The sequence below is a fragment of the Paraburkholderia terricola genome (assembly GCF_003330825.1).
Taxonomy (GTDB): domain Bacteria; phylum Pseudomonadota; class Gammaproteobacteria; order Burkholderiales; family Burkholderiaceae; genus Paraburkholderia; species Paraburkholderia terricola.
In genome coordinates, this window is the sequence record NZ_CP024941.1 from 4000394 (window position 1) to 4056731 (window position 56338).

The 56338-nt window shown below is 64.1% G+C and carries 53 protein-coding genes and 1 pseudogene (1 of these 54 only partly in view); 26 read left to right on the forward strand and 28 right to left on the reverse strand.

Going from position 1 to position 56338, the window contains the following annotated elements; all coding sequences use genetic code 11:
* Positions 1-204 precede the first annotated feature (204 nt).
* Positions 205-741 (forward strand): class IV adenylate cyclase, encoded by a 537-nt coding sequence (locus tag CUJ90_RS18140; RefSeq protein ID WP_073427861.1) that lies wholly within the window; start codon positions 205-207, stop codon positions 739-741.
* A 45-nt stretch (positions 742-786) separates the two neighbouring features.
* On the opposite strand, the gene CUJ90_RS18145 is transcribed toward CUJ90_RS18140, so the two are convergent.
* Complete coding sequence (locus CUJ90_RS18145) at positions 787-1278, reverse strand: Lrp/AsnC family transcriptional regulator (RefSeq protein ID WP_073427862.1); 492 nt, start codon at positions 1276-1278, stop codon at positions 787-789.
* Positions 1279-1505: 227 nt separating this feature from the next.
* Between CUJ90_RS18145 and CUJ90_RS18150 the strand changes: the two are divergent.
* A pseudogene (locus tag CUJ90_RS18150) lies at positions 1506-1799 on the forward strand (4a-hydroxytetrahydrobiopterin dehydratase); the annotation flags it as partial.
* A 106-nt stretch (positions 1800-1905) separates the two neighbouring features.
* Here the strand turns inward: CUJ90_RS18150 and CUJ90_RS18155 are convergent.
* Positions 1906-2130: a DUF3717 domain-containing protein gene (locus tag CUJ90_RS18155; RefSeq protein WP_073427864.1), complete on the reverse strand. Its 225-nt coding sequence runs from the start codon at positions 2128-2130 to the stop codon at positions 1906-1908.
* 142 nt (positions 2131-2272) lie between these two features.
* Between CUJ90_RS18155 and CUJ90_RS18160 the strand changes: the two genes are divergently transcribed.
* A complete protein-coding gene (locus CUJ90_RS18160; protein WP_073427865.1) occupies positions 2273-2959 on the forward strand; it encodes a response regulator in 687 nt (228 codons plus the stop codon).
* Between the two features lie 134 nt (positions 2960-3093).
* Positions 3094-4608: a sensor histidine kinase gene (locus tag CUJ90_RS18165; protein ID WP_073427866.1), complete on the forward strand. Its 1515-nt coding sequence runs from the start codon at positions 3094-3096 to the stop codon at positions 4606-4608.
* A 57-nt stretch (positions 4609-4665) separates the two neighbouring features.
* Here the strand turns inward: CUJ90_RS18165 and CUJ90_RS18170 are convergent, their stop codons facing one another.
* The 7 genes from CUJ90_RS18170 to mnmC all read right to left on the reverse strand — a co-directional run bounded on the left by CUJ90_RS18170 (position 4666) and on the right by mnmC (position 13873).
* On the reverse strand, positions 4666-5208 hold the full coding sequence (locus CUJ90_RS18170; RefSeq protein WP_073427867.1) for an SET domain-containing protein: 543 nt from the start codon (positions 5206-5208) through the stop codon (positions 4666-4668).
* Positions 5209-5424: 216 nt separating this feature from the next.
* On the reverse strand, positions 5425-6537 hold the full coding sequence (locus CUJ90_RS18175) for an NADH:flavin oxidoreductase/NADH oxidase (protein ID WP_073427868.1): 1113 nt from the start codon (positions 6535-6537) through the stop codon (positions 5425-5427).
* Positions 6538-6610: 73 nt separating this feature from the next.
* Positions 6611-7324 carry a glutamine amidotransferase gene (locus CUJ90_RS18180; protein WP_114163373.1) on the reverse strand — a complete coding sequence of 238 codons (714 nt, stop codon included), beginning with the start codon at positions 7322-7324 and terminating at the stop codon, positions 6611-6613.
* Between the two features lie 128 nt (positions 7325-7452).
* The gene (locus CUJ90_RS18185) at positions 7453-8091 is read right to left on the reverse strand and encodes a MarR family winged helix-turn-helix transcriptional regulator (RefSeq protein ID WP_073427870.1); all 639 of its coding nucleotides are present in this window, start codon (positions 8089-8091) and stop codon (positions 7453-7455) included.
* A 532-nt stretch (positions 8092-8623) separates the two neighbouring features.
* Positions 8624-9739, reverse strand: coding sequence for a YbdK family carboxylate-amine ligase (locus tag CUJ90_RS18190; RefSeq protein ID WP_073427871.1), 1116 nt, complete (start codon positions 9737-9739; stop codon positions 8624-8626).
* Positions 9740-9864: 125 nt separating this feature from the next.
* Positions 9865-11070: a cation:proton antiporter gene (locus CUJ90_RS18195; RefSeq protein ID WP_073427932.1), complete on the reverse strand. Its 1206-nt coding sequence runs from the start codon at positions 11068-11070 to the stop codon at positions 9865-9867.
* A gap of 826 nt (positions 11071-11896) precedes the next feature.
* Positions 11897-13873 (reverse strand): bifunctional tRNA (5-methylaminomethyl-2-thiouridine)(34)-methyltransferase MnmC2/FAD-dependent 5-carboxymethylaminomethyl-2-thiouridine(34) oxidoreductase MnmC1, encoded by a 1977-nt coding sequence (gene mnmC, locus CUJ90_RS18200; RefSeq protein WP_114163595.1) that lies wholly within the window; start codon positions 13871-13873, stop codon positions 11897-11899.
* Between the two features lie 415 nt (positions 13874-14288).
* Here mnmC and CUJ90_RS18205 point away from each other — a divergent pair, with 415 nt between their 5' ends.
* Entirely contained in the window at positions 14289-14567 is a 279-nt protein-coding gene (locus tag CUJ90_RS18205; RefSeq protein WP_006050811.1) for an HU family DNA-binding protein, read from the forward strand.
* Between the two features lie 127 nt (positions 14568-14694).
* Here the strand turns inward: CUJ90_RS18205 and CUJ90_RS18210 are convergent, their stop codons facing one another.
* Complete coding sequence (locus tag CUJ90_RS18210; RefSeq protein ID WP_114163374.1) at positions 14695-16005, reverse strand: GTP-binding protein; 1311 nt, start codon at positions 16003-16005, stop codon at positions 14695-14697.
* Positions 16006-16245: 240 nt separating this feature from the next.
* On the reverse strand, positions 16246-16692 hold the full coding sequence (locus CUJ90_RS18215; RefSeq protein ID WP_114163375.1) for a lytic transglycosylase domain-containing protein: 447 nt from the start codon (positions 16690-16692) through the stop codon (positions 16246-16248).
* 513 nt (positions 16693-17205) lie between these two features.
* Here CUJ90_RS18215 and gspD point away from each other — a divergent pair.
* Genes gspD through gspF form a run of 3 tightly spaced genes read left to right on the forward strand, consistent with a single transcriptional unit; the run spans position 17206 to position 22344 of the window.
* Positions 17206-19575: a type II secretion system secretin GspD gene (gspD, locus tag CUJ90_RS18220; RefSeq protein ID WP_114163376.1), complete on the forward strand. Its 2370-nt coding sequence runs from the start codon at positions 17206-17208 to the stop codon at positions 19573-19575.
* Positions 19572-21122 (forward strand): type II secretion system ATPase GspE, encoded by a 1551-nt coding sequence (gene gspE / locus CUJ90_RS18225; protein ID WP_073427875.1) that lies wholly within the window; start codon positions 19572-19574, stop codon positions 21120-21122. Before gspD ends, gspE begins: the two co-directional genes overlap by 4 nt.
* 4 nt (positions 21123-21126) lie before the next feature.
* A complete protein-coding gene (gene gspF, locus CUJ90_RS18230) occupies positions 21127-22344 on the forward strand; it encodes a type II secretion system inner membrane protein GspF (protein ID WP_073427876.1) in 1218 nt (405 codons plus the stop codon).
* 68 nt (positions 22345-22412) lie between these two features.
* Here gspF and CUJ90_RS18235 read toward each other — a convergent pair whose 3' ends face one another.
* Positions 22413-22826 (reverse strand): type II secretion system protein N, encoded by a 414-nt coding sequence (locus CUJ90_RS18235; protein WP_073427934.1) that lies wholly within the window; start codon positions 22824-22826, stop codon positions 22413-22415.
* Between the two features lie 170 nt (positions 22827-22996).
* Between CUJ90_RS18235 and gspG the strand changes: the two genes are divergently transcribed.
* The 8 genes from gspG (at position 22997) to CUJ90_RS18275 (ending at position 29194) form a co-directional block, all read left to right on the forward strand.
* Positions 22997-23461, forward strand: coding sequence for a type II secretion system major pseudopilin GspG (gene gspG / locus CUJ90_RS18240; RefSeq protein WP_083086046.1), 465 nt, complete (start codon positions 22997-22999; stop codon positions 23459-23461).
* Positions 23462-23640: 179 nt separating this feature from the next.
* Positions 23641-24150, forward strand: a complete 510-nt coding sequence (locus CUJ90_RS18245; protein WP_227470918.1) for a GspH/FimT family pseudopilin — start codon at positions 23641-23643, stop codon at positions 24148-24150.
* A 1-nt stretch (position 24151) separates the two neighbouring features.
* Positions 24152-24556, forward strand: a complete 405-nt coding sequence (gene gspI, locus CUJ90_RS18250) for a type II secretion system minor pseudopilin GspI (RefSeq protein WP_114163377.1) — start codon at positions 24152-24154, stop codon at positions 24554-24556.
* Positions 24534-25211, forward strand: a complete 678-nt coding sequence (locus tag CUJ90_RS18255) for a PulJ/GspJ family protein (protein WP_114163378.1) — start codon at positions 24534-24536, stop codon at positions 25209-25211. Before gspI ends, CUJ90_RS18255 begins: the two co-directional genes overlap by 23 nt.
* Before the next feature lie 208 nt (positions 25212-25419).
* On the forward strand, positions 25420-26460 hold the full coding sequence (gene gspK, locus CUJ90_RS18260; RefSeq protein WP_244220030.1) for a type II secretion system minor pseudopilin GspK: 1041 nt from the start codon (positions 25420-25422) through the stop codon (positions 26458-26460).
* 28 nt (positions 26461-26488) lie between these two features.
* Positions 26489-27886, forward strand: a complete 1398-nt coding sequence (gene gspL / locus CUJ90_RS18265; RefSeq protein WP_114163380.1) for a type II secretion system protein GspL — start codon at positions 26489-26491, stop codon at positions 27884-27886.
* On the forward strand, positions 27883-28386 hold the full coding sequence (locus tag CUJ90_RS18270) for a type II secretion system protein M (RefSeq protein ID WP_114163381.1): 504 nt from the start codon (positions 27883-27885) through the stop codon (positions 28384-28386). Before gspL ends, CUJ90_RS18270 begins: the two co-directional genes overlap by 4 nt.
* Before the next feature lie 28 nt (positions 28387-28414).
* Complete coding sequence (locus tag CUJ90_RS18275; protein ID WP_114163382.1) at positions 28415-29194, forward strand: type II secretion system protein N; 780 nt, start codon at positions 28415-28417, stop codon at positions 29192-29194.
* Between the two features lie 120 nt (positions 29195-29314).
* Here the strand turns inward: CUJ90_RS18275 and CUJ90_RS18280 are convergent, their stop codons facing one another.
* The 6 genes from CUJ90_RS18280 to CUJ90_RS32405 form a co-directional block, all read right to left on the reverse strand.
* Positions 29315-30892 (reverse strand): efflux transporter outer membrane subunit, encoded by a 1578-nt coding sequence (locus CUJ90_RS18280; RefSeq protein ID WP_114163383.1) that lies wholly within the window; start codon positions 30890-30892, stop codon positions 29315-29317.
* A 259-nt stretch (positions 30893-31151) separates the two neighbouring features.
* Entirely contained in the window at positions 31152-31658 is a 507-nt protein-coding gene (locus CUJ90_RS18285) for a hypothetical protein (protein ID WP_176035751.1), read from the reverse strand.
* Positions 31659-31869: 211 nt separating this feature from the next.
* Complete coding sequence (gene gshA, locus CUJ90_RS18290; RefSeq protein WP_114163596.1) at positions 31870-33486, reverse strand: glutamate--cysteine ligase; 1617 nt, start codon at positions 33484-33486, stop codon at positions 31870-31872.
* Between the two features lie 266 nt (positions 33487-33752).
* Positions 33753-34670 carry a DNA-3-methyladenine glycosylase family protein gene (locus CUJ90_RS18295; RefSeq protein ID WP_114163384.1) on the reverse strand — a complete coding sequence of 306 codons (918 nt, stop codon included), beginning with the start codon at positions 34668-34670 and terminating at the stop codon, positions 33753-33755.
* Positions 34667-35833 carry a bifunctional DNA-binding transcriptional regulator/O6-methylguanine-DNA methyltransferase Ada gene (ada, locus tag CUJ90_RS18300; protein ID WP_114163385.1) on the reverse strand — a complete coding sequence of 389 codons (1167 nt, stop codon included), beginning with the start codon at positions 35831-35833 and terminating at the stop codon, positions 34667-34669. The genes CUJ90_RS18295 and ada overlap by 4 nt, the downstream gene beginning before the upstream one ends.
* 77 nt (positions 35834-35910) lie before the next feature.
* Positions 35911-36153 carry a hypothetical protein gene (locus tag CUJ90_RS32405; protein ID WP_152035357.1) on the reverse strand — a complete coding sequence of 81 codons (243 nt, stop codon included), beginning with the start codon at positions 36151-36153 and terminating at the stop codon, positions 35911-35913.
* Between the two features lie 63 nt (positions 36154-36216).
* Here CUJ90_RS32405 and CUJ90_RS18305 point away from each other — a divergent pair, with 63 nt between their 5' ends.
* A complete protein-coding gene (locus CUJ90_RS18305; protein WP_114163386.1) occupies positions 36217-36642 on the forward strand; it encodes a VOC family protein in 426 nt (141 codons plus the stop codon).
* A gap of 45 nt (positions 36643-36687) precedes the next feature.
* Here CUJ90_RS18305 and CUJ90_RS18310 read toward each other — a convergent pair whose 3' ends face one another.
* A complete protein-coding gene (locus CUJ90_RS18310; protein WP_083086055.1) occupies positions 36688-37242 on the reverse strand; it encodes a YaeQ family protein in 555 nt (184 codons plus the stop codon).
* Between the two features lie 140 nt (positions 37243-37382).
* Positions 37383-38360, reverse strand: coding sequence for a LysR family transcriptional regulator (locus tag CUJ90_RS18315; protein WP_114163387.1), 978 nt, complete (start codon positions 38358-38360; stop codon positions 37383-37385).
* 176 nt (positions 38361-38536) lie between these two features.
* Between CUJ90_RS18315 and CUJ90_RS18320 the strand changes: the two genes are divergently transcribed.
* The 5 genes from CUJ90_RS18320 to CUJ90_RS18340 all read left to right on the forward strand — a co-directional run bounded on the left by CUJ90_RS18320 (position 38537) and on the right by CUJ90_RS18340 (position 45661).
* Positions 38537-39985: an aldehyde dehydrogenase family protein gene (locus tag CUJ90_RS18320; RefSeq protein WP_114163388.1), complete on the forward strand. Its 1449-nt coding sequence runs from the start codon at positions 38537-38539 to the stop codon at positions 39983-39985.
* 174 nt (positions 39986-40159) lie between these two features.
* The gene (locus CUJ90_RS18325) at positions 40160-41164 is read left to right on the forward strand and encodes an arabinose ABC transporter substrate-binding protein (RefSeq protein WP_083086059.1); all 1005 of its coding nucleotides are present in this window, start codon (positions 40160-40162) and stop codon (positions 41162-41164) included.
* Positions 41165-41264: 100 nt separating this feature from the next.
* Positions 41265-42827, forward strand: coding sequence for an L-arabinose ABC transporter ATP-binding protein AraG (araG, locus tag CUJ90_RS18330; protein WP_083086061.1), 1563 nt, complete (start codon positions 41265-41267; stop codon positions 42825-42827).
* Positions 42828-42876: 49 nt separating this feature from the next.
* The gene (gene araH / locus CUJ90_RS18335) at positions 42877-43881 is read left to right on the forward strand and encodes an L-arabinose ABC transporter permease AraH (RefSeq protein ID WP_073427893.1); all 1005 of its coding nucleotides are present in this window, start codon (positions 42877-42879) and stop codon (positions 43879-43881) included.
* A 46-nt stretch (positions 43882-43927) separates the two neighbouring features.
* Positions 43928-45661, forward strand: a complete 1734-nt coding sequence (locus CUJ90_RS18340) for an IlvD/Edd family dehydratase (RefSeq protein WP_073427894.1) — start codon at positions 43928-43930, stop codon at positions 45659-45661.
* Here the strand turns inward: CUJ90_RS18340 and CUJ90_RS18345 are convergent.
* Both CUJ90_RS18345 and sap1 read right to left on the reverse strand, forming a co-directional pair.
* Positions 45653-45871 (reverse strand): hypothetical protein, encoded by a 219-nt coding sequence (locus CUJ90_RS18345; protein WP_152035358.1) that lies wholly within the window; start codon positions 45869-45871, stop codon positions 45653-45655. The genes CUJ90_RS18340 and CUJ90_RS18345 overlap by 9 nt on opposite strands.
* A gap of 39 nt (positions 45872-45910) precedes the next feature.
* On the reverse strand, positions 45911-46249 hold the full coding sequence (sap1, locus tag CUJ90_RS18350) for a surface attachment protein Sap1 (RefSeq protein ID WP_114163390.1): 339 nt from the start codon (positions 46247-46249) through the stop codon (positions 45911-45913).
* Between the two features lie 438 nt (positions 46250-46687).
* On the opposite strand from sap1, the gene CUJ90_RS33265 reads away from it, so the two are divergent.
* Positions 46688-47077: a hypothetical protein gene (locus tag CUJ90_RS33265; RefSeq protein WP_244219939.1), complete on the forward strand. Its 390-nt coding sequence runs from the start codon at positions 46688-46690 to the stop codon at positions 47075-47077.
* A gap of 45 nt (positions 47078-47122) precedes the next feature.
* On the opposite strand, the gene CUJ90_RS18360 is transcribed toward CUJ90_RS33265, so the two are convergent.
* A complete protein-coding gene (locus CUJ90_RS18360; RefSeq protein WP_083086064.1) occupies positions 47123-47548 on the reverse strand; it encodes an HIT family protein in 426 nt (141 codons plus the stop codon).
* Positions 47549-47669: 121 nt separating this feature from the next.
* Positions 47670-48197: an Lrp/AsnC family transcriptional regulator gene (locus CUJ90_RS18365; protein ID WP_083086066.1), complete on the reverse strand. Its 528-nt coding sequence runs from the start codon at positions 48195-48197 to the stop codon at positions 47670-47672.
* A gap of 152 nt (positions 48198-48349) precedes the next feature.
* On the opposite strand from CUJ90_RS18365, the gene mdeB reads away from it, so the two are divergent.
* Together mdeB and CUJ90_RS18375 are read left to right on the forward strand one after the other, a co-directional pair.
* Positions 48350-51127 carry an alpha-ketoglutarate dehydrogenase gene (gene mdeB / locus CUJ90_RS18370; protein ID WP_114163391.1) on the forward strand — a complete coding sequence of 926 codons (2778 nt, stop codon included), beginning with the start codon at positions 48350-48352 and terminating at the stop codon, positions 51125-51127.
* Between the two features lie 169 nt (positions 51128-51296).
* On the forward strand, positions 51297-51638 hold the full coding sequence (locus CUJ90_RS18375) for an ecotin precursor (protein WP_114163392.1): 342 nt from the start codon (positions 51297-51299) through the stop codon (positions 51636-51638).
* A gap of 75 nt (positions 51639-51713) precedes the next feature.
* On the opposite strand, the gene CUJ90_RS32860 is transcribed toward CUJ90_RS18375, so the two are convergent.
* The 3 genes from CUJ90_RS32860 to mnmE all read right to left on the reverse strand — a co-directional run bounded on the left by CUJ90_RS32860 (position 51714) and on the right by mnmE (position 54844).
* The gene (locus tag CUJ90_RS32860; RefSeq protein ID WP_167363270.1) at positions 51714-51875 is read right to left on the reverse strand and encodes a hypothetical protein; all 162 of its coding nucleotides are present in this window, start codon (positions 51873-51875) and stop codon (positions 51714-51716) included.
* A 222-nt stretch (positions 51876-52097) separates the two neighbouring features.
* On the reverse strand, positions 52098-53276 hold the full coding sequence (locus CUJ90_RS18380; RefSeq protein ID WP_114163393.1) for a tyrosine-type recombinase/integrase: 1179 nt from the start codon (positions 53274-53276) through the stop codon (positions 52098-52100).
* 173 nt (positions 53277-53449) lie between these two features.
* The gene (gene mnmE / locus CUJ90_RS18385) at positions 53450-54844 is read right to left on the reverse strand and encodes a tRNA uridine-5-carboxymethylaminomethyl(34) synthesis GTPase MnmE (RefSeq protein ID WP_114163394.1); all 1395 of its coding nucleotides are present in this window, start codon (positions 54842-54844) and stop codon (positions 53450-53452) included.
* Positions 54845-55218: 374 nt separating this feature from the next.
* On the opposite strand from mnmE, the gene CUJ90_RS18390 reads away from it, so the two are divergent.
* A complete protein-coding gene (locus CUJ90_RS18390; protein WP_114163395.1) occupies positions 55219-55638 on the forward strand; it encodes an XRE family transcriptional regulator in 420 nt (139 codons plus the stop codon).
* Between the two features lie 103 nt (positions 55639-55741).
* Here CUJ90_RS18390 and yidC read toward each other — a convergent pair whose 3' ends face one another.
* Positions 55742-56338, reverse strand: the 3' portion of a protein-coding gene (gene yidC, locus CUJ90_RS18395) for a membrane protein insertase YidC (RefSeq protein ID WP_083086076.1). 1074 nt of this gene lie beyond the right edge of the window; the window shows 597 of its 1671 coding nt (coding positions 1075-1671); its start codon lies beyond the right edge, outside the window — the gene reads right to left on this strand; the stop codon is at positions 55742-55744.

Below are 56338 nucleotides of genomic sequence, written 5' to 3' on the forward strand. Positions count from 1 at the left end.
CCCGAGCGGCCGGACAAGCGCAGTTCCGCGCGCCACGCTCTCATCTGAAACCACGCCGTCACGGACTTTTTGTTAGATTGACGCTTCGCGCTTACGCGCCGGCCCCACATCGTTTTCTGTTCCGTCTGACTTCGTCCTTCCCGGCAGCTTCGCCCGTCAACACCGGAAGCCGCCGACCACTCCATTCATCGACAGGAGCCTGACATGGCACGCAACATTGAAATCAAAGCCCGCGCCCAGCATTTCGAGCAACTGCGCGAACGCGCCGCGCAGCTCGCGCCCGACGCGCCGCTGATCTTCCGCCAGCAGGACTTTTTCTACGACGTGCCGCGCGGCCGCCTGAAACTGCGCCAGTTCGACGACGGCACGCCGGCCGAATTGATCTTCTATCAGCGCGACGACCGCGACGGCCCGAAAGCGTCGTATTACACGCGCAGCCCCGTCACGAACCCCGAAGCCATGCACGCGCTGCTCGCCACCGCGCTGACCACGCGCGGCATCGTCACGAAGGAACGTCATGTGTATCTGACCGGGCGCACGCGAATTCACCTGGACCGCGTGGACGGTCTCGGTGACTTCGTCGAACTCGAAGTCGTGCTCGCCCAGGATGACGACGAAGAAAGCGGCCACGCCGAAGCGCATGCGATGTTCGCGAGCCTCGGCGTGCCGGAAGCGGATCTGGTGGCGGTGGCCTACGTCGATTTGCTGAGCCCGGAGAGCGAGCCGAAGCAAGCGGCATGAATGATCGCTGCGCGGTCGCGGGCGAGCCCATGCAACAACCGTTACTTAAGCCGCAGCCGCTCCGGGCGACAGATGGCCGAGCGGCAACGGCCCGTTACGCTTGAACGTGGTGAGCACGATATTCGAGCGCACGCTATCGACGCCCGGCACGCGCATCAGCTTCTTCATGACGAACGTCGACAGATAGTTCAGATCGGGCGCCACGATGCGCAACAAGTAGTCGGCGTCGCCGACTACCGCGTGACATTCCAGCACTTCAGGCAGCACCTCGATCTGCTGCTGGAATTGCTCGATCACCGAATCGCCGTGGTGCTTCAACTTCAAGCTCGTGAAGGCCGTGACGCCGAGCCCGAGCTTCTCCGGGCGCAGCACGACACGATAGCCGTCCACCACCCCCAGTTGCTCCAGCCGCTGCAAACGCCGTCCGATCTGCGACGGCGACAGCGGCACCTGCTCCGCCAATTGCTGATGCGTGGCGCGGCCAAAGCGCTGAAGAACGTCCAGCAACGCAAGATCGAAGTGATCGAGTTCCAACATGATGAGTGTCCGCACGGAATCGCCGTTGAATGCGCGATTATTGCACGCGGGTTCTCAGACTCGAACACGGTCGCCCCGGCGGAAGCGGCTCACGCAAAGGCTGGCGGACGCACGGCGATATCCGAAGACAAACGCCGACGACACGCACGGCAAGCTCGCCGGATCCGTGAAAAGATAATGGACGCGCCCGGCTTTTTCCGCGCGCCTGTCCAGCTCAACGAGGTAGCGCCATGATTCATAAACTGACTTCCGAGCAACGTGCGACGCAGGTTGCGAAATTGCACGGCTGGCAAGCCGTGGCCGGCCGCGACGCAATCCAGCGGCAGTTCAGATTCGCCGACTTCAACGAAGCATTCGGCTTCATGACGCGCGTGGCGATCAAGGCGCAGGAGATGGACCACCACCCAGAATGGTTCAACGTCTACGACAAGGTGGAAATCACGTTGTCCACGCACGAGGTCGACGGCTTGAGCGAGCGTGACATCGAACTGGCCCGGTTCATCGACAGTATTACTTCGTAACACCTGCGCTCAGGTTGCGTGCCGGGGCGTCCGATCGAGGTTTATCGAACGATTCGGTCAGTACTGAAAGGGCATTGCAGGCTATCGGGCATCCAAACCTTCAGTTCTACAGGCTGTTCTTAAGGTACACGTAAGAATCCCACGCCTGCCGCGCAACCGCGTCCAAACGATCCCGCGATAGCGTCTGCTGACGCTGTACAATCATCAACGCATACGGCTTGGAGAGCGCGCTTGCCTCCTTGCACAGAACGAGTTCGTCGCCGCTCGAAGGTGAGCGGGCGCGCCAGAAGTTGATCGCGGCTTCCAGTTCGTGAATCGTTATCTCGGACATGACTTCGTGATCGCTCAGTGGCTGCTTCGCGGCGGTTCGTGTCGGTTATCGGCACGGCCGCGGCGCACGCCCCGGCTGTGCGGCAGGCGCCCCGGCGAACCGCTTGCCCACATGCCTAACCCATTGTAATTGAGCGAAATCCATGCGACTCCTTCTGATTGAAGATGACCGCCCCATCGCACGCGGCATCCAAAGCAGTCTCGAACAAGCCGGCTTCACCGTCGACATGGTCCATGACGGCATCTTCGCCGAGCAGGCCCTCACGCAAAACCGCCATGAACTGGTGATCCTCGATCTGGGTCTGCCCGGTATCGACGGCATGACGCTGCTCTCGCGTTTTCGTCAGAGCAATCGTCATACGCCGGTGATCATCCTCACCGCGCGCGACGAATTGAACGACCGCGTTCAAGGCCTGAATTCCGGCGCCGACGATTACCTGCTGAAGCCATTCGAACCCGCGGAACTCGAAGCGCGCATTCGCGCGGTGATGCGCCGCAGCGGTCCGCACGGCGACATGCCGCGTCCGGAAGTGTCGCTCGGCGGCGTGCGCCTGTCGGGCGTCGATCGCCGCATTTTCAACGACGACAAGCCGCTCGAACTGTCGCCGCGTGAATTCGCCGTGCTCGAAATGCTGTTGCTGCGTCATGGCCGCGTGGTCAGCAAGGCGCAATTGCAAGACCATCTGACGCACTTCGGCGGCGATCTCGGCGACACCGCGATCGAGGTCTATGTGCACCGGGTGCGTAAAAAGCTCGAAAGCTGCCGCGTCGAAATCGTCACGGTGCGTGGCTTCGGTTATCTGTTGCAGGAAATCCGCCAGGCCGCATAATCGCCCTGAGGGCCGCGATCTTCGTCGCGGCCTGACGGCGCCGGGCCGGCGCCGCGCACCTGGTGCGCGATTCGCCGGCATCCGGCGGAATTTCACGGCGCCTTCGCCGTTGCCACTTTCCCGCGCGTTCGATCATGCCCCAGCCGGCCGCCAATAGTCTGCGCCGCACGCTGCTGCGGCGCCTAGCCGCTCCCCTTTCGCTGCTCGCGCTGATGAGCGGCCTGATCGCTTACTGGCTCGCGTGGCAGTACACGCAGCACGTGGTGGACCGCTCGCTCGCCGATCTCGCCACCGCCATCTCCAAACAGATCCAGATCGCCGGAGCGGATGCGCGGTTCACCGTGCCGCCGCTCGCGCAAGCCATGTTCTCCGATCCGGTCGAGCACCTGGTCTACCGGATCAGCAACGGCGAAACCGAAATCGCCGGCGACCCGAAGCTGCCGCTACAAGGCACCAGCGTGCGGCGCATGCACTACGCGTATGTGTTCGAAACGCAGCATGAAGGCGTGACGGTGCGCGTGGCGCAGGTGCGCGTCGACCAGCCGGTCGGCAATCCGATCGTCGTCGAAGTGGGTCAGCCGGTGCATCACCGTTTTCAAATCGCCGCCGAGTTTCTGGTCGCGATCATGATGCCGCTGCTGTTGTTGCTGCTGGCGGGGTGGATCATCGTGTGGCGCGTCGTCAATCAGCAGCTCAATCCGCTGACCGATCTTGCCGACTCGCTGAACCGGCAGACCCACACCTCCCTCGAACCGGTCGACGAAACCTACGTGCCGGTCGAAATCCGGCCCCTCACCGGCGCGCTGAACGCCCTGCTTGATCGCCTGAAAACCGCGCTCGACGGCCAGCGCAAATTCATCGCCGACGCCGCGCATCAACTGCGCACGCCGCTCACCGCCGTCAAGCTGCATGCGGAGCAAGCCGCTGTGGCGCGCGACCCGCAGCAAGCGCTGGCCGCGGTGCGCGAGCTGCGCGCCGCAGCCGACCGCGCGGTGCGGCTGTCGAATCAACTGCTGTCGCTCGCGCGCGCCGAGCCGGGCGAACAGGCGGCCCGCTTCGTCGATGTCGATATGGCCGCGCTCGCGTTCGACACGGGTGCGGAATGGGTGCCGCGCGCGCTGGCGTTTCACGTCGACCTCGGTTTCCAGCGGCTCGACGATCCCGCCAACGATCATCCGCTGATGGCACGCGGCAATCCCGTGCTGCTGCACGAAGTGATGGCGAATCTGCTGGATAACGCGCTGAAGTACGTGCCGCCGTCGCGCTTCGATGGCGGGCGCATCACGGTGACGGTGTCGCAAACGGTGATCGACCAGGTGCGCATGGCCGAGATCATCGTCGAGGACAACGGGCCGGGCGTGCCGCTCACGCAGCAAGCCGATCTGTTCAAACGATTCTTCCGCGGCGATGGCCAGAGCGACTCCGGCGTGGACGGCGGCGCCGGTCTCGGTCTCGCGATCGTTCACGACATCATGGTGCTGCATCACGGCAGCGTGCATTACGAAGACGCACCGGAAGGCGGAGCACGTTTTATCGTCCGCATTCCGCTCGTGCCCACCACTGCTCAGAGCAGCCCCGGTGCGCAGACAGAAGAAGGCCCCGGGCAGCCCGAAAAAAAATCGGCGCACTCGGCGCCGATCGATATGTGACGATGCGGGTCAACGCGGGCGGCCTGGACTTTATCGTCAATTCAGGCCGCCCGTGTTTCATTTCTTCTTCGCTTTTTTCGCCGGCGCCGCAGCCTTCTTCAACGACTTGACCGACTTCGCCGCCTTGTCCGATTTTCCCGCGCCCTTCTCTTTCTCGGGCAACGCCAGCATCGTGCCGCGGCACTTGCGCGCGCCGCAACGGCATTCGTATTCCTTCTTGAGCTTCTTGGTCTGACGCGCGTCGATCACCAGGCCATAGTCGTAAAAGACTTCCTCGCCCTCGGCAATGTCGCGCAACGCATGCACGTACACGTGACCGTCGATTTCCTCGGCTTCACAGTTCGGCGCGCATGAATGGTTGATCCATCGCGCACTGTTGCCGTTCACCTTGCCGTCGATGACCTTGCCGCTGTCGAGCGCGAAATAGAACGTGTGATTCGGTTCCGCCGGATTATGCGGATGACGGCGCAACGCTTCTTTCCAAGAGATCCGCTCACCTTTGTATTCGATCAGCCGTTCGCCGGCCGCAATCGGTTCGAGGGCAAACACGCCTTTGCCGTGCACACCCGAACGACGCACGGCGATCCTGCGTGAACTCATTGAATGAATCCTTGTGAAGAACTGAAAGTGAAGTTCCGGTAGCCGTCAGCCATGCTCGCGTCTGACGCGCTGCTTTTGCTGACGCCGATAGCAAACGCGGCGCCTTGCGAGCGCCGCGAACCTTGGACGCCCATGCGCCACAACCGGCATCCTACACGCTCAAGACGGCTTCGTTCAACCGTCAATAAGCGCTCAGCGCAAGACGCGCCGGCATCTTCACCGTTGTCCGAACGAGATCTCGCCGAACAGCGCTTTCTGCTCTCGCGGTTGTGAGCGCCAGTACTGCGGCGGCGCCTCGACCGTCGCGCCGAGTTGCGCCGCGGCGTGCCAGGGCCAGCGCGGGTTGTACAGCAAGGCACGGGCCAATGCGATCAGATCGGCGTCGCCGGCTTCGATCAGTTGCTCGGCATGGACCGGATCGGTGATGAGCCCCACGCCGATGGTGGTGAGGCCGGTGGCTTGCTTGACCGCCCTCGCGAAGGGGATCTGATAGCCCGGTTCGAGCGGGATCTTCTGCAACGGCGAGACACCGCCCGACGACACGTCGATCCAGTCGCAGCCGCGCTTTTTCAACTCGTCGGCAAATGCGATCGTATCTTCAAGTGTCCAGCCGCCTTCGACCCAGTCGGTCGCGGAAACCCGCACGCCCACCGGTTTGTCGGCGGGAAATGCGGCGCGCACGATGTCGAAGATTTCGAGTGGAAAACGCATGCGGTTGCCGAGCGAGCCGCCGTACTCGTCGCCGCGTTGATTGGCGATCGGCGAGAGGAACTGATGCAGCAGATAGCCATGTGCCGCGTGCACTTCCAACGCGTCGATACCCAGGCGCGCGGCGCGCCGCGCAGACGCCGCGAATGCTTCACGAATCCGGTTCAAGCCGGCTGTGTCGAGCGCGAGAGGCGGCTCTTCGCCCGCCTTATGCGGCAACGCGGACGGCGCGTGCGGCAGCCAGCCGCCTTGCGACACCGGAATCAGTTGCCCGCCTTCCCACGGCGCGTGACTCGAGGCCTTACGCCCGGCGTGCGCCAACTGCATCGTCACGCTGATGCGCGAATGCTTGCGGATAGCGGCCAGCACCGGCACGAGCGCGGCTTCGGTGGCGTCGTCCCACAGTCCAAGATCGCCGGGCGTGATGCGGCCATCGGGCTCGACCGCGGTCGCCTCGATGCACAACATGCCCGCGCCGGACAAGGCGAGACTGCCGAGATGGATCATGTGCCATGCAGTCGCCTCGCCGCGCTCGGCGGAGTACTGGCACATCGGGGACACGACGATACGGTTGGGAAGCGTCACGCTACGCAGCGTGAGCGGAGAAAAAAGCGCGCTCATGAATTCCGCCCAGTAAGAACCCGAGAGCGGTCGAGCATAGCATCGCGAGTGATTTACTGCAGTCAAGCCCTGGTCAGGGTTTCGCCTCGACCTGATCGAGCCATTCGCCGAACATGCGGCGCGCGGCGGCTTCCAGCGCCGGACCAAGACGCGCGGTCTCGGCGCGCAACTGACGGGCATCGATACCGTGACCGGCAATCTCGCCGGCATTGCCGATCAGCCAGGGCTCGAAGCGGTCGGCGCGAATCTCCGGGTGACATTGCAGACCCAGAACGTGATCGCCAAAGGCAAACGCCTGGTTCTCGCAGGCCGGCGTCGAAGCAAGCCGCGTGGCGCCGTCGGGTAAATCGAAGGTGTCGCCGTGCCAATGCAACATGGACGTGTGCGCCCCATCCAGATGACGCACCGGCGAAGCGCGGCCCGCCTCGGTGAGGGTGAGCGGCGTCCAGCCGAGTTCCGTATGGCCCGCGGAATAGACGCGCGCGCCGAGCGCGCGCGCGATCAATTGAGCGCCGAGGCAGATGCCGAGCGTCGGCAAACCGGCCGCGATGCGTTTTTCGATCTTGGACAGCAGTGGCCCGAGTGTCGGATAAAGCGCGTCGTCGGTTGCGCTGATCGGACCGCCCAGCACCACCATCAACGACGCGGCAACCGGGTCGGGCGCCTCGATACGCGCGAAGCCGACGTCGAGATAGCGGACCGGGCGACCGCGCTCGCCGAGCACCAGCTCGAGACTGCCCAGATCCTCGAAGTACACGTGCCGAATGGCCAGAACTTCGCGATTCATCGGCTGCCCACCTTCAGATTGACTAAGGACTTGCCGCTATGCGGCGCTCGAACGGCTGGCGGTCGGCATGTGCGCCGACCGCCGAAGCCGGCTTGGCAGTGTAGCGGATTGTCGTGAAAGAAGCCGCCTTATTGGGCGTAGATCTTCCACGTCTTCTTCTGGGTGGCGGCGTCGGCGGTTTCATGCACCGAGCAATCGAGGCGCACATCCGTATCCGACAGCTTCAGGTCGAGCAGCGCGCAGTAATGCGGCGTCTTCTTCGGATTCTTGCTCGGCTCGAAGTGCGCGCAGCTCAGGCACATGCGGTGCGGTGGAATGGTGCCTTGCGCTTCCAGTTGATGAACGGTTTTCAGCAGAGTGCGATAGAACATGGTCTGCTCGTCGTCGCGCAGCGTGCCGACCGCCTTGGCCAAAAAGTCCGGCCATTGCGCGGCGCGCTTGGCGGCCGTGCGGCCACGCGCTGTCAGGCGAACCGCGAGTGCGCGGCCGTCGTCGAGCGCGCGGCGCTTTTCGACCAGACCCTTGCCTTCGAGCGTGCTCACCGCATCACTGGTGGTCGCGGCGGTCAGCGCCGTTTCACGCGCGATCTCGCCCAGGCGCATCGGACCCTTGCGCTGCATCAACAAGACCAGGATCTCGCCCTGAGTCGGCGTGAGACCCGCGCCTTCGGCCCATTCCCAAGCCTGGCTTCGCATCGCCGTGCTCAATCGCAATAGGCTGTGGGTCACCCGCCCGGTCGCCTGTTCTCCGTATACGCCTTCGCTCATAATCTTCGATTGGTTTATTTACAGCCCTCGTGCAGGATCGGCGACCCTTCTGCCGACCGTGCCCGTAGCCTTTGTGGGGTAGCCTCGTCCCAGTCGCGGGCGAGACCGTTTCGACTATCTCAAAAATTTACCGCCTGACTGGCCAAGGCGGCGAAAACGACATTCTATGCGAGAGCGGCGAATCGTACAGCTAACTTATCCAACGCGATCTGTGGATAACCGCGGGAAAACACGGGGACGACCTGTGCACCGATTCTTGATAAGCCGGCTGACCGCGCTGCCCGTCTCTGAGTTGTCCTCGCGTCGCGGCATCGGCCCACCTTCGATCAGCCCGGTTATGGTTTACGTAGTGTCTTGACTTTGAACGACATTGGTCAGTTGTCCACAGGCGGATGCGATGCTTGTTAACTATTACTACTTTTGTATACGGGATTTCTAAAAACCCTTAAGTGCGCCGAGCTGGAAAATAAATTACAGAAAAAAACCCGCTCGAGGCGGGTTTCCTTACGAATTCCCCGCAACGCGGGTCGGGCTAAGCGCGCCATTGCAAACACTGCTGCCGAACGGCTTCATGCAAGGACTTTTCCCGATCGACGACGCCGCGCAACCACGTCGCATCGTTCACCTGATTGCGAGCGATCGCGCCGATTTCGGCGAGCGCCTTGCCCGAACCCAATGCTTCGGCGTGCGGTGCGATCAGATCGAGCGTTTCGAGAATGTCTTCGGAGATCGTCTTGCGTTCACCCGTTTGCGGATTGATGCAGGTGCCGGCAAGCCCGAAACGGCACGCCTCGAAACGGTTGAACGTGTAGACGAGGTAATCGTCCTCGCGCGGCGTGATCGGTTTGTCGAGCAACAGATGGCGCGCCAGCGTCTGGATGTAGCAGGCAATCGCCGCGGCGCGATCCACCGAGAACGGCGTGTCCATCACGCGGACTTCGATCGTGCCGAAGCCCGGCTTCGGCCGGATGTCCCAGTAGAAATCCTTCATGCTGTTGACGACACCCGTGTGCACCATCTTCGAGAAATATTCCTCGAAGCTGTCCCACGTCAGCACGAACGGCGCACGGCCCGACAGCGGAAACGCGAACACGGAGTTCAGGCGCGCCGAATGAAAACCGGTATCCACGCCCTGCACGAACGGCGACGAGGCGGACAACGCGATGAAATGCGGAATGAAGCGCGACATCGAATGCAGCAGGTAGAGCGCGCTATTCGGATCCGGGCAGCCAATGTGCACATGCTGGCCGAACACCGTGAATTGCTTGGCAAGATAGCCATACAACTCGGAAAGGTACTGGAAGCGCGGCGTGTCGACGATCTGCCGTTCGCTCCATTGCTGGAAAGCGTGCGTGCCGCCGCCGCACAACCCCACGTTCAGGCGGTCCGCCGCGGAAACCAGCGTGTCGCGAATCTTGCGCAAATCGGCGACGGCCTGTTCATGCGTCGTGCAAATGCCGGTCGACAACTCGATCATGCTTTCGGTGATTTCCGGCGTGATGTTGCCCGGAATCTTTTCGTCCTTGATGAGCCGCATCAGATCGGAGCCGGCTCGGGTCAGATCGTAGTCGTGCGTATTGACGATTTGCATCTCGAGTTCGACGCCGAATGTGAACGGTTTCGAATCGATGAAGGGTTCGAGTGACATGGCGTCCCCTGGGTCGGATCGGCCCGGTATGTGTCAGATGCCCGGCCGATTTTGAATCGAATAAGTTGGATCGGGCGCGTCGGGCCCGAACAGCGCACCGTGCGCTGACGTGCCTTTAGATACGCCTACTCTTCGCGCCGTTCGGCCACGAGCGCGAGGCTGCGATACACGAGCCATGGCCCGAGAATCTGCAGCACGAAAATCGAACACATCACGATGGCCCGCAACTGCGGATCGAAATTCGGATAAAGGTTGTAGGTGTCGTCGACTAGCAGATAAGCCAGCGCCGACATCGGCGACAAGGACAAACCGAGCGCCATGCCCTGCTTCCAGTTCAAGCCGCTCGGCCTGGCGAACGCGAGGACGCCGACCAGTTTCGCGACGAGGCGCGCAACAATCAGACCCAGCGCCGCGACACCGCCGAGCGCGATGTGTTTCCATTCGAACGACGTGAGCGTCAGCACGAACAGAATCACGGTCAGGAGCCAGCCGGCCGTGCCGAAATGCTGCGGCCACAACTGCGGGCGCGCTTCGTGATTCTTGACGATGATGCCGGCGGCCAGCAGCGCGAGAATCGTCGACAGCTTGAACAGATGCGCGAGTGCGATCGCCAGCAGCACGAGGCCGAACAGCGCGACGAACGAATGCTCGTCCTGCATGCTCAGCCGCCGATAAAAGAACGTGCAGGTGCGCGCGAGCAGATAGGCGAGCACGAGCGAGCCGACCAGCAGATACAGCGGCTGAAGAATGGTGGCGAAAACGTTGCCGTAGACCTCCTGATGCAGCCAGCTCGACACGAGCTTTTCGATCACCACCGCATACATGCTGTTGAGCGCGGTGAGCGTCAACAGACGCTGGGTGACCTGGCCTTCCGCGCGCAATTCGGTCTTGAGCTGAATCACCATCGCGGGCGAAGTCGCCATGGCGATCGCCGCGAGCACGGTCGCCACCATCAGCGGCACGTTGAGGAACAGCAAGACCGGCAAAACCAGTGCAAAAGTAAGCGTGGCTTCGGCGACGCTCGACAGGATCAGCCAGGGATTGCGACGGATCCAGCGCAGATCGAGCCGGCTGCCGAGTTCGAACAGCAGCAAACCGAGCGCGACATCGAGCAATGGCCGCGCGGCGCTCGCTGAATCCGAGTCGATCACGCCCGAACCCGCCGCACCGGCTATCAAACCAATGACCGCATACCCGGAAATGCGCGGCAAACGCCACGCGCGATAGCAAAGTTCACCGCACAGACCCGCGGCGAGCAAAGCCAGGCCAGCCCAAAAAATGGCGTCGGGTGCGAGAGGCCAGGCCGGAAAAAATGAAAACGCCGACTTCATCGTGATGGGTTCTCCTTTGCAGCAACGGCGGACGACACGAACCGGCGCAAACACCGGCGAGCGAGTGGCGCGTGAGGCGCTCACTATCGCGATCGCTTCGCGTGACCAGCGTTGCGAGTTTTCAACGATCGGATGATCGGAACGCGCCGCGGCCGCAGGGAGCTCGGCGCGTTCGGGGGTGCGGCCGCAGCAACCGGCACGGCACGGTGAAAGGAAGCCGTCGACTTGAATCAGATTCTGATTGACCGGCACCGTTCCGTGGTTGCGTGTGCCGTTCGAGGCGAGGCACGACGCGGAAAAGAACGGCGATTGTGCCATAGCTTTTTCTGCCTTGACCGAAAAGACACGAACGCGCCGTCAAAACGGTAAAAACGCACCTTATCTTCATGATGCCAGGAAAAAGCGACCGTTTTATGGCCGTGATTCGATCGCCATAGCGGATAACAAACCATCGTGGGACCCGGCTTCGGCGCATTCACACAGCAGAGGCCGTGCCGCGAATTTTTGAAGGCCTTGCTTATGCCGAATGCCTTCGGCTGCCCTAGGCCTTTCTGTTTACAGGTTTACTGTATGTATACGTAGTAACAGTTAACAAGCTGCCTCGGTTTCTGTGGATAACCCATTTTTACCGAAGCAAATCATCAGCTTGCCGACGGCATAACCGGATGCACAGCATGTGCGGGAACAGCCGGGACTCAAGGGTAACTTTTGGCGATTTTCGATGGCGGCCAAGTTACCCCGTTTACGTCCACAACGGTTCCACACGAGTTGCGCCGGTAAACCACCTGCTTATCCACATCCCGCGGTGGATAAGTCCCGCGCGCGGTTAACCTACGACCCCTTGACGCAATGCCCGCAAAAGGAAGCGGGCGGGATCGATGTCCTCGGCCAGATCGCGTTCGAGCGGCCACGGCTCGCCTTCGATCTGCGAAGCGATCAGTTCCGCGCCGAGCGCGGCCCACACGAGCCCGCGCGAACCATAGGCGAACGCGCCGTACAAGCCCTGGCTACGCGGCAGGTCGAGCGGCCATGCGCCACGCAGTTGGTGCGCGTCGAGCGCAGCCTGCGCTTCGTCGGCGAGATTGCCGATCATCGGCATGCGGTCGCTGGTGACGCAGCGGAACGCGACGCGTCCGGCGAACTCGGCCGACTGAGCGTTTCTGGCCTCGCCGGCGACGTCCGCGAAGGACGGCAGCATGAGCGCCACGCGCTCGAGGTTTTCCAGATGACCGCCCGCGCGCAGCAGCGTATGCGGATCGTCGAGTTCGTAGGTGGCGCCGGTCAGCGTGACGCCGTTTGCGAGCGGCACCGCATAGCCTTCCCCGATCACCGGCACCTGGAGTCGCGGCACAGTGCCGGCCGGCAGCAAGGTCAACTGGCCGCGAATGCTGCGCGTCGGCGCATACCGCAAACCGGCGATGCGCGCGGCATCGTGGGCGCTCGCCACCACCACTACCGGCGCGCGGGCGACGGCTTGGCCCGCTGTGTCGAACACCGTCCATTGATCGCCGGAGCGCTCGATGCGCGCGACGTCGACGCCGAAGCGCCGGTCCAGCAAGCCGCCCGCCGCGGCGCATTGCGCGGCGCACAGCGACGCGGGGTCGATCCAGCCGCCGTGCGGAAAGAACCAGCCGCCGCGCGCGAGGGGCACGCCGGCGAGCCTGTGCGCTTCGCGCGAGCCGGCCGGCGTCACGTACTCGGACGGATAACCGAACGCGGCGATCGCCTCGCTGATCGAGCGGGCTTCTTCGTCGTCCGTGGCGATTTGCAACAAGCCCCGGCCGCCGCGCAACGGCTGGTGACCCAACCGTTCGAGCGCGGCCCAGCGCCCAAGCGTGTACAGAAAGCCGGCACGCGTCACGCGCGAGGCGACGCTGTCGTCGCGCGAGATCATCGGATGGAAAACACCGGCCGGATTACCCGACGCATCTTGCGCGACCGATGCATGCCGTTCCAGCGAGGTAACGCGCCAGCCGCGCGCCGCGAGCCGTTCGATGACCGCGCAACCGGCGAGCCCCGCGCCGATCACGACCGCATGCCGTTCGTGGACTGCGAGCGGCGCGGGCGGCTCATGGCGGCGCACGCGCCAGCGCGGCGCGAAGTGGCCGGCCAGCATCGCTCGTTTCCAGCCGAAGCCGTCGATTTTTTGGTACACAAAGCCGCATTGCGTCAGCGCGCGCTTGACTTCGCCGGCGCTGCTGTAGGTGGCGAAAGTGGCGCCCTCGCCCGCTACGCGCGCGAGCGCCTTGAAGATCGCGGGGGTCCAGAGCTCGGGATTCCTGGCTGGCGCAAAGCCGTCGAGGTAAAACGCGTCGGCGCGCAGCCTCAAGGCTGGCAGCGTCTGTAGCGCGTCGCCGAACACGAGCGTGAGGACGACCTGGCCGCCCTCGAATTCGAGCCGATGCGTGCCGGGCACGAGCATCGGCCATGCGCTCGCAAGCGTGTCGGCCAGCGCCGCGATCGACGGATCGGAAACGGTCGCCGCATACACGCTGCGCAAGTCGGCGAGCGTAAACGGATGCTTTTCGGTCGACACGAAGTGCAGCCGCTCGCAGCGTGACGGATCGGCACGCCACGTGGCCCAGGTCGTCAGAAAGTTGATGCCCATGCCGAAGCCGGTCTCGAGCACGGTGAAAACGCGCCGGTCGCGCCACCGCTCAGGCAGCGAGTTGCCGCGCAGGAAAACGTGGTGAGCCTGTTCGAGACCGCCGACGGCGCTGTGATAGATATCGTCGTAAAGCGGGGAAAAAGGCGTGCCGTTGTCGCGAAACGCGAGGACGGCGGGGATCAGCGGATCGGTCATGCGCGGCGAAAAATGACGCTCGAAAGAGCGGATCAAACGTTACCGCCAGCGCGGGCAGCTCGCCGGACGGCGAAAAAGACGCGCCGAACGTTGGCAAAAACCAACGTCAAGCCCCGTCCATGCTGGGTTTCAGCCCTCGGTTGGCGCCCTCGAACAGCAAAAAGAGCGGTTTCCTTGCTGTCACGGCCCTGGAACCGCTGAAATCTTCGAAACCCTTATCCTGATTGGGTTTGCGCTGCGCTATCATAGCAAGCGCCGCGAAGGGAGCGGCAGCACGGCCGACGGACGGTTATCTGTCCGGCGCTATTGGTCCGGACGGGATCCGGAGCCGCAGCTGCTCGACGGCGCGGCCCGCGCACGTATAATCGGCGCGTTCGCGCTGTTCGTATCAACCTAAACTCAGAAAGGAACCTTAATGAACAAACAGGAACTGATCGACGCCGTCGCAGGACAGACGGGCGCCAGCAAGGCTCAAACCGGTGAGACGCTGGACACGTTGCTTGAAGTGATCAAGAAGTCCGTGTCGAAGGGCGACGCGGTCCAGTTGATCGGCTTCGGCAGCTTTGGTTCGGGCAAGCGCGCAGCACGTACGGGTCGTAATCCCAAGACCGGCGAGACCATCAAGATCCCGGCAGCCAAGACCGTCAAGTTCACGGCTGGCAAGGCGTTCAAGGACGCAGTCAACAAGCGCTAAGCAGATTACTGCCTGGCAGTTGACACCCGCCAACGGCGGGTTTTTTTTCGCCCGCAAGCTTTGCGCGGAATGGATTGGCCGCGACGCCTCGCACGGCTAATCAGCGGCGACGGCGCGTCAGCAGCGCCTAGTCATGACGATGCACGATCTCGCCGTGGCCATGTCCGTCGTGGTCGTGGTCATGATGGTCGTGATCGTCTTCGTCGAAGTCCCACGCCGGGAACGGATCGGTGAACCGCTGCCAACCTTGCGGCCCCTGCGCGTATTCGTCGTCGGTCAGCAGGCAGGCGTCGAACTTCGCGGTCCACACGGCCGGATCGATGCCCACGCCGATCATCACCAGTTCCTGGCGACGATCGCCGATCGTCAGATCGTCCGGGTCGCCGTACCAGTCCGCAGCGATTTCGGCGGCCAGTTCGTCGTCGCCGTCCGGCCATTCGGCGCGGTCCTGAGCCGCCCACCACATGCCCGCCGGACCATGCCGGCAAGCGCCGCCCGCCTGCGACAGCGAACCGGCGATGTCGTTGCGCGTGGCGAGCCAGAAGAAGCCCTTGCTGCGCAACACGCCCTTCCACTCCTGATGCAGCAGCGCCCACAGGCGCTCCGGGTGAAACGGCCGGCGTGCCCGGTAAATGAAATTGCCGATGCCGAATTCGTCGGCTTCACCGTGGTGAGCATGGCCGTGCTCGTGGTCATGCTCATGGTCGAGCGACGCGAGCCAGCCCGGCGCGCTCGACGCTTCGTCGAAATCGAAACGGCCGGTGTTCAGCACCTCGGCAAGCGGCACTTCGCCGAACCGGCTCACCACTTGCACCGCGCGCGGATTGATGCGGGCAAGAATGCGTTGCAGGCGGGTGAGTTCGTCGGCGCTGACCAGGTCGGCCTTGTTCACCACCAGCACGTCGCAGAATTCGATCTGCTCGACCAGCAACTCGACCAGCGTGCGATCGTCCTCGTCGGTCGCGGCGATGCCGCGCTCGGCGAGCGCGTCGGCCGAACCGTAGTCGCGCAGGAAGTTGAACGCGTCGACCACCGTCACCATCGTATCGAGCCGGGCGACGTCGGAGAGCGACGCGCCGTCATCGTCGACGAACGTGAAGGTTTCGGCGATCGGCATCGGCTCGGCCACGCCGGTCGACTCGATCAGGATCGCGTCGAAGCGTTTTTCCGCCGCGAGACGCTTGATCTCGACCAGCAGATCGTCGCGCAGCGTGCAGCAGATGCAGCCGTTCGACAGTTCGACGAGTTGCTCCTCGACGTGCGACAAGGCGGCGGCATCGCGCACGAGGGTGGCGTCGATATTGACCGCGGCGAGGTCGTTGACGATCACGGCCACGCGCAAACCGGCCCGGTTCGCGAGGATGTGATTCAGGAGCGTGGTCTTGCCGGCGCCCAGAAAACCGGAGAGCACGGTGACGGGCAATAGCGGCTGGTTCATCGCGGTACGGAACAAACAAGAGGATTGAAAGGCGTGCCGGGCTTGGGGCCGCGTGACTGCAATGACAGACGGGCCTCGACGGCGGCACGAAGCCGCATTGTGCATCAAACGGGCAGCACCCGCGTGACGGAGCGGATCGGAAAGTCGGCGCGGACCACGCTCGGGAGCCCGAGGCCGAGCGCTTGCGCGAGGAAAAATCAATGAGCGCGGCGCGGGTCAGCGCGCCAGCGGAAAAACCGCTCAGCGCGCAGCCGGCATCAGATTCCACTTGCGCAGGATCGCGGCGATCTGCTGCGCATACTTGTCGCGTAGCGCCGGCGTCTCGGAGTGGTATGCGCCGATTGCCTGCCAGGTGTTGCCGTATTTGTTCATCTGGCGGCGCAGATGCCATGCAGCGATATAAACGTTCTTGCAAGGCTCCATCAGCGTGCCTTGCGAGATGCCGTACTGAGCCAGCGTGGGCAGGTGAATCGAATTGATCTGCATAACGCCGTAGTCGGTCGAACCGTTGGCGTTCTTATGCCGCGCGTCCGGCCGGTTGTGCGACTCCTGCCAGGCAATCGCACGAAGGATCAGCGGATTGACCTTCTGATATTTGGCCGCCTCGTCGAAGCAATCGGCGCGTGCCTGCCCTGCTGCGGCTAGCACGGCAAATCCTGCGGCGACGGTGGCCAGGGTGCGTCTCATCAGTCAAGATCACTAAACAAAAAGGCAAGAATAAAGTTTGCGAGGGCGATTCATCGGCCATACTTCAGTCACTGAAAGCCGCCGAGGCTTACGGGCCGGGGTTGCCGCGCATCGGGGAAACCCCGCATCGGCAAGATGCAACCGGCGACTCGAACGGCTCGTATCATACCGGCAGGTCTTGGGGCGTCAAGTTAGCTAACCGACATAAGACGGCGAAAAAGACGTGCTTTTGCTGCTCGCCTCAGCGCAAACTGTTGACATTCAATAGGTTGATTACCGGTGGTGGTCCTTCGGGGAATGGCACCGCGGTGTTTTGTTGTGACAAATCCGACATGAAAAACTGTTACTGTTCTTTTTTTTCGGACATCGGATGGCCGGCATCCGGGGCGGTGATCGCCTTTGAAGCTGGCTGGCAGACCGACAGGGCGGCGGCCTGCTCCTATGTCCGCACAGCGTGACCGTCGGCAGCCACGGCTGCCGACATCAATACCCTATTCCATGAAAAGAAATCGTATGGCTTTGCGTCGCATCGCAACGGCGCTGCTGGTGGTTGGACTGATCACCGCGCAGACAGCACAGGCGCAGGTGACACTCAATTTCGTGAACGCGGACATCGACCAGGTGGCGAAGGCGATCGGCGCGGCAACGGGCAAAACGATCATCGTCGACCCTCGCGTGAAGGGTCAACTGAACCTCGTGTCGGAAAATGCGGTACCTGAGGATCAGGCGCTGAAGACTCTCCAGTCGGCTTTGCGCATGCAGGGCTTCGCGCTGGTGCAGGACCACGGCGTGTTGAAAGTCGTGCCCGAGGCCGACGCCAAGCTGCAGGGTGTGCCGACCTATGTCGGCAATACGCCCAGCGCGCGCGGCGACCAGGTGGTCACGCAGGTGTTCGTGCTGAAGAACGAATCGGCCAACAACCTGCTGCCGGTGCTGCGTCCGCTGATCTCGCCGAACAACACCGTGGCGGCTTACCCGGCCAACAATACGATCGTCGTCACCGATTACGCCGACAACGTACGCCGTATCGCGCAGATCATCGCGGGCGTGGATACGGCCGCGGGCCAGTCGGTGTCGGTCGTCCAGTTGAAGAACGCGAACGCGCTCGACATCGCCACGCAATTGAACAAGATGCTCGACCCGGGCGCGATCGGCAGTACCGACGCAACGCTGAAGGTATCCATCACCGCTGATCCGCGCACCAACTCGCTGCTGATCCGCGCGTCGAACGGCGCGCGTCTCGCCGCGGCGAAAGCGCTCGCCAAACAGCTCGATTCGCCGACCACCATGCCCGGCAACATGCACGTCGTGCCGCTGCGCAACGCGGAAGCGACGAAGCTTGCGAAGACCTTGCGCGGGATGCTCGGCAAGGGCGGCGACACCGGCTCGTCGAGCGGCTCGAACGAAGCGAACGCCTTCAACCAGGGCGGCGGGGGCGGGGGTGGCGGCGGTGGCCTGGGCGGCAACTCGACCGGCACTTCGGGCACGCCTCCGCTGCCCGGCGGCGGACTCGGCAGCAGCTCGATGTCGTCGTCAATGGGCGGCGGCGGTGGTGGTGGCGGCGGCGCATACGGCGCGGGCGGCGGTTCGGCCTCCGGCGGCCTGTTCGGCAGCGATAAGGAAAAGAGCGACGACAATCAGCCAGGCGGCATGATCCAGGCGGATTCAGCAACGAACTCGCTGATCATCACGGCGTCCGAACCGGTGTATCGCAACCTGCGGGCGGTGATCGAGCAGCTCGACGCACGCCGCGCCCAGGTCTACATCGAGGCGCTGATCGTCGAACTCAACTCGAACACGAGCGGCAATCTCGGCATTCAGTGGCAAGTCGCGAACAATTCCGTATTCGCCGGCACCAATCTCGCCACCGGCTCCGGCAACAGCATCGTCAATCTGACGGCGGGCGCCGCCACGGCCGCGACCGGCGGTCTCGCCTCGGCGCTCGCAACCCAGGGGCTACAGCAGGGCCTCAACGTCGGCTGGATTCACAACATTTTCGGCGTGCAGGGTCTCGGCGCGCTGCTGCAGGCGCTGTCGCAAACCGCCGACGCGAACGTGCTGTCCACGCCTAACCTGATCACGCTGGACAACGAGGAAGCGAAGATCGTCGTCGGTACGAACGTGCCGATCCAGACGGGCTCGTATTCGAACCTGACGAGCGCCACTGCGACCTCGGCGTTCAATACCTTCGACCGCGTCGACGTCGGTCTGACGCTGCACATCAAGCCGCAGATCACCGATGGCGGGATTCTCAAGCTGCAGCTCTACACGGAAGACTCGGCGATCGTGAACGGCACGACCAACGCGGTGACCAACCCCGCCGGCCCGCAGTTCACCAAGCGTTCGATCCAATCGACGGTGCTCGCCGATAACGGCGAGATCATCGTGCTGGGCGGCCTGATGCAGGACAACTACCAGGTCAGCAACAGCAAGGTGCCGCTGCTGGGCGATATTCCGTGGATCGGCCAGTTGTTCCGCTCGGAACAGAAGACCCGCCAGAAGACGAATTTGATGGTGTTCCTGCGCCCGGTGATCATCAACGACCGCGATACCGCGCAGGCTGTGACCTCGAACCGTTACGACTATATTCAAGGCGTGCAAGGCGCATACAAGTCGGACAATAACGTGATGAAGGACAAGGACGACCCGGTGGTTCCGCCCATGCCGACCGGTCCCAGCCAGGGTGGCTCGCCCGCGATGAACCTGTTCGATCTCGACCAGATGCGTCGTCAGCAGCTAGCGCCACAGCAGCCGCCGCAGCCGCAGCCGCAGCCGCGCTCGTCCACGCAGCCAGGCGTCGTCCCCCTGACAAACGGCGGCGCAGTGCAGTCCAATCCCGTGACGGTCGCGCCGTCCACCGCATCGCCAGGAGTTCAGCCGTGAGCACGCCGTCCACGCCGCCGTCATCCGCAAAGTCGCCTGCATCGGCGCGCGCTGCGACGGTTGCGCCCCCGGCGATGACCGAGCAAGCCGAGCGCGCGGCGCCCTCGGGGATTGCCGCACGCCTCGTCCCTTACGGCTTTGCGCGCAGCGGCCAGATCCTGGTCGCGCATCAGCATGCCGACAGTCTCGAAGTCTGGATCAGCGAGCGCACCAACGACGCCGCGCTCGCGGAAGTCGCGCGCAACTTCGGCGCGTTGTCGGTGACGCGTTTGCCCGCCGACGAGCTCGCGCAGGCGATCAACCAGGCGTATGCGCGCCACGACGGCAGCGCCGCGCAAGTGGTCGGCGAAGTGGAAGGCGAAGTCGATCTGTCGCGCCTGATGCAGGACATTCCCGAGGTCGAGGATCTGCTCGAGTCGGAAGACGATGCGCCGATCATCCGCATGATCAACGCGCTGCTCACGCAAGCCGCGCGCGAGCAGGCGTCGGATATTCACATCGAGCCGTTCGAGACTTCTTCCGTGGTGCGTTTTCGGGTCGACGGCACGCTGCGCGACGTCGTGCGGCCGAAGAAAGCGCTGCACGGCGCACTGATCTCGCGGATCAAGATCATGGCGCAGCTCGACATCGCGGAAAAGCGTCTGCCGCAAGACGGCCGTATCACGCTGCGCGTGGGCGGCCGTCCGGTCGACGTGCGCGTGTCGACGCTGCCCACCGGGCACGGCGAGCGCGCGGTGCTGCGTCTGCTGGAAAAAGACGCGTCGCGTCTGAACCTCGAAGCGCTCGGCATGGGGCCGGATACGCTCGTCAAGTTCGACAAGCTGATCGGCAAGCCGCACGGCATCGTGCTCGTGACCGGCCCGACCGGTTCGGGCAAGACGACCACGCTGTACGCGTCGATGTCGCGGCTCGAAACCGCGACCACCAACATCATGACGGTGGAAGACCCGATCGAATACGACCTGTCGGGCATCGGCCAGACGCAGGTCAACGAGCGGATCGGCATGACGTTCGCGCGGGCGCTGCGCTCGATTCTGCGGCAGGACCCGGACATCATCATGATCGGTGAAATCCGCGACCTCGAAACCGCGCAGATCGCGGTGCAGGCGTCGCTGACCGGCCACCTCGTTCTGGCAACGCTGCATACGAACGACGCGGCATCGGCGGTAACGCGTTTGACCGACATGGGCGTGGAGCCGTATCTGCTGGCGTCGTCGCTGCTCGGCGTGCTGGCGCAGCGGCTCGTGCGCCGCCTGTGCCCGGTGTGCCGCGAGGAGCGCGTCGAGGAAGACGGCCGCGTGCATTGGCATCCGGTGGGTTGCGACAAGTGCGGCCAGTCCGGCTACACGGGCCGCCGCGGCGTGTACGAACTGCTGCTGATCGACGACGAGATCCGCACGCTGGTTCACCGCAATGCGTCCGACGCCGAGATTCTCACCGCCGGCCGTGCGCAAGGCATGCGCACGCTGCGTGAAGATGCGGACCGCTGGCTCGCCTCCGGGCTCACGTCGCTCGAGGAAGTCATCCGCGTGACGGGCGGAGCATAAGCGCATGCCGGCATTTCGTTTCGAGGCGATCGACGCGGCGGGCAAGGCGCAAAAAGGCGTGCTCGACGCAGATAGCGCGCGCGGCGCGCGGACCAATCTGCGCTCGCAAGGACTTACGCCGCTCGTCGTCGAACCCGCGGCGACGCGCACGCGTGGCGAGCGCAATCAACGCTTGTCGCTCGGGCGGCGCCTGTCGCAGCGCGAGCAGGCGATTCTCACGCGGCAACTCGCGAGCCTGCTGATCGCCGGCTTGCCGCTCGACGAAGCCCTTGCGGTGCTTACCGAGCAATCGGAGCGCGACTACATTCGCGAGCTGATGGCGTCGATTCGCGCGGAAGTGCTCGGCGGCCATTCGCTGGCCAATGCGCTGACGCAGCATCCGAAAGACTTCCCCGAGATTTATCGCGCGCTGGTGGCGGCCGGCGAGCACACCGGCAAGCTGGGTCTCGTGCTTTCGCGCCTCGCCGACTACATCGAACAACGCAACGCGCTCAAGCAGAAGATCGTGCTCGCCTTCACGTATCCGGCGATCGTCACGCTGATTGCCTTCGGCATCGTCACGTTTCTGCTGAGCTATGTGGTGCCGCAAGTGGTGAACGTGTTCGCCAGCACCAAGCAGCAACTGCCCTTCCTCACCGTCATGATGATGGCGCTGTCGGGGTTCGTGCGGCACTGGTGGTGGGCGCTGATGATCGGGGTGGCCGTGCTGGTGTATCTGGTGCGCTCGATCCTGAAGCAGCCGGGCCCGCGCCTCGCGTTCGACCGCTGGCTTCTGACGGCGCCGCTGCTCGGCAAACTCGTGCGTGGCTATAACACGGTGCGTTTCGCCAGCACGCTGGGCATTCTGACGGCGGCGGGCGTGCCGATTCTGCGCGCGCTGCAAGCGGCGGCCGAAACGCTCAGCAACAACGCGATGCGCGGCAACATCGACGACGCGATCGTGCGCGTGCGCGAAGGCACGTCGCTATCGCGCGCGCTCGGCAATACGAAGACGTTTCCGCCGGTGCTGGTTCACCTGATCCGCTCGGGCGAAGCGACCGGCGACGTCACCACCATGCTCGACCGCGCGGCCGACGGCGAAGCCCGCGAACTGGAGCGCCGCACGATGTTCCTGACGAGCCTGCTCGAGCCGTTGCTGATTCTGGCGATGGGGGGCGTGGTGCTGGTGATCGTGCTGGCGGTGATGCTGCCGATCATCGAGTTGAACAACCTGGTGCAGTAGCGCGGAAGTCTGGTCGGATCGCGCGGTGGCCGCGCAATCCGGTGAAGCCGGTCAGGACGCTCGACGCCTCAGCGCACGTAAATCGTGGGACCTGCCGCATTGGCCGGCAGGAACACTTCGGAATGCGCGCCGTTGCGGTCGATGATGATCGAGCGGGCGCGCACTTCGGAGAGCTTGGCGCCTTGCATCAGCGCGCTGCCGAGCGAGACGGCGCGCGGCGGTTCACCGCCGACGCTGACGATGGCCGCGGCGCCTTCGCGCAAAGCGAGGATGCCGAACAGATGCACGTCCTGGTTGGCGGTGCGCGTGAGTTGCCCGCCGAACAGCGTGGCGGCCTGTTCGGTCGACACCTGCGGATGCGCGGCGGCCGCGGGCAACGGCGCACCGGACGTCGTGGCGAGCGTGATGACCCAGTAGGTCAATGTCGCGCAGAACACGGCGAACAGCGCGAGCGACAGAAGGCGGATTTGGATGGCGTTCATGCGCATCATTGTACGGACTATTGTGAAAATTGCGTTGGGTTGAAACCCTTCTACACCATGACATTAAAATGACCGGCCGGGCCTGTTCGATGGCACCCTGATTACTGACGTGCCCGCTGAAGCGCGAATTCCGTCCGATCGAAAATTTATCTGAAAAGAGGTAGCAAGTTATGCAACTGTCGACCACTCGCCGCGCTGAAATCGCGGGTTCGCGCAGCCGCCGTCAACGCGGTTTCACGCTGATCGAAATCATGGTCGTGATCGCGATTCTGGGCATTCTCGCCGCGTTGATCGTGCCGAAGATCATGAGCCGCCCGGACGAAGCGCGGCGCGTCGCCGCCAAGCAGGACATCGGCACGGTGATGCAGGCGCTCAAGCTGTACCGTCTCGACAACGGCCGTTACCCGACCCAGGAGCAAGGCCTGCGCTCGCTGATCGAAAAACCGAGCACGGACCCGGTGCCGAACAACTGGAAGGACGGCGGCTATCTCGAGCGTCTGCCGAATGATCCGTGGGGCAACAGCTATCAGTACCTGAATCCGGGCGTGCACGGCGAGATCGACGTGTTCAGTTATGGCGCCGACGGCAAGGCCGGCGGCGAAGGCAACGATTCCGACGTGGGCTCGTGGCAATAAGCTGCGGAGAAGCCGCTGATTTTGTCAGGTGCGCGGAGTCGTCCTTCTTTACGGTCGGCTCGCGCGTCCTGTCGATGTACCGTTTTTGACTTTTAGGTTGATCGTTCGTGGCCGGCACTATGCGTATGTCCGCTTGCAAGTCCCATGTGGACACTCCGTGTACGGCTTCGTTGCCGCGCATGGCGTGGGTCGGCGCGCGCGGGCGTGACCTGCCCCGTCCGCATGCGCGCGGCCTGAAGCGCGCAGCCGGTTTCACGCTGCTGGAAATGATGGTGGTGCTGGTGATCGCGGGTTTGCTGGTATCGCTGACCGCATTGACGATGACGCGCAATCCGCGCACGGATCTGAACGAGGAAGCGCAACGTCTCGCGCTGCTGTTCGAATCGGCCGGCGACGAAGCGCAGGTGCGCGCGCGGCCGATCGCCTGGCAACCGTCCGAGAGCGGCTTTCGTTTCGACGTGCGTACCGAGGACGGCTGGCGCCCGCTGCGCGACGACCTGCTCGGACCTCGCCACTGGGAAGGTGGCGTGACCGGCGTGGCGATCAACTATCCCGGCTCGGATGCGCAGCCTGGCCGTATCGTGTTCGGCACGGAAGCGATCGACGTGCCGGTGCGGATCACGCTGTTTTCGGCGGCGGGGAGCGCGACGATCGTCGGCACCGGCAATGGCCGCTATGAGGTGCACTGAGATGTGGCGTTGCGGGAGCATGAGAGCGCGCACATCGCAGCGCGGTTTTACGATGATCGAAGTGCTGGTGGCGCTTGCGATCATCGCGGTGGCGCTGGGCGCGTCGTTGCGCGCGGTCGGCAGTCTCGCGACCGGCGAAGCCGATCTGCACCGGCGTTTGCTGGCGGGCTGGAGCGCGGACAACGCGTTGGCGCAATTGCGCCTGACGCATGCCTGGCCGAACGTCGGCTCGACGAGCTTCGACTGTTCGCAGGGCAACTTGCAGCTGATCTGTACGCAGCAGGTGACGGCGACGCCGAATCCGGTATTTCGTCGGGTGGAAGTGATGGTGACGATGCCAGGGCGTTCCGGCAACTTGGCGCAGATGGTCACGGTGGTGGCGAATGAAACCAACCGTTCGCTCTAGGCGCCGCCGCCCGTCGGGCGTGCGTGGCTTCACGCTGATCGAGCTGCTGGTCGCGATTGCGATTCTGGCGGTGATCGCAGTGCTGTCGTGGCGCGGGCTCGACCAGATCATTCGCGGGCGGCAGACCATCACGAGCGCGATGGAAGAGGAGCGCGTGTTCGCGCAGCTATTCGACCAGATACGCATCGACGCGCGCCAGGCCGCGTCGGACGACGAATCCGGCCAGGCGGCCATTACGGTGTCCGGCAGCGTGTTGCAGATCGTGCGGCAAATGAACTTGCCGGCGACGGCGCCGCGCTTGCAGGTGGTTCGGTATCGGGTATCCGAGGGACGCGTGATTCGCTATGCGTCGCCGCCGTTGGGCAATGTCGGCGAGTTGCGGCGGGCGCTGCGCGGTGAGGAGGGTGAGGGGTGGGCAACGGTGCCGTTGATGGGTGGTGTGGGAGCGATTTCCGCGCGGGTTTATGTGCCCAAAGTTGGCTGGACCACGCAGATGAAGGACGTGCAGAGTGCGATTACCGAGAACGACAATAATCTTAAGGTGCCGCAGTTGGGGAATGCGCCGTTGCCGCGGTCTGTGACCGGGCTTGAGGTTCGTATCGGGGCTAAGGGGTTGGCGCGGCCTGTTACGCGGGTTTTTCTCGTCGGGGAATGATATGAGGTTCTCTTTTTTGTCTCCGCGACGCTCTGGGGTGTGGTTTTGTTGTTTTGGCCTTTCCTTGTTTGGTTGGCGGTCTATTAGTGTTGCCCCTGTGCGGGGCGGCAACGCTAATAGACCACTAGCAACACAAGAAAAGGCCAAAACAACAACAAAACCACACCCCAGAGCCTCGCGAAGACAACCCCATCAAGCCGGCGCAGCAATCATCAGCGCCCTCCTGGTAGTAGCCCTATCGGCCATACTGGTCTCCGGCATGCTCTGGCGCCAGCAAGTCCAAATCCGAAGAATAGAAAACCAGCGCCTCCTGTCTCAAGCCCAATGGGTCGCAAGAGGCGCCTTGGACTGGACGCGCCTGATCCTCCGCTCGGAGGGCGACACCTCGGCGGGCATCACCTACCTGGGCGGCCTATGGGGCGTCCCGATTGCCAAAACTCGCCTGTCGGATTTCCTGGGCCAAATCGGCGAAGTCCGAGCGGAACAAGGCGCGGAAACCTTCCTCTCAGGCTCGATCGAAGACGCCCAGTCGAAATTCAACCTCCGCAACCTGGTCTCGAGCCCGGCGCCCGGCGTCATGCAACTGAACCAGGAGCAGATCGGCGCCTATCAGCGCCTGCTCGTCTCGCTCGGCGTCAGCAGCCAACTGGCGAAAAACACCGCCGTGCAGATTCGCGCCAGCCTCGCGCAATCGGCGACGCGCTTTCAGACCGCCACCTCCCCCACCGGCGCAACGGCGACGCCGGCGATTCAGGGCGGCGCGATGGGCGGCGGCTTCACCGACAAACCCGGTATCGAGGGCGGCGACGACAACGCGGCGCGCGCGCCGCTGCAACTGATCAGCGTCGATTCGCTGCTCGATATCCCCGGCTACACGCCGGAAATGGTCGCGCGACTGCGCCCGTTCGTCACCGTGCTGCCGACCGCAACGGCGCTCAACATGAATACCGCTTCCGCCGAAGTGATCGCCGCGCTCGTGCCGGGCATGAACGTGTCGGCCGCTCAGGCCCTCGTCGCGCGCCGCAAGACGGTGTTTTTCCGTAACGCCGGCGACGTGCAACTCGCGTTGCGCGGCGCGGGCGTGCAACAGGTCTCGGTCGATCCGGCGCAGTTCGACGTCAACACGAACTATTTCCTGATTCACGGCCGCGTGCAGCACGAACGCGCCCAGGTGGACCGCACGACGCTCGTCTATCGCGACGCATTGACCCACACTACGCGTATCGTGCGGGTACAAGACCAACTATGAATAACGCCTTTCCCAGAGAGAGTGGACCTTGAGCACGCTGATCGTCCTATTGCCGCCGCGTGATCCGGCGGTGCCATCGCAGGAATGGCAACTGCCCGAGCTGCCGTTCGTGCTGCTCGACAAGTCGGGCCGCACCCAGCGCGCCGGCCGCTCGGCGCTCACGCTGCTGCCGCGCGCGGCGTCGACCGTGCTGATGGTCGCCGCCCGCGACCTGCTGATGATGCCCGCCGCGCTGCCGCCGCTGCGCGGCCCGCGGCTGCGTCAGGCGCTGCCCAACATCGTCGAGGATCAACTGATCCAGGACCCGCAAACCTGTCACATCGCCGTCGATCCGCAACCGCTCGCGGGCGGTCGGCAGTTGCTGGCGATCATCGACCGCGGCTGGTTCCGCTTCATCTGCGACGGATTTTCCGCAGCCGGCCACCGCAGCTTGCGCGCGGTGCCGGTGACGCGCTGTCTGCCGCAAGGCGTCGCGCTCGATACGCGAGTCGAAGTCGCGGAAACGGTCAACGCCGGCGAGCCGGTCATCGCGGGTTCGTCCGATGTGACGACGGCATCGCCGGAGGTGGCGCCAGCGACGCCGATGGTCGCGGCGGTGCTCGGCGCGGTGGTCCAGACTGCCCCTGCGATGCTGCTGGAAGGCGCGGTTGAGCGCGCTCCGGAAAATGGCGTGCCGCGCGTCGAACTGGCGATCGCGCGCGGCGTCCAGGGCGAAGGCCTGGCGGTGCCGGCCAGCACGGTGAATGCAACGCTCGGCGCGCTCGCCGGCGCGGCGCCCGTCTCGTTGTACATGCTGACCGAGGTGCCCGGCAACGAACCGAGCCTGGGCGCAAGCAGTCCGGCGCGGCTCGCCGCTTACGTGCATGGCGCCAGTCCGTTGCCGTTCGAGCAACTGGCGCGGCGCGCGCTGGAGTGCCGCCTCGATCTGTGCCAGTTCGAGTTCGCCTCGCAGCCGTGGCGGCTCGACCGCGCGACGCTGCGGCGTCTGCGTCTGCCGGTGCTGTTGGCGGTCGGCGCGCTGGTGGTCGCGATCATCGGCGCGAACGTGCAGTGGCTGATGCTCGCGCGCCAACGCGACGCGATCAGCACGCAAATGACCGAACTGCTGCTCAACACCTTCCCCAAGACCACGGTCGTGCTCGATGCGCCCGATCAGATGTCGCGCCAGTTGCAGCAGTTGCGCGTGGCGGCGGGCGAGCTCTCGCCGGATGATTTCCTGTCGCTCGCCGACCGCCTCGCGCGCTCGCTCGCGCCGGTGCCGCTCAACGGCATCGCGGGGCTCGACTATCACGACCGGCGGCTCGACGTGACCTTCAAGCCCGAGGTGAAGCTCGATCCCGACTTCGGCAAGCGCCTCGGGCGCAACGGGTTGAGCGGCGCGATCGACAGCAATACCGGCAAGTGGACCATCAGGAACGGACAATGAAAGCTCAACTCGCTCAAACATGGGCCGGCTTCTGGGACCAGCGCACGGAGCGCGAAAAAAATCTTCTGACGTGGGGCGGCGGCTTGCTCGCGGTGGTCATCGCGTGGTCGGTGCTGTGGGCGCCGGCGCAGGAGGGCCGCGCGCGTCTGCGTGAATCGCTGCCCACCTTGCAGCGCCAGTTGGCGCAGATGACTGCGCAATCGAGCGAAGCGCGGCAGTTGTCGGCGGCGGCTCAGGGCGTCGCGCCGACCGGCGCCGCGCTGAAGGACGCGCTCACCGCCTCGCTGGGCGATCACGGCCTCGCCGCCACCCAGGTGCAGGTGATCGGCAACGTGGTGCAGGTCCAGATGAAAAACGCGTCGTTCCCCACGTGGACGAGCTGGGTCGACGACGTGCGCAAGCAGTTCAAGGTGCAGGTGGCCGAGGCGCACTTGACCGCGCTCAAGGAAGACGGCCAGGTGGATCTGACGGCGTCGTTCCAGCCCTCGACCGCGAAATGAACATCACCGCGCCGTTACGGGATCTCGCATGACTTACTGGATGCGGCGCTTGCGCGTCGCACTGCCCTGGCTGGCGATCGCGGTGCTGTCCGCCGCCGTCGTGATGCTCGCGTTGTTGCCGGCCGCGTGGATCACGCCGCAGTTCGCCAAACAGACGCGTGGTCACGTCAATCTGGTCGACCCGGCCGGCTCGCTGTGGCACGGCTCGGCCACGCTGATGCTGGCCGCCGGCTCCGACATGAGCGCGCCGACCCTCCTGCCTGGGCGGATCGAATGGCGCACGTCGTTCTGGCCGCTTTTCACCGGCCGTGTGCGCATGACCATGCGGCAGAGCGAAGCGATGCCCGAGCCGATCACCGTCGACGCCACGCCGCGCAGCGCCACGGTCACGCCGGGCGAACTCGCCGTGCCGGCGTCGCTGCTGAGCGGCCTGGGCGCGCCTTTCAATACACTCGATTTGCAGGGCGAGGTGCGACTGTCGTGGTCGGACTGGCGCAGCTTCAACAAGGAGGCATTCGGGCAGCTCACCGTCACGCTGAACGACGTCAGCTCACGTGTGTCGCCGGTCAAGCCGCTGGGATCGTACCGGGTGCTGTTCCAGGCGCAAGGGGCTTCTTCGACAGTCGAACTGATGACGATCAAGGGCCCGCTGATGCTGGACGGCAGCGGCACGGTGTCGGCCGCTTCAACCTCGTTTCGAGGCACGGCCAGTGCCGCGCCGGAAGCGCGCGATATCCTCGCGGGATTGCTGAACCTGCTGGGGCGGCCGAGCGGACCGGGCACGGTGACGTTGAGCTTCGCGCACTGACGCGGGCGAACGCCCTTTGACGTCCAGACAACGCCGTTGAAAAAGAAGCGGCATGGTGCGTGCGCCATGCCGCTTCTTTTTCGCCCTTCTTTCCTGCCGGTTCGTTTGCGAGCCGCGCGTCTATTTGCTCTGCGTCTGCGTCTGCTGCTGCGACGGCGCCGGCGCGACTCCGTTTTGCGCCACGGGCGTAACCGATGAAGCCGGCAGCGGCGCCGGCGCCGCCACGTCGCCCGTTTCACGATTCATTTGCGACGCGTCCCAGCCGCCGCCCAGCGCCTTCACCAGACCCACCGACGACACCATCCGCTGTCCCGCGATGCTCTTCAACTTCTGCTCGGCGGTGAAGGCGGTGGTTTGCGCGGTCAGCACGTTGACGTAGCCGACCGTGCCCGCCTTGTATTCGTTCGTGACGATCGCGAGCGCCTGCCGGGCCGACTCCACCGCCTGCTGCTGCACGACGACTTCCCTTTCGAGGATGCGCTGCGACGCGAGGTTGTCCTCGACGTCCTGGAACGCGGTCAGCACCGTCAGGCGGTAAGTGGCGACATCGGCGTCGTAGGCCGCGCGCGCCGCTTCGGTCTGCGCCTTGCGCAAGCCGGCGTCGAAGATCGTCGCGGCGAGTTGCGGGCCGAGCGTCCAGAAGCGCGACGGCGCGGTCAGCAACTGCGAGAACACGGAATTTTCGAAGCCGCCGCTGGCCGACAACGTGAGCGACGGGAAAAACGCCGCAATCGCCACGCCGATCTGCTCGTTGGCCGCCGCGGCCTTGCGTTCCGCCGACGCGATATCCGGACGCCGTTCGAGCAACGCCGACGGCATCTGCGCGGGCACGGTCGGCGGCGTGGCGGTGAGCGGCATCGGTGGAATCGAGAAGATGGAGGCCGGCTCGCCGACCAATACCGCGATCGCGTGTTCGTCCTGCGCGCGCTGCACGCCGTTGTCGATCGCGGCCGCCTGGGCCGACTGCAATTGCGTTTGCGCCTGAATCACGTCGGAGCGCGCGGCGACGCCCGCCGCGTACTGGTTTTGCGTGAGTTGCAGCGAGCGCTGATAGGCCGCGACGGTCTCGTCGAGCAATTGTTGGGTGGCGTCCAGCGCGCGCAGCGAGAAATAGGTTTGCGCGAGCGTGGCCTGCGCGGAGAGCCGCGCGTTCGCCAGGTCCGCGGCGGCGCCTTGCTGGCCGGCTTTCTGCGCGTTGACCGAGCGGGTCACCGAGCCCCACAGATCCGGCTCCCAGCTCGCGTCGAGTTGTACGTTGAAACTGTTGCTGACGCCGGAGCGGCTGCTGGTGGAACCCGTGGACGATGAACCGGTGCCGGAACGTGTCGCGCCCGCCGACGCACCGATTGTGGGGAAATAGGCGGCACGCGCTTCGCCGACCAACGCGCGCGCCTGGCGATAGGCGGCGGCATATTGAGCGATGGTCTGGTTCGCGGTGTTCAGCTTCTCTTCGAGCGCGTTGAGCTGCGGGTCCTGGTAGATGGTCCACCAGTCGCCGCGGTCTTGCTGATCGGCCGGTTGAGCGACTTTCCAGCCGGGCGCGGCTTCCTTGTAGGACGCGGGGATCTCGGCGGCGGGCCGCTTGTAGTCGGGGCCGACCGCGCAACCGGCCAGCAGGGTGGCAAGCGCCGCGGCAACCGCGAGAGTGAGGACGCGAGGCGCAAGCATCCGCGCGCGCGAGATTCGATCAGACTGCATGCAATGGATTCCTTCTGGACGCCGCGGTGCGGCCGATCACGGCGCTGCCGGCCTGGCGAGCTCGTGAGTCTGCCGGCATGTTAGCGTGAGTCCGCGCGAGGCGCGGCAAACCGAAAGGGTAATGCGGGGAGAAGTGCGGGTGTGTTACTTGGGGTATCGCGTTGGTTACTTGCTGTTACCGCGATGGGCGATTGATTCGTGGTTTTGCCCGGCGCCGCGCTGTTGGTCATACGCGAGCGGCGTTCCCGCCGCCCTCCACTTACTGCGTCACCCCTTCGCCATTCGCTCCCGGGACCGATTGTCCCTGCGCGGCATCGGGATGCATCGCCGAAGATGCCGGCGCTGCCTGCGACGCTTTCCCCCCGCTCTGCGGCGCGACCGTCGCGCTGCCTCGCACATATTGCTTGAAGTCGGCGCCGGCTTCCCACGGGTTCGGCTTGCAACCGAGCGAGCCGTCGCAGTGCGCGGCGAAGCCGATCGTTGCCGTGCCGTCAGGGTTCGCGGCTCGCGTGATCTGATACGCCAACGCACGTTTGCCGCCGTCCGGACCCGCGGTCTGGATCAGCGTGTCGGTCGCGGATTCGACGCTGTACTTCGAATGGCTCGTCACCCACGTCTGCGCGCGTTGCCACCATGCGTCGCATTCGACCTTGTTCGAACACGTCAGCGGTGTCGTCGCGATCTGCATGACGTCCGGATCGACTTGCCCCTGTGTCGAACATCCCGCCGCCATGATGCACGCCACGGCCAACAGACTTTTTTTCACGTTGATTCCTCCCTGTTCGAAGCCTCTCCTTCAAGTTTCGACCGCGATGTCGGTACGGTGTTTCATCCAGATCAGGGAATCGTCAAAACGCGCGGAGAATTTGCCGATGTCGTTTTATCCCCAACGCCGCGCGATGTAGACGTTACCTGCGCGCATGAAAAAAGCGGCCTCGCGGGCCGCTTTTCATCTTGTCGACATGCGTCGCTCAATCTCAAACGCTGAAGCGGTTCAACGTGTACGCGCGATAAGCCGCGACAAACGCATCGAACGAACCAACTTCTTCCTGTTCGAGCATGGCCTGTTCGGCAAGCGATTGTTCGGCGAGGTCTGTGAACGCCTTCGTCTCTTCGGCATTCAGCGGACGCGCGCGGAAATACTCGGCGTGCGCTTCGCTCTGCTCGAGTCCGAACGCGAGGAAACTCTGTTCCTTGTCACGCATGGTCCGCAGCACGCGCGCCGACGGCGTAAGCGATGCGTCCGCCAGCTTCGCGCGTTGAACCGCCACGGCGCGCGCATGTGCGTCGCCGCCTTGCAACGCGTCGAGTGCGGCGGCCGCCGCGTCGATCTTCACGAAGATTTCGTTGGCCCAATCCGTCATCGCGACCGGGCGGCCGTCGCGCGTGAGTTCGAGGCCGGGCTTGCGGCCCTCCATCGTCACGCGGCCGAAGTTCCGGTTCGCCTCGGCGTAGGCGTCAGGCGGCAGCGGCGCGCTGTCGTCCAGTGCGCAGACCAGCAGGTAGGCGTCGAGAAAGCGCGACGTTTCGAGCGAAATACCGGCCGGCTCGAACGGATCGATGTCCATGCAGCGCACCTCGACGTACTGCACGCCGCGCGCGGCGAGCGCATGCAGCGGACGCTCGCCCGGATGCGTGACGCGCTTCGGACGAATGGTCGAGTAGAACTCGTTTTCGATCTGCAGCACGTTCGTGTTGATCTGCACCCACTCGCCGTCGCGCTGTGTGCCGATCGCCTCGTAGGGCGGATACGGCTGGCTCACGGCTTTCCCGAGTGCGTCGAGGTAGCCCGGCAACGTGTCGTAGTCGGCGTGCAGCGCGGCTTGCGCCGTGGTGTTCGAATAGCCGAGGTCGCTCATGCGCAGGCTGGTTGCGTAGGGACGGTACAGCGTGTCGGCGTCGAACGTTTCGAGCGTGTGTTTGCGATCGCGCAGGAAGCGGCGATCCAGCGCCGGCGATGCGCCGAACAGGTACATCAGCAGCCAGTTGGTGCGGCGGAAATTGCGGATCAGCGCGAGGTAGCGGTCCGACTGAAAATCGACGGCATTCGCGGTGGATCGCTGGTCGGCCTGCAACACGCGCCACACTTCCTCGCTCAGCGAATAGTTGTAGTGGATGCCCGCGATGCATTGCATCGTGCGACCGTAACGCAGCGCGAGGCCGATGCGGTACACGTACTTCAATTTGCCGATGTTCGACGTGCCGTAGCGCGCGATCGGGATGCCCTCGTCGGTGTCGGGCAGCAGGCCCGGCATCGAGTTGTTCCACAGAATTTCGTCGCCGAGTTCGGCGTAGACGAAACGATGCAGCGTGTCGAGTTTCTCGAGCGTGATCGCCACGTCGTGCTCGGCGGGCGTGATCAGTTCGAGCAGCGCTTCGGAATAGTCGGTGGTGAGCGATGGATGCGTGAGCGCCGAACCGAGCGCGCCCGGATGCGGCGTCAACGCGAGCTTGCCGTCCCGCGTCACGCGCAGGCTTTCTTTTTCGATGCCGCGCAGGCCGCTTATCAGCGCGTCGCGCCGAGGGCCGGAGGTCAGCACGGACAGGCGGTGCGAGAACACGTCGGTCGTGCGGGAAAGTGTGGTGTTTGGCATTGATGCGAGTCGGGCGTTGTCGGCCGCCATGTGCCGCTTCACTGCTCACAGGCAGCATGGCGCGGTTGACAACGTTCGGCGGAATTTTCAGGTAGCGGGCACTTTAACATCTCGCCACGGCGGCTGCTTGAGGCCGCCTCGGCGGGGCGTCGGCGCACTAGCGCTGTCTGTTTTCCGGACGATTCGGCTTGCCTTGCATCGCGTCGCTCTACCGCCTACGCGCATTGCACGCGATGCGCGTTTCCCCTTCCGCATGAGGCGCGCGCCTAGCCCCCGCGCGCGGCGCCTGCGCGGTCCGCTACCTCGTTCCACAGATGCATCGCCGCATACGCGCGCCACGGCCGCCATGCGTCGGTGCGCACGCGCTGCTGCGTGGGCCGCACGAGCGACGGGTCGCGCGCGCAGATCGACTGCATCAGCACGAGGTCCCAGGCGGGCCACGCGTCGGCGTCGCGCCATGCGCGCATCGCGACGTATTCGACGGTCCAGGGGCCGATGCCGGGCAGTGCGAGCAAGGCGGCGCGCAGGCTGTTCGCATCGGTGACGCCGCTGTCGAGCGGCACGTCTCCCGAAGCGACCGCTCGTGCGAAGCCCTGCAACGCCGCTACGCGTTTACCCGGCATGCCGATCTGCGCAAGATCGACGGCGGCGAGCGCAGCCGGTGTCGGAAAGCGCCAGGCGGTGTTCTCGTGCGGATGCCCTTCGATGCGCTCGCCGGCGCGCTGCACGAGACGTCCGATGATGGTGGTCGCCGCCTTCACGCTGACCTGCTGGCCGACGATCGCGCGCACCACCAGTTCGAAGCCCGACCAGGCGCCCGGCACGCGCAAGCCGGGCACCGCCTCGATCAGTGGCGCGAGCCACGGGTCGGCGGCGAGTTCGGCGCCGATCTTCTTCGGATCGGCGTGCAAGTCGAACATCCGCGCGATCGGTGCGGCGAGCGCGTCGGCGTGACGGCTCACCGGGCCTTCGATATTGGCGACGAGGCAGCGCTTGCGCGGATGCAGACGCACGCTCAGCGTGCCGCTGTCGCCGGTCCAGTCGATGGCGCGGCGATAGGCGCCGTCTTCCACCGCTTCGACGCCCGGCGTCGCGCGGCCGCCGAAAAAACGCAGCAGACGCGGCCAGTCGAAAGGTGGTTTGAACGGCAGTTCGAGCGTTGCGACGTGGTCGAGCGTGCTCACGCGGCGTGGTCCAGATTGGTGATGGTTTCGGTCATATCGGCCTTGCGGCGCTCGGATTGGTGTTGCGAAACATCGCCGGCATGCTGGGCCTCGTTGTCGAGCAGCGCGGCCTTGCGCGGCAGGCCCCAACGATACCCGGCCAGCGCCCCGCCCTTTTGCACCACGCGATGACAGGGAATCGCCAGCGCAACGGGGTTCGTCGCGCACGCGCTCGCGACCGCGCGCACGGCGCGAGGCGCGCCGACGGCTTCGGCGATCTGTGTATAGCTGCGCGTCTCGCCGTATGGAATGCGCCGCAGCGCGTCCCATACGCGCTGCCGGAATGCCGTCGCGGCGATATCCAGCGGCAGATCGAAGTCCTGACGGGTGCCGCGCAAATACGCGTCGATCTGCGCGATGAACGGTGCGAGCCGCTCCGGATCTTCCCGCACATCGGCGTTGGCGAACTCGCTGCGCAGTTCGTCGGCGAGCAAGCCGGGGTCGTCGCCGAAACCGATCTTGCAGATGCCTTTTTCGGTGGCCGCGACCAGCACGAAGCCGAGCGAAGTGGGCGCGCCGGCGTAGCGCACGGTGAGCCCCGCGCCTTTGCGGCGAAACTCGGAGGGCGCCATGCCCAGTTCGGCCGACGCGCTGTCGTACATCCGCGACGGCGAGCCGAAGCCGGCGTCGAGCGTGGCGCGCGTGACGTCCGAGCCGCTTTGCAGCGCGTCGCGCAACGCTGCGCCCCGCTGCGCCGCCTGATACTGACGCGGCGTCACGCCCACCACGCGCTTGAACAGACGCTGCAAGTGAAACGGACTGACGTGCACGGCGTCGCTCAGTTGCGCGAGGGTGAGGCGCTGTTGCGGATCGGCGTCCAGCGCGGCACAGGCGCGGTTGACGATTTCCAGCTCGCGCGGCAGGCCGCCCGGCTGGCACCGCTTGCAATCGCGGAAACCCGCGGCGCGCGCGGCGGCGACGTCGGTGAAAAAAGTGACGTTCTCGCGGCGCGGCTGGCGCGATGCACACGACGGACGGCAGAACACGCCGGTCGTCTTGACGCCATAGAAGAACGCGCCGTCGGCTTGCGGTTCGCGGCGCGTGACGGCTTCCCAGCGCTCGTCGTCGGAGGTCCAGCCGGCGGCGTCGGGCGCGATGTCAGTACGGTAGAGGGTGCGGTTCATGATGATTCCCGAAGGCGGTGTCGATGCTCACCAATGTAGGCCGCCTGCCGACACACTACGCTCCGGTTCTTGCTCTGTCATTGCGCTTCCTCGTAGGGCTGGAAGCCGCGCCGGCCGGTCTTTCCATGAAAAAGTGCGACAATTTGGCCCGATATCGGGTTTTCCCTTAAAAAGTTATTGCGTCGCACCAGGTGCATGTGTATATTAGTACCTGTCTCCTCCATGTCTCCTCCTGATATGGATTCAGCCCGCTCCACATAGAGCGGGCTTTTTTTCGCCTGTACGTTTCTAAACTGCCCCTTCGCGGCGCGTTCTCGCATCTGCCGAGCTTTCTTCTACACTGGGTATTCCACCCGTTTCGTCGACCGGCAAGGGCGTCTGAGATGAAAATCCACATTCGCGAGATCGATCACATCGTCATTCGAGCATCCGACGTCGAGAAAATGACGCGCTTTTATTGCGACGTCCTCGGATGCAGCGTGGAAAAGGAGCAGCGCGATCTGGGCTTGACGCAGTTGCGCGCGGGCCGCTCGCTGATCGACCTGCTGCAGGTGGGCGCGAAGCTCGATCGCGCGGAAAACGGCGCGCCCGGCGCCGGGCGGAATATGGACCACGTGTGTTTGCGCGTCGAACCGTTCGACGCCGAGGCGCTCAAGGCGCATCTCACCGAACACGGCGCACGGCTGGGCGAATATGCGCGGCGCTATGGCGCGGACGGCTTTGGGCCGTCGCTGTATCTGTTCGACCCCGAAGGCAATATGGTCGAACTCAAGGGCCCGCCTGACGCGGCGCGGTTGACGTCGCTCTAAGCCTGCCCGGAAGCCGTCAGGCCAAGCCGAACCTCAAGCCGAACCTCAAGCGCTGGCCGGCGCCTTCAACACCGTCCATTCGATTTTCACTGCATCGGCTTCCGCGCTGCCGAGCCACGCTTCGCCGTCCTGCACCGTGCATTGCAGGCGCATGGTGCGTTCGGCGAGCGAGCCGAGCGCGTCGGCCACGCCTTCCGCGAGCGTCCAGACCGTCACATTGCGCATGCGTTCGACCTTGTTCTTCACGCCTTGCCACCAGATATCCGAGGCGCGGCCGCCATAGGCGATCACGATCACCTCGTTCGAGCGGCCGCTTGCCTTGGCGATGCGCCGTTCGTCCGGCTGGCCGACTTCGATCCAGGTTTCGATCGCGCCGGTGAGGTCCTTTTGCCACAGATCCGGTTCGTCGACATCCGACAAGCCTTTGCAGAATTCGAGGCGTTCCTGCGCGAACAGCGCGAACGCGGCGACGCGAACCATCATTCGCTCGTCGGTTTCCGAGGGATGACGGGCGATGGTCAGCGAATGGTCGGCGTAATAGTGCCGGTCCATGTTGGCGATTTGCAGTTCCGCCTTGTAAATCGTCGATTTGAGAGCCATGCCGTTGCTAAACCAGGCGTTCGCTCCACCGGAGCGAACAGAAAAAGAGTCGTCGACGGCTCGCTGCCGTTTTCGGTGTTTGTTGTACATCGCCGTTCCTCCCGCGCGCCGTCAGCCGGCTTTTACAACGGAAGGAGCATTTATCGCGCCATCGCCGGCTCGAAGGCCGTGCCGTAGACCTCGCCGGCCGCTTCCCGCAAGGCTTCGAGCACCAGGGCGGCCGCTGGCGAAAGCAGATGCGACTGGCGCGTGATGATACCGAATGTATCCATCCTGCACGGCAAATCGATCGGCAACCGCTTCAACACACCGTACTGTTGGTATTGACGCGCCACTTCGTCCGGCAAAACCGCCAACATGTCGCTTTGGAGCAGCAAGCTCGAAATCGCCAGAAAATTGTTGGTATTCACCACGTTTTGCGGCGGATTCAGCCCGATCTGCGAAAACATCAGATCGAAACGATGGCGCAAGACGCTGCCGGGCGGATGCAAAACCCAGCTCGCGTTGACGATTCCCCGCAGCGTCAAACCTGTCTCATTTTCGAGAGGATGGCCGGGGCGCGCGACCACGCAAAGCGGCTCGTCGGCGAGCGGTTCGTAGCGGACTTCGGCCTTGAACTGGTTTTGCCGCTCCAGTACGCGGCCGATCATGATGTCGAGTTCGCCTTCCGCGAGCCGCGGCAGCATCACGTCGGAGGTTTCCACCTCCGCCCAGATCTGCAACTGCGGATAGCGCTCCTTCACGTCGGCGATCGCGCGCGGCACCATCGTCGCGGCCGCCGCCGCGATCACGCCGATGCGCACCTGGCCCGCGAGACCGGCCCGCAGCGCGGAGATTTCGTCGTGCGCGTGGCTCAGATTAGAGAGCACCATGCGCGCGTGACGGATCATCACTTCGCCGTACAGCGTGGCGTGCATGCCGTGCGGCGTGCGGTCGAACAGGCTCACCTCGAGCATGTCCTCCAATTCCTTGAGCAGGCGCGACGCGGCGGGCTGCGTCATGCCGAGCACGTCGGCCGCGCGGCGCACGTTGCCCTCCTCCTCCATTGCCGCGAGCAGCAGCAACTGCCGCGTCTTGAGTCGCGCGCGCACGAACCAGTTCGAGTAGCTGCGTGTCATGGCTTGTCTCCTAAAGCGGCTTAAGCCGTCTGTCGCGGAAGTGTCAAGATTGAGACGCCATCATGCCATACCGGAATTGATATGGCAGTAGTGAAAAAAGGGATTGGAAAGTTATTGGGACGGCCCATACCATTCGTGGACTTTGTGAGCTTCCTCAAATTGGCGTCTTCCCGTCGATGAATCGCGATCCGCTCGTCCCGCTCGTTGCCAGCCCGTTCCGCCACTACATCAATGGCGGCTGGGAGACGGGCGCGACCACGGGCATTTCGCTGAATCCGTCGGACCTCGACGAACCGCTCGGCGAGTATGTGCGCGCCGACGCGCGGCAGACCGATACGGCGATCGAAGCGGCGAGCGCGGCCTTCCGCGAATGGTCGCTGGGTTCGGCGCAGCGCCGCGCGGATGCGCTCGACGCGATCGGCAGCGAGATGCTGGCGCGCCGCGACGAACTTGGCCGGTTGCTCGCGCGCGAGGTCGGCAAGACCTTGCCCGAGGCGTTGGCCGAAGCCACCCGCGCCGGGCAGATTTTCAAGCTGTTCGCGGCCGAGGCGTTGCGCGCGTTCGCCGAGCCCGTCGCCGCGCCGCGCGCGGGCGTCGAGATCGACGTGACGCGCGAACCGCTCGGCGTGATCGGCATCATCGCGCCGTGGAGCGCGCCGCTCGCGATTGCCGCCGCGAAGGTCGGCGCCGCGCTGGCGCACGGCAACTGCGTCGTCTTCAAGCCGGCCGAATCGGCGCCGGCTTGCGCCGCCGCATTGGCCTCGATCATCAATCGGGCCGGCTTGCCGGCGGGCGTGTTCAACCTCGTGATGGGCAGCGGCCGGCAAGTCGGCGCGCGGATCGCCGCGCATCCGCTGGTCGCGGCGGTCAGCTTCACCGGCTCGGCGGAAACCGGCACGCGCGTGCTGCAAGCCGCCGCCGCCCGCCAGGCGCGCGTGCAACTGGAGATGGGCGGCAAGAATCCGTTCGTGGTGCTGGCCGATGCCGAACTCGACGGCGCCGTGGATGCGGCCTTGACCGGCGCCTTTAGTTTCGCGGGGCAACGCGGTACGGCGGCCTCGCGGCTGATCGTCGAGCGGGCGGTGTTCGAGCCGTTCGTCGACGCACTGCGGACCAAACTCGCCCGGCTCTCGGTCGATCATGCGCTGAAGCACGGCACGGATATCGGGCCGCTCGCGAACGCCGCGCAACTGGCGCGCAATCTCGACTACGTGCGCATCGGCCAGGAAGAAGGCGCGCAATTGCTGCGCGGCGGTGTTCAACTGGAGCGCGCGACGCGCGGCTACTTTTTCGAACCCGCGCTGTTCGTTGCGGAGCCCGAACACCGCATCGCGCGAGAAGAGATTTTCGGGCCGCTCGCCGTGGTGCTGCGCGCCGACGACTACGACCACGCGCTGCATCTCGCGAACGATACGGCCTACGGTCTATGCGCCGGCATCTGCACCCGCTCGCTGAGCCGCGCGCGGCATTTCCGGCGCCATGCGCATAGCGGGGTCGTCACGATCAATCTGCCGACCACCGCCATCGAGCACCACGCGCCCGGCGGCGGCCGCAAGGCCTCCGCCTACGGCGCAACCGACGCCGCGTTCTGGACGGCCGTGAAAACGGCTTACGTCGCGGGCTGAGCGCCATGAGATACGCTTGCACCCCCGTTCATCCGATCGCGCCGCGCGCGGCCCGCTCCGGCGCGCCTGCCACGCCCGATCGCCACGTCTATCCACGTCCCGGTTAACGCCGCCGTGCATACCCCGCTGCTACCAAACGAAATCAATGCAGCTTTTCAACCTCAGGAGACAGACATGACCAGCAAGCTTCGCCGTTTGACGCTAACCGCGATGGCCGCCGCCGTCCTCGCCGCGCCCTTTGCCGCGCAGCTTTCCGCCCATGCGGATCAGCCGCTCAAGGTCGGCTTCCTCGTGAAGATGCCGGAACAGGCGTGGTTCATCAACGAACAGAAAGCCGCGACCGCGCTCGGCCAGAAGGACGGCTTCTCCGTCGTCAACATCGGCACGCCGGACGGCGAGAAAGTATTGGCCGCGATCGACAACCTCGGCGCGCAAGGCGCCAAGGGCTTCGTGATCTGCGCGCCCGACGTGCGTCTCGGACCGGCGATTCAGGCGCGCGCCAAGCGCTACAACATGAAGTTCGTCACCGTCGACGATCAACTGGTCGACTCCACCGGCAAGCCGCTCGCGAACGTGCCGCATCTGGGCATGTCCGCGTTCAAGATCGGCAATCAGGTCGGCACGGCGATTGCCGAAGAGATGAAGCGCCGCGGCTGGAAGCCGGAGGAAGTCGGCGCGCTGCGCATCACGAACTACGAATTGCCGACCGCGAAGCTGCGCACCGACGGCGCGACGCAAACGCTGCTGGCCGGCGGCTTCAAGAAGGAAAACATCTTCGACGCTCCGCAAAAGACGACCGATGACGAAGGCGGCTTCAACGCATCGTCGCCGGTGCTCGCGCAGCATCCGAACATCAAGAAGTGGGTGATCTTCGCGCTCAACGAGGAAAGCGTGCTGGGCGGCGTGCGCGCCACCGAGCAATTGCACATTCCGGCGGCGGATGTGATCGGCGTCGGCATCAACGGTGCGGGCGAAGCGTTCGCCGAATTCCAGAAGAAGGAACCGACCGGCTTCTACGGCACGATCGCCGTGAGCTCGACGATGCACGGCAAGGAAAGCACGGAGAATCTGGTCGAGTGGATCAAGGCCGGCAAGCAGCCGCCCGCCGACACGCAAACCACCGGCAAGCTGATGGTGCGCGGCAACTGGCAGGACGTGCGTAAGGAACTCGGCATTTAAGCGGGATTCGAGTCCGCGGTTTGCGGGCCGCCTCGCGTAGCGAGCATCACGCCACTGCGAGCGCGGCCCGCGCGTTTGTCCTTCAGCTCAAGGTTTTTCGATGACGTCCTCACACACTGAGTCCCACGCGGGCGCAGCGACGCTTTCGGCGCAAGCGCCCTCGCCTGTGCCCGACTCCACCGAGCCGTATCTGCAACTCGACGGCATCACCGTGCGCTTTCCCGGCGTGCTCGCGCTCGACCAGGTGTCGCTGGAAGTGCGGCGCGGCGAGGTGCACGGCCTGATGGGCGAAAACGGCGCAGGCAAATCGACGTTGCTCAAGGTGCTGTCCGGCGTGAATCAACCGGCGGCGGGCACGTTGTCGCTCGATGGCGTCGAGCAGCACTTCACCACCACGAAGGCAGCCATCGCGGCGGGCGTCGCGATCATCTATCAGGAACTGCATCTGGTGCCGGAGTTGACGGTCGCGGAAAACCTGATGCTCGGCGCCCTGCCCAACCGTTTTGGCGTGCTCGACGAAAAAGCGCTGGTGGCGCGCGCGGTGCGTGAACTGGAACGGCTCGGCGAGAAGATCGATCCGTCGCAGCAGGTGAAGAATCTGTCGATCGGCCAGCGTCAGATGATCGAGATCGGCAAGGCGCTGATGCGCGACGCACGCGTGATCGCCTTCGACGAACCGACCAGTTCGCTGTCGTCGCGCGAGACCACCCAACTGTTCCGAATCATCCGCGCATTGAGGGCCGAGGGCCGCGCGATCATTTACGTCACGCATCGGATGGACGAAGTCTACGAACTGTGCGATCGCGTGACGGTGTTTCGCGACGGCCGCCGCATCGATACGTTCGCAGCCGGTGAAGGGCTCGACCGCGACCGGCTGATCAGCTGCATGGTGGGCCGCTCGATCGCCGACGTGTACGGCTATCGCTCACGCGAACTCGGCGGCGTGCAGCTCGAAGTCAACGGATTGATGGGACGCGGCTTGCGTGAACCGGCTTCCTTCGTTGCGCGCAAGGGCGAAATCGTCGGCTTCTTCGGCCTTGTCGGCGCGGGCCGTTCCGAGTTGATGAAGCTGATCTACGGCGCGGTCAAGCCGAGCGCCGGCGAAATCACGCTCAAGGGCAAGCCGGTGCGCTTCGCCACGCCGCGCGACGCGGTGCGCGCGGGCGTCGCGTTGTGCCCGGAAGATCGCAAGCAGGAAGGCATCGTGTCGATCGCCTCGGTGTCGGACAACCTCAACATCAGTTGCCGGCGCCATTTCAGCCGCTTCAACGTACTCAACGGCCGCAAGGAAGCGCAAACCGCGAAGGAGTTCATCGGCAAGCTCGCGATCAAGACGCGCAACGGCGAGACGCCGATCGGCACGCTCTCGGGCGGCAATCAGCAGAAGGTGATTCTGTCGCGCTGGCTCGCGGAAGAGATCGACGTGTTCCTGATGGACGAGCCCACGCGCGGCATCGACGTCGGCGCGCGCAGCGAGATTTACGGCCTGTTGTATGGGCTCGCCGAAGCGGGCCGCACGGTCATCGTCGTGTCGAGCGATCTGGCCGAGGTGATCGGCGTGGCGGACCGCGTGATCGTGATGAAGGAAGGCTGCATCGTCGGCAATCTGCCGAAGGCGCAGGCCACGCCGGATGCGCTCATCAAGCTCGCCCTGCCCCGCTAACACCATCGAAAGGCCGCCGAATCGCGCCATTGAAACTGGAATAAACATCATGCACACACCTTCAACCGAATCCTCCACGCCAGCCGTCGCATCCGCCGGCTTGAGCGCGCGCGCCGCGCGCACCTGGGACCTCGTCAACAAGTCCGGCATCGTGATGGTGTTCATCATCCTGTTCGCCGTGCTGTCGTTTACCGTGCCCGATTTCCTCAGCTCGCGAAATATCCAGGGCTTGCTGCTGTCCGTCACGCTGATCGGCTCCATCTCCGTGACGATGATGTTCGTGCTCGCGCTCGGCGAGGTGGATTTGTCCGTGGCGTCGATCGTCGCGTTTGCCGGCGTGGTGGCGTCCACCTTGATCACGGCGACGCATAGCGTGATGCTCGGCGTCGCGGGCGGCGTGCTCGCGGGCGGCGCGGTCGGACTCGTGAACGGCGTGCTGATCGCGCGCTACAAGATCAACTCGCTGATCGTCACGCTCGCGATGATGGAAGTCGTGCGCGGCCTCGCGTTCATCACGTCGCACGGCGACGCGGTGATGATTTCCGAGGAAAGCTTCTTCGACCTCGGCGGCGGCGCGTTCCTCGGCATTTCGTTCCCGATCTGGAGCAACATCATCGGCTTCGTGCTATTCGGTTTCCTGCTGAAGAAAACCGTGTTCGGCAAGAACGTGCTGGCCGTCGGCGGCAACAGCGAGGCCGCCCTCCTCGCGGGCTTGCCCGTCACGCGCATCAAGATCACGGTGTTCGTATTGCAAGGTCTCGTGACCGGCTTCGCGGGCGTGATGCTGGCGTCGCGGATGAGTCTCGGCGACCCGAAAACCTCGGTCGGGCTCGAACTCGGCGTGATCTCCGCGTGCGTGCTCGGCGGCGTCTCGCTGACGGGCGGCGTCGCGACGATTTCCGGCGTGCTGGTGGGCGTGCTGATCATGGGCTCGGTGCAGGACGCAATGAGCCTGATGAACGTGCCCACTTTCTATCAATACCTGATTCGCGGCGGGATTCTGCTGCTCGCGGTGCTGTTCGACCAGTTCCGCCGCAGCAAGCGCGTGCACTGAGGAGCGACACGCGCTCGCCTCCATATGCTTGCCAACAGGAGATTTCATGGCCGATTCGAACCAGACTAAAAAACCGCTGCGCAGCCAGGCATGGTTTGGCCTCAAGGACCGCGACGGTTTCCTGCATCGATCGTGGATGAAAAACCAGGGCATCCCGCACGACGAATTCGACGGCCGCCCGGTGATCGGCATCTGCAATACATGGTCCGAGCTGACGCCGTGCAACGCGCACTTCCGCGAGCTGGCCGAGTACGTGAAAAAGGGCGTGCATGAAGCGGGCGGCTTGCCGCTGGAGTTTCCGGTGATGTCGCTCGGCGAGACCAATTTGCGGCCCACCGCGATGCTGTTTCGCAATCTCGCTTCGATGGACGTCGAGGAGTCGATTCGCGGCAATCCGATGGACGGCGTGATTCTGCTGGTCGGCTGCGACAAGACCACGCCCGCGCTGCTGATGGGCGCGGCGTCGTGCAATTTGCCGGCGCTGGCGGTGTCGGGCGGACCGATGCTCAACGGCCGGTTTCGCGGCAAGAACATCGGCTCGGGCACGGGCGTCTGGCAGATGTCCGAGGAAGTGCGCGCCGGCACGATGACGCCGGAGGAATTCACCGAAGCCGAATCGTGCATGAACCGTTCGCGCGGCCACTGCATGACGATGGGCACGGCGTCGACGATGGCCTCGATGGTCGAATCGCTCGGCATGGGCTTGCCGCACAACGCGGCGATTCCCGCGGTGGACGCGCGCCGGCAAGTGCTTGCGCATCTCGCGGGCCGGCGCATCGTCGACATGGTTCGCGAGGACCTCACGATGGACAAGATCCTCACGCGCCAGGCGTTCGAAAACGCGATCCGCACCAACGCGGCGATCGGCGGGTCGACCAATGCGGTCGTGCATCTGATCGCGCTCGCGAAGCGCATCGGCGTCGAGTTGTCGCTGGAAGATTGGGAACTGGGCTCGAACGTGCCGTGCCTCGTGAATCTGCAACCGTCGGGCGAATACCTGATGGAAGACTTTTACTACGCGGGCGGCTTGCCGGCGGTGCTCAAGCAACTCGGCGAGCAAGGGCTGCTGCATCGCGAAGCGCTGACGGTGAACGGCAAGACGATCTGGGACAACGTGCGCAACGCGCCGAATCACGACGAGAAGGTCATCACGACGTTCGCCGAGCCGTTCAAGCCGAAGGCGGGCATTGCGGTGCTCAAGGGCAACCTTGCGCCGAATGGCGCGGTGATCAAGCCGTCGGCGGCGACCGAGGCGCTGCTCAAGCATCGCGGCCGCGCGGTGGTGTTCGAAAACATCGAGGAATTGCACGCCAGGATCGACGACGATTCGCTCGACATCGACGAGCACTGCATCATGGTGCTCAAGGGCGCGGGGCCGAAGGGCTATCCGGGCTTTGCGGAAGTCGGCAACATGCCGCTGCCGAAAAAAGTGCTGCAAAAGGGCATCACGGACATGGTGCGCATTTCTGACGGCCGCATGAGCGGCACCGCCTACGGCGCGGTGGTGCTGCACGTGTCGCCCGAGGCGGCCGCGGGCGGTCCGCTCGCGTTCGTGCAGACCGGCGACATGATCGAACTCGACGTTGAAGCACGCCGCCTGCACCTCGATGTCACCGACGAGGAACTGGCGCGCCGGCGCGCGTCCTGGCAGCCGCCGGCGCCGCCCACGCGCGGCTATTACAAGCTTTACGTCGAGCACGTGCTGCAAGCGGATCAGGGCGCTGACCTCGATTTTCTGGTGGGGTCGAGCGGCGCGCCGGTGCCGCGCGATTCACATTGACCGGCTGATCGACGCATGACGAATTAACGTTTGTTCCTGCGCTTTGCGAGAAGGCGTCTGCCGATGCGGCTTGAAAACCGCATCGGCTTTTTTATGCCCGTTAAATCGGCGCGGAAAATAAAAAACGGCGACGCATTGAATGCTCGCCGTTTTATAAATCACGAGTTCACCGCCCCGATTTTTGGAAAAACGGGGGATTGCCACGTGCATCGTCATATTCCCGCATTTCGCGGGAATATCGGCGTTCGGTTATTGCTTGATGAATCGATCGTGTGCCCAAAGACCTTGCGTATCGCTATTGGCGGCATTCACGAATTCGACATCGTGGCCGACCACGCGAACCACGCGGAAACTTGAGTTTTCCGGCGTGGAGACGCATTGATAGCCGGAGAAGAATTCCTGCATTTTCTGCTGTTCACCGGCCTGCGCATGCAGGTCGACGGCATCGAGCTTGTCCTTCGACACGCAGCCATAGGCATTGGCCTTGAACTGGATGGTTTGCTGCGGCTTGAGCATGACGTCTTGCGCCTGAACAGAAGCGGCAGCCAAACCCGCAATGGCGAAAAGAAGGGCGATTTGCTTTTTCATATTTCCTCCGGTGCGGGTTTCAATACTCAAGGTTAGCTATGTATTTAACTTTAACGTCGAACCCGCACCTTGCACTTTAGGCAAACCGGAGAGAACGACAAGCACATCTTGTGTGCGGTCGCAACAGTGGCGAATTGTCGCACCACGCGCCGCGCTTGCCTAAACGATAGGCAGCGCCTCGAATAGACGGATTAGTGACGGGTAATTGGTCGATGCGCGGCACTCGCCGCTTTATCCAGTAACGCTTTGCGGCGCTTATTCACGTAAACGAGAGGCTCAAATTAAGTGATTTACTACAATCAATCCGGGGTTTTGGTGCGTTGCACACAAAGTCGTTCGGTTGATTCATCCAGGATCACGAAATAACGGTGTACGTGCAGAAGATAAACAATGCCAGGCGTCAATCGGTGGGCTGAATTCGTCGCGACGGGGTAGACCTTGCGCACGTCGAGCACCGGCGAGAAGTTCTTGCAACGGTTCACTCCGGCGCAGCGCATTCTTGCAACGAGCGAGGCGCAATGCGATTGCGGCGAGCGCGGGGCGGTGCGTTGTCCCAGGCGAGCGGCCGCGCGTTATGAGTGGCGCGCAACGGTACGGGCACGTGCGGTGCTCTACAATGAATTGATGCTCCCACGCCTGGAGGCTACCGTGATCGAGCAATTGATACTGGGCGCGTTTCTGGTGATTCCGCTGCTCATCGTCGCGTTTCTTTTCTCCGACGAATTGTGGCAGGAACACCGTCATCTGCATGACATGCGGCCCATGCACGCGCCACCTCGCCGGCACGACTGGCGGCATCCGCTGCGCCGCTCGCGGCACCGCCCATGAGCCGCTGCGGATAGTCGACCACCCTGGCCGCGCTCAGCGCTCGCCTCAGTCGGCGCGCCAATGATCGCGAATGCGTTTTGCCAGCGCTTCGAGCGTGGCCGCATCGGCGACGTCGCGTGCGTGCATGCGCAGCGGCTGACCTTCCCAGCGCGGAATCACATGAAAATGCACGTGCGGCACGGTCTGTCCCGCCGCCGCGCCGTTGAACTGTCCAATGAATACGCCGTCCGGCCGCAGCGCCGCGCGAACCGCAATGGCGAGCTTCTGTGTCATGCGCATGCAGGCCACGACCGACGCGTCCGACAACTCGAAAATCTCCGCCACCGCTTCTTTCGGCACGACCAGCAAGTGGCCGTCGGCTTGCGGCATCAGGTCCATGAAGGCGAGGGCGGCGCCGGTCTCCGCCACTTTGATGCAAGGTAGTTCGCCACGCAGAATCCTCGCGAATGGATTGCTGTCGTCGTAGTTCATCGCGCTTTCTCTCCAGGTTGAGGTGGTATCGGGGCCTTGCCGCTGTCGCCGATATTGTCCACCACATCGGTTACAGCGCGCGCGCCGCGCGCTCGGGCGGTTGCGGCTGCTTGAACGCGGCCTAGCGCCAGTCGGTCGCAATGTCGTCGGGATCGGTCAGCGTCAGTCCCGACGACGGCAGCGGCAGCGCCGTCTTATAGCGCACCTGCTTGAGCGCGAAACTCGAGCGGATATTGGAGATGCCCGGAATCTTCGTCAGATGATCGACGATGAAACGCTCCAAGGTCTGCATATCCGGCATGACCACGCGCAGCAGATAGTCGGCGTCGCCGGTCATCAGATAGCACTCCATCACCTCGGGGCGCTCGGAAATCGCCTGCTCGAAACGCAGCAGGGCGTCTTCCACCTGCTTTTCCAGACTCACCTGAATGAACACGTTGATGCGCAAGCCCAGCGGCTCCGGGTTCAGCAACGTGACCTGCTGCTTGAAGAGGCCGAGCTTTTCGAGCGCGCGCACACGGTTGAAGCACGGCGTGGGCGACAGGTTCACCGCGCGGGCGAGATCCGCATTGGTGATGCGCGCGTTCTGCTGCAACTGGCTCAGGATGCCGATGTCGATCCGGTCGAGCCGTCTGGGTGGCGTGGTCATGGATGAAATATTCCGTGGAAGGTGCAAAATCCGGAATAAATAGCCTATCGCAGCCCGGCATCGCAAGCAAATGAGACGCTCATTTCGCGGATGCATGGTTACCATTGTCTCACTCGATCTTGAACCGAACGCGTCGATGCGGGAGTGGTGCCATGACGGATTTGTCCAGCGGTAGCGAGCAGTTGCGGTCCTTGCACGTTCAGCGCGCGCAAGGCGAAAACGGCACAGCCGGCACGGACGGCGCGCGGCACGAGGACGTCGACCCGCAGGAAACCGCCGAATGGCTGGAGGCGCTCGACGCGGTGGTCGCGCACGTCGGCCGCGAGCGCGCGCAATTCCTGTTCGACCGGCTCGCGAGCCACGCGCTCTCGCTGGGCGTCGAATCGGCGCGCAGCAACGTCACGCCGTACCGCAACACGATTCCGTTCGAAGACCAGCCGCGCTATCCGGGCAATCTCGAACTGGAGGAGAAGCTTGCTGGCGCGCTGCGCTGGAACGCGCTCGCGATGGTGGTGCGCGCGAACAAGGCTTACGGCGAACTCGGCGGGCATATCGCGAGCTACGCGTCGGCGGCCGATCTGTTCGAAGTCGGCTTCAATCATTTCTTCCAGGCTGCGGCGCCGGGCGGCGAGGCAGGCACGGGCGACCTCGTTTACTTCCAGCCGCATTCGTCGCCGGGCGTGTATGCGCGGGCGTACCTCGAAGGCTTTTTGAGCGAGCAACAGCTTCAGCACTATCGCCGCGAGATCGGCGGTCCGGGTTTGTGTTCGTATCCGCATCCGTGGCTGATGCCGGACTTCTGGCAGTTCCCAACCGGCTCGATGGGCATCGGCCCGATCAACGCCATTTACCAGGCGCGTTTCATGCGCTACCTCGCCAATCGCGGCCTCGCGCAAACGGAAGGCCGCAAGGTGTGGGGCTTTTTCGGCGACGGCGAGATGGACGAGCCCGAATCCACCGGCGCGCTTTCGCTCGCCGCCCGCGAGGGGCTCGACAACCTCGTGTTCGTGATCAACTGCAACCTGCAGCGTCTGGATGGTCCGGTGCGCAGCAACGGCCGCATCATCGACGAACTCGAAGCGCACTTTATCGGCGCGGGCTGGAACGTGATCAAGGTCGTGTGGGGCTCGGACTGGGACGCGCTGTTCTCGCGCGACCGCAGCGGCGCCTTGCTGCGCGCGTTCGCGCATACCGTCGATGGGCAATTCCAGACCTTCTCCGCCAACGACGGCGCGTACAACCGCGAGCGCTTCTTCGGCCAGAACCCGGAACTCGCGGCGCTCGCCGAGCAGCTTTCAGACGAAGAGATCGACCGCCTGCGCCGCGGCGGCCATGACGTGCGCAAACTGCACGCGGCGTATGCAAGGGCGCTCGCGCATCGCGGTCAGCCGACGGTGATCCTCGCGAAGACGATGAAGGGCTTCGGCATGGGCGCCTCCGGCCAGGGCCGCATGACCACGCATCAGCAAAAGAAGCTCGGCTTCGACGATCTCAAGGCGTTTCGCGACCGCTTTCGTCTGCCGCTCACGGATGACGACGTCGAACAGGTGAAGTTTTACAAACCAGCGGAAGACAGCCCCGAGATGCAATACCTGCATGCTCGCCGGGCTGCCTTGGGAGGCTATCTGCCCAGAAGGCGGAGAGTTGCATCGGCGGGGCTGACCGTTCCGCCGATGTCCTCCTGGGGACAATTCGCGCTGGACGCGAACGGCCGCGAGATGTCCACGACGATGGCGCTCGTGCGCATGCTGACCGCCTTGCTCAAGGACGGCGAAGTGGGTCCGCGCGTGGTGCCGATCGTCGCCGACGAGGCGCGCACGTTCGGCATGGCGAACATGTTCCGCCAGGTCGGAATCTATTCGCCGCTCGGGCAAATGTACGAACCGGAAGACCTCGGTTCGATGCTGTATTACCGCGAGGATACGAAGGGGCAAATTCTCGAAGAGGGCATTTCGGAAGCGGGCGCGGTGTCGTCGTGGATCGCGGCGGCGACTTCGTACAGCGTGCACGACCTGCCGATGCTGCCGTTCTACATCTACTACTCGATGTTCGGTTTCCAGCGCATCGGCGACCTGATCTGGGCCGCGGCGGATCAGCGCGCACGCGGCTTCCTGATTGGCGCGACGTCGGGCAAGACGACGCTCGGCGGCGAGGGCTTGCAGCATCAGGACGGCACGAGCCATCTGGCCGCGTCGACGATTCCGAACTGCCGCGCGTACGATCCGGCGTTCGCCTACGAGCTCGCCGCGATCGTCGACGAAGGCATGCGCGAGATGGTGGAAGCGCAGCGCGACGTGTTCTATTACGTCACCGTGATGAACGAAAATTACGCGCAGCCGTCGGTGCCGGGCGGCGACTTGCAGGCGCTGCGCGAAGGTATTCTCAAGGGCATTTATCCGCTTGGCGAGCAAACGCAGCCGGCAACTTCAGCAGTTTCAGCCCAGGTGCAGTTGCTCGGCGCGGGCGCGATTCTTGGTGAGGTCATTGCTGCGCAGCGGTTGTTAAGGGATGACTGGCAAGTTGAAGCGGCCGTGTGGAGCGTGACCAGCTTCACCGAGTTGCAGCGTGACGGCATGACGTCAGAGAGAGAGGCGCGGCTTGGCGAGGCGACTAGCGCGCCATACATCACGAAGGCGCTCGAAACGTCGCAAGGCCCGGTCATCGCGGCCACCGACTACGTTCGCGCGCTGCCCGAACTGATCCGCGCCTACGTGCCGCGACGCTACGTGACGCTCGGCACCGACGGGTTCGGGCGCAGCGACACGCGCCAGGCGTTGCGCGAGTTCTTCGAAGTGGACCGCAAGGCGATCGTGATTGCGGCGTTGAAGGCACTGGCGGACGAGGGCGCGATCGAGGCGAGCGTGCTCATGGAAGCGCGTCGCAAGTATCGAGGCGATGCGGCAGTTGGCGCGGCTTCGTGGCAATGCTGATCGATCAAGCGGTGATCGTCTTCTGATTCTGTCCATCGCGCTCGCGCGAGACAGCCCGACGCGGCGTCCGCTCGGGCGTTACACCGGTAATGCCCGGTTACCACTTGCAGCATCTATTTCCGCTCGCGCCGTCCACAATCTGTTCATGCCTGAACGGCGGGAGTCCAACATGAAAAAGATTGCGGTGGCGTTGTTGATGGTCGGAAGCCTGAGCATGGCGGGGCAAGCCTCGGCTCATGGCAATGGTGGCGGCGACGTGATCGGTGCGCTGATCGGCGGGGCGGTGCTCGGCGCGGTGGTGACGTCCGTGCTGAATCCAGCGCCCGTGGTCGCATACCAGCAGCCTGTCTACGCGCAGCCGGTGTATGCGCAGCCGGCGTATCAGCCGGCTCCGGCCTACGCAGGGCCGCCGCCGGGATATTGCTATGACCGGTACCAACGGGCGTATGTTGGGTGCGGCGCGCCGCCGCCCGGACAGTATGGCTATTCGGAGCCTCAACCGGGTTGGTAAGCGCGTAGCCGACGCTGCGCCAAACGTAAAAAGCCGTTCCTGCGTAGGCAGGAACGGCTTTTTACTGTCCGCCGCTCAATGTTTGTGGTGCAGCCACTCCGCGTAATGTGTATCGAGCCAGCGCTCCAGCCGTTGCGGCCTTGTCTTCCGGTGATAGTGCGACGCGGCCCAAATGGCAACGCCGACGAACAGCATGACGAGGGGCCCCAGCAAATAAGCGATCAACGATTCAGACATGGGAGCCTCCGCATGAGTTGGGTCACTGCTCCAGTGTAGGCGATGAAATGCGGGAAGAAAGGAGGACGTGATGGTTCGTGGCGAGTGCCGGGACATCGCTGAACCTTGAGGTTCAAAACCTGACGACAAAGCCAATTTCGCTTTTTCTACAAGGTCTTGAGTTCGTTGCATGGTTCGTTGTGTACCAACTAGCCGGCTCTTGCGCGGACGGTGGCGAGCCGCTCACCGCTTTGCAGCGCCTTCAATCTGCGCATCCACGAAATCCGCCCAACGTTGCGCGATTCGACGCTGACCGGTTGTATGTTCCGCAGCCGTGGGCTGTTGCTCCAGACCTTCGAGCGCATCGGAGCGTTGCGCCATGTCGCGCAGATGCGCCGAGGCCGTCCGCCGGAAGTCGTGCAAAACGAAATGCTCCACGTCGAGCCCGAGTGCCTTGACCGCCTGATTCAGCGTGCTCCTGGCGATGGGCCGATCGTCGCCTCTGACGCTCGGAAATACAAAATGTCGGCCCGCTCTCGCGCGATGAAGCTCGCGCAGCAGGTCGACCGCCTGGTGCGCGAGATGCACGCGCTGGTCCCGGTCCTTCTTCAGACGCGCGGCGGGTATCGTCCATAGCGCCCGGTCCAGATCGAATTCGGCCCACGTGGACTCCACCAGGTCGGACTTGCGCACCATCGTCAGCACCAGCAGATGCAGCGCCAGTTTTAGCGGGCGGCGAATGCTCGACGCGTCGATCGCGCGCAGCATCGTGCCGATTTCATCTCCGCTGAGCACGCGGGTGCGGCTGTCGACGGTGGCGATGGAGCGCGCCGGAATGACCTCGGCCGGGTTGGCCGTCGCGAGTTGGCGGGCGATCAGATACTCGTAGAGGCGTTTGACCACGTTGCGCGTATGCAGCGCCATTTTCGGCGAGCCACGGCTTTTGATTCTGTCGCAGATCGCGGCGATGTCGTCGGAGGTGACCGCTTTGATCGGCTTGCCGCCGATGGCGGGCAACACGTCCTTGTCGAGCGTGCGGCGCGTGGTGCGGCGATATTCTTCCGATTTGCCGGCCATTTCCGTGGTGAGATAAAGCTCGGCGGCTTCGCGCAGCACGTCGGCCTTGCTTTCCGCGCCGCGGTCGCGCCGCGCAGTGGCCACCGGCGAGACGCCTTGCGCGACCATCTCCGCATACTTCTGCGCTCGCGCGCGCGCGACGCGCAGCGAGATCATCCTGTAATCGCCGATCGTGGCAAGCGGCTGCCGCTTGCCGTTCAGCGAATAGCGGAAGCGCCAGACCTTGGTGCCGGTCGTCATGACTTCGATCACGAGACCGTTGCCGTCGGCGACGGAGTAGCGGGTCGCGCGCGGTTCAAGCGCGCGAATCTGACTTTCGGTGAGAGGAACGGCTAGTTTGGGCATGCTCGAAACCGTGATACATGGGCAGCCGCGATTCTAAACCTTGCGATGTCCGTGTACCAAAGATTTCGCGCTTTTTGGGTCAACCGGCGGGAGTGCCGAGGCTATCGAGGCGGTCGGAAAAATCCACAAACGCCTTTTGTTTCGGGCTAGACGGCGGAAATCGCCAGCGCGCTCTACTTGCCGATGCAGAACCGGCTGAAAATCACTCCCAGCAGGTCGTCCGAACTGAATTCACCTGTGATCGAGTTCAACTGGTCCTGCGCGAGACGCAGCTCCTCGGCGAACAGATCGAGCGCTTGTGAGTTCTGATCGGCGTGCGCGGCCGCCGTCGCCAGATGCTCCGCGGCGGCGCGCAGCGCAATCAGATGCCGCTCGCGGGCGAGGTAGACGCTTTCCGCACCCGCTTGCCAGCCTGCGATTCGCAGCAGTTCGTCCCGCAGCAGCGCCACGCCGTCGCCCTGTTTCGCCGACAGACGCACCTCGCTGAGTTCGAGATCGGGATCGAGCGCGTTCACCGTCGGTGCGAGATCCGTCAGGTCGGTCTTGTTCAGCACGCGCACGACTGGCACGCCGCGCGGAAAGCGCTCGGCTATCGTCTCGTCTTCAGCGGTCATGCCGGTGCGCGCGTCGAGTAGATGCAGGACCACATCCGCGCGTTCGATCTCGCTCCACGTGCGCGCGATGCCGATTTTCTCCACCTCGTCCTCGGTGTCGCGCAGGCCGGCGGTGTCGATCACGTGCAGCGGGATACCTTCGATCTGGATGGTTTGCGCGACCTTGTCGCGCGTCGTGCCGGCAATCGGCGTGACGATCGCCAACTCGGCGCCGGCAAGCGCGTTCAGCAGCGACGACTTGCCGACGTTCGGCTGCCCCGCGAGCACCACCGACAGACCCTCGCGCAGCAGCGCCCCTTGCCGCGCCTCGCTCAGCACGAGCGCAAGCCGCTCGCGTATGCGCGCGAGCTTGCCGCGGGCGTCGGCGGCTTCGAGGAAGTCGATTTCCTCTTCCGGGAAATCGAGCGTCGCTTCGACCAGCATGCGCAGCGTGATCACTTCTTCGACCAGCGCGTGGATGTCGCGCGAAAACGCGCCGTCGAGCGAGCGGCCCGCCGAGCGTGCGGCGGCTTCGGTGCTGGCCTCGATCAGATCGGCGACGGCTTCGGCTTGCGCCAGATCGAGCTTGTCGTTGAGGAAAGCGCGACGCGTGAATTCCCCCGGCTCCGCGAGACGCAGGCCGAACGCGCGGCCGGCGTCGATGCAACGCTGCAGCACCAGTTGCAGCACGACCGGACCACCGTGGCCTTGCAGTTCCAGCACGTGTTCGCCGGTGTACGAGTGCGGCGCCGGGAAGTACAACGCGATGCCGCGGTCCAGCACGTTGCCGGGGCCGTCGAGGAACGGCGCATAGCTTGCGTGGCGCGGCGCGAGTGTTTGACCGGTGAGCGCCAGCATGAGCGGCTCGGCCGCCGCCTCTCCCGCGCGACCGAACGAAATCCGCACGACACCGATGCCGCCTCGTCCGGGCGCGGTGGCGATGGCGATGATGGGATCGGAATCGGTGGTCAGCATGGAAAGAAAGGTGGCAAAAAACGGAGAGAAGGGAGGTGCGGGGCGCGTCGACACGGCGCGAGGCATTGTAACGCGGACGCCTCCAGCGACTGCGGCGCTCCCCTGCCGGTCGGTGGCCCCTACCGTTCAATACCGGCGATTCAGATTTATCTCATGCAAGCTAGGATTGATACCGCTCTTCTTAAGAATAACTAGGCTTTGATAGGACAAGGAAGCGCGAGCAGGCCATATCAGACAAGGAAAAGACCAAAAAACCGCGATGTGACGAAAGGCTTTGTGGGAGGCGGCATGCAAGCTAAATTTATCTCAAATACGCGAAACCTAAGCTTGTCTGGTTGTCAACTGGGCGCGCGCCGAATTGCACAATCTCGCCCATGCCGACCAACAAAGAAAAAGCCGCCTTCGCCAAGAGGTTGAAGGATCTTCTGGAGCCGCTGAAGATTCGCGGCGGGACCAAGCTTGCCCAGCAGTTTAACCTTCGCTATCACGGCGAGCGGCCGGTCACGCCGCAAACCGCGCATAAGTGGCTCACGGGTACGACGATCCCGAAGCCCGATAAGTTGCGGACCTTGGCCGAGTGGTTGAACGTCAAGGAGCATTGGCTTCATTACGGGCCGTCGCCCGGCATGAATGCGAAGCCGCTGGCGCGCGGCGAGAAATATCCGGTGACGCCCGAGACGATCGAACACGCCTCCAGACTCGTCTCAAAGGTCGTGTCGCTTAATCCAAAGGACCGCTTTCTGGTCGAGGAAATGATCGAGCGGCTGGCCGGTGAGGATACTGACGAAGCGTAGCCGGCGCGTCGAGCGAGTTGCCACGCAGCACCAATAAAAAAGCCGCCCGGTGCAAACCGGGCGGCTTTTTTGCAACTGCTTTTCGTGTTTTGTCAGCCGACCATCAGGCCGTTTTCGCCTTCGACTGTCCCATCATTCGCGTGATGTAGTACTGCTGGGCGATCGACAGTACGTTGTTCACCACGTAGTACAGCACCAGACCCGCCGGGAAGAAGAAGAACATGACCGAGAACGCGATCGGCATGAACATCATCATCTTGGCTTGCACCGGGTCCGGCGGCGTGGGGTTCAGCTTGGTCTGCAGGAACATCGAGACCGCCATCAGCACCGGCAGGATGAAGAACGGATCCTGTTGCGACAGATCGTGAATCCACAGAATCCACGGCGCGCCGCGCATTTCCACCGACGACAGCAACACCCAGTACAGCGAGATAAACACCGGAATCTGGATCACCACCGGCAGACACCCGCCGAACGGATTGACCTTCTCGGTCTTGTACAGCTCCATGAGCGCGGCGTTCATCTTCTGCGGATCGCCCTTGAAGCGTTCGCGCAGTGCCTGCATGCGCGGCGTGATCGCCTTCATGCGCGCCATCGACTTGTAGCTCGCCGCGGACAGCGGGAAAAACACGGCCTTGATCAGCACCGTGAGCAGCACGATCGCCCAGCCCCAGTTGCCGACATAACCGTGAATCTTCTC

Coding starts and splice junctions, on each gene's coding strand:
- gspI (WP_114163377.1), top strand. CDS start 24,152: ATGTGGCGTTGCGGGAGCATGAGAGCGCGCACATCGCAGCGCGGTTTT.
- CUJ90_RS18255 (WP_114163378.1), top strand. CDS start 24,534: ATGAAACCAACCGTTCGCTCTAGGCGCCGCCGCCCGTCGGGCGTGCGT.
- CUJ90_RS18205 (WP_006050811.1), top strand. CDS start 14,289: ATGAACAAACAGGAACTGATCGACGCCGTCGCAGGACAGACGGGCGCC.
- CUJ90_RS18210 (WP_114163374.1), bottom strand. CDS start 16,005: ATGAACCAGCCGCTATTGCCCGTCACCGTGCTCTCCGGTTTTCTGGGC.
- CUJ90_RS18145 (WP_073427862.1), bottom strand. CDS start 1,278: ATGTTGGAACTCGATCACTTCGATCTTGCGTTGCTGGACGTTCTTCAG.
- CUJ90_RS18170 (WP_073427867.1), bottom strand. CDS start 5,208: ATGAGTTCACGCAGGATCGCCGTGCGTCGTTCGGGTGTGCACGGCAAA.
- CUJ90_RS18185 (WP_073427870.1), bottom strand. CDS start 8,091: ATGAGCGAAGGCGTATACGGAGAACAGGCGACCGGGCGGGTGACCCAC.
- CUJ90_RS18275 (WP_114163382.1), top strand. CDS start 28,415: ATGACTTACTGGATGCGGCGCTTGCGCGTCGCACTGCCCTGGCTGGCG.
- CUJ90_RS18360 (WP_083086064.1), bottom strand. CDS start 47,548: ATGAACTACGACGACAGCAATCCATTCGCGAGGATTCTGCGTGGCGAA.
- CUJ90_RS18160 (WP_073427865.1), top strand. CDS start 2,273: ATGCGACTCCTTCTGATTGAAGATGACCGCCCCATCGCACGCGGCATC.
- sap1 (WP_114163390.1), bottom strand. CDS start 46,249: ATGAAAAAGCAAATCGCCCTTCTTTTCGCCATTGCGGGTTTGGCTGCC.
- CUJ90_RS18140 (WP_073427861.1), top strand. CDS start 205: ATGGCACGCAACATTGAAATCAAAGCCCGCGCCCAGCATTTCGAGCAA.
- mnmC (WP_114163595.1), bottom strand. CDS start 13,873: ATGACCGATCCGCTGATCCCCGCCGTCCTCGCGTTTCGCGACAACGGC.
- gspG (WP_083086046.1), top strand. CDS start 22,997: ATGCAACTGTCGACCACTCGCCGCGCTGAAATCGCGGGTTCGCGCAGC.
- gspF (WP_073427876.1), top strand. CDS start 21,127: ATGCCGGCATTTCGTTTCGAGGCGATCGACGCGGCGGGCAAGGCGCAA.
- gspD (WP_114163376.1), top strand. CDS start 17,206: ATGGCTTTGCGTCGCATCGCAACGGCGCTGCTGGTGGTTGGACTGATC.
- gshA (WP_114163596.1), bottom strand. CDS start 33,486: ATGCCAAACACCACACTTTCCCGCACGACCGACGTGTTCTCGCACCGC.
- CUJ90_RS18310 (WP_083086055.1), bottom strand. CDS start 37,242: ATGGCTCTCAAATCGACGATTTACAAGGCGGAACTGCAAATCGCCAAC.
- araG (WP_083086061.1), top strand. CDS start 41,265: ATGACGTCCTCACACACTGAGTCCCACGCGGGCGCAGCGACGCTTTCG.
- CUJ90_RS18320 (WP_114163388.1), top strand. CDS start 38,537: ATGAATCGCGATCCGCTCGTCCCGCTCGTTGCCAGCCCGTTCCGCCAC.
- CUJ90_RS18365 (WP_083086066.1), bottom strand. CDS start 48,197: ATGACCACGCCACCCAGACGGCTCGACCGGATCGACATCGGCATCCTG.
- CUJ90_RS18305 (WP_114163386.1), top strand. CDS start 36,217: ATGAAAATCCACATTCGCGAGATCGATCACATCGTCATTCGAGCATCC.
- CUJ90_RS18345 (WP_152035358.1), bottom strand. CDS start 45,871: ATGCACGTGGCAATCCCCCGTTTTTCCAAAAATCGGGGCGGTGAACTC.
- CUJ90_RS18270 (WP_114163381.1), top strand. CDS start 27,883: ATGAAAGCTCAACTCGCTCAAACATGGGCCGGCTTCTGGGACCAGCGC.
- CUJ90_RS18245 (WP_227470918.1), top strand. CDS start 23,641: ATGGCGTGGGTCGGCGCGCGCGGGCGTGACCTGCCCCGTCCGCATGCG.
- CUJ90_RS18315 (WP_114163387.1), bottom strand. CDS start 38,360: ATGACACGCAGCTACTCGAACTGGTTCGTGCGCGCGCGACTCAAGACG.
- CUJ90_RS18280 (WP_114163383.1), bottom strand. CDS start 30,892: ATGCAGTCTGATCGAATCTCGCGCGCGCGGATGCTTGCGCCTCGCGTC.
- CUJ90_RS18325 (WP_083086059.1), top strand. CDS start 40,160: ATGACCAGCAAGCTTCGCCGTTTGACGCTAACCGCGATGGCCGCCGCC.
- mnmE (WP_114163394.1), bottom strand. CDS start 54,844: ATGCTGACCACCGATTCCGATCCCATCATCGCCATCGCCACCGCGCCC.
- CUJ90_RS18390 (WP_114163395.1), top strand. CDS start 55,219: ATGCCGACCAACAAAGAAAAAGCCGCCTTCGCCAAGAGGTTGAAGGAT.
- CUJ90_RS32860 (WP_167363270.1), bottom strand. CDS start 51,875: ATGTCTGAATCGTTGATCGCTTATTTGCTGGGGCCCCTCGTCATGCTG.
- CUJ90_RS18215 (WP_114163375.1), bottom strand. CDS start 16,692: ATGAGACGCACCCTGGCCACCGTCGCCGCAGGATTTGCCGTGCTAGCC.
- ada (WP_114163385.1), bottom strand. CDS start 35,833: ATGAACCGCACCCTCTACCGTACTGACATCGCGCCCGACGCCGCCGGC.
- CUJ90_RS18155 (WP_073427864.1), bottom strand. CDS start 2,130: ATGTCCGAGATAACGATTCACGAACTGGAAGCCGCGATCAACTTCTGG.
- CUJ90_RS32405 (WP_152035357.1), bottom strand. CDS start 36,153: ATGCGAGAACGCGCCGCGAAGGGGCAGTTTAGAAACGTACAGGCGAAA.
- CUJ90_RS18235 (WP_073427934.1), bottom strand. CDS start 22,826: ATGAACGCCATCCAAATCCGCCTTCTGTCGCTCGCGCTGTTCGCCGTG.
- araH (WP_073427893.1), top strand. CDS start 42,877: ATGCACACACCTTCAACCGAATCCTCCACGCCAGCCGTCGCATCCGCC.
- CUJ90_RS18340 (WP_073427894.1), top strand. CDS start 43,928: ATGGCCGATTCGAACCAGACTAAAAAACCGCTGCGCAGCCAGGCATGG.
- CUJ90_RS18195 (WP_073427932.1), bottom strand. CDS start 11,070: ATGAAGTCGGCGTTTTCATTTTTTCCGGCCTGGCCTCTCGCACCCGAC.
- CUJ90_RS18165 (WP_073427866.1), top strand. CDS start 3,094: ATGCCCCAGCCGGCCGCCAATAGTCTGCGCCGCACGCTGCTGCGGCGC.
- mdeB (WP_114163391.1), top strand. CDS start 48,350: ATGACGGATTTGTCCAGCGGTAGCGAGCAGTTGCGGTCCTTGCACGTT.
- CUJ90_RS18375 (WP_114163392.1), top strand. CDS start 51,297: ATGAAAAAGATTGCGGTGGCGTTGTTGATGGTCGGAAGCCTGAGCATG.
- CUJ90_RS18190 (WP_073427871.1), bottom strand. CDS start 9,739: ATGTCACTCGAACCCTTCATCGATTCGAAACCGTTCACATTCGGCGTC.
- CUJ90_RS18175 (WP_073427868.1), bottom strand. CDS start 6,537: ATGAGCGCGCTTTTTTCTCCGCTCACGCTGCGTAGCGTGACGCTTCCC.
- CUJ90_RS18380 (WP_114163393.1), bottom strand. CDS start 53,276: ATGCCCAAACTAGCCGTTCCTCTCACCGAAAGTCAGATTCGCGCGCTT.
- CUJ90_RS18180 (WP_114163373.1), bottom strand. CDS start 7,324: ATGAATCGCGAAGTTCTGGCCATTCGGCACGTGTACTTCGAGGATCTG.